Below are 57,671 nucleotides of genomic sequence, written 5' to 3'. Positions count from 1 at the left end.
GCGGCGGCGGCCTCGGCGACCTGATCACCTCGGGCATCCAGACCCAGCGGATGCCGGTCCTGGTGCTCGGTTCCGTACTGACGGTGGTGCTGGCGCTGCTGGTGGACTGGCTGGCCTCCCTGGTCGAGGTGGCGCTGACACCGCGCGGACTGGAGGTGGGGTGATGGGTCCGCGGAACGTACGCGCCGCCCTGGCGGGGGCGGTGGTGCTGGCCCTGGCGCTCTCCGGGTGCGGGCTGAAGAGCGGCTCGCCGATGGTGGACGACGTGGAGCCGGGCTCGGTCGGCCGGGGGAAGCCGCTGCACGGCGCCTCGCTGACCGTCACCTCGAAGAACTTCAGCGAGAACATCATCCTGGGCCAGATGATCGGCCTGGTGTTCAAGGCGGCCGGCGCGGAGGTCCTGGACCGGACCAACCTGCCCGGCTCGATCAGCGCCCGCGAGGCGATCGTCAAGGGCGACGCGGACGCGATGTACGAGTACACCGGCACCGGCTGGATCACCTATCTGGGCCACGCGAAGCCGATCCCCGACCCGATCGAGCAGTGGAAGGCGGTCCGCGACCAGGACCGCAGGACGGGGGTGACCTGGCTGCCGCCGTCCACGCTCAACAACACCTACGCACTCGCCATCAGCCGGAAGAACAACGCGAAGTACCACCTGCGGACGCTCTCCGACGTGGCGGCGCTGGCGAAGAAGAACCCGTCCGCGGTGACGATCTGCGTGGAGAACGAGTTCGCCTCGCGCGACGACGGACTGCCGGGCATGGAGAAGGCCTACGGGATGTCGCTGCCGGCCTCCAACATCAAGAAGATGGACGCCGGGATCATCTACACCCAGGTCTCGAAGTCCGACTCCTGCCTGCTGGGCGAGGTGTTCACCACGGACGGCCGGATCAAGGCGATGAACCTCGACGTGCTCGTGGACAACAAGCACTTCTTCCCCAACTACAACGCGGCGCCGGTCATCCACACCAAGACCTTCGAGAAGTACCCGCAGATCGCCGCGCTGCTCGACCCGGTCAGCAAGAAGCTGACCACCGAGGTCGCCCAGGTGCTCAACGCCAAGGTGGACGTGGACGGGCAGGACCCGCACGAGGTGGCGAAGGCATGGCTGATCCAGGAGGGGTTCATCAAACAGGGCTGAACGGGACGGCAGGCTGGACTGGACCGTACGGCACGAAGGGCTGAAACAGCCTGCCTCCGCCGCGCTCCCTCGTGCCCCTCCCACCCCGGTCGCACCACTCGCAAAGATTTCGTTGCAAAGAACCTGTTGCAAAGAGAGCTTTGCAACTCTACGGTTACCCCATGCCCGCACCAGAGGACGGCGCCCAGCGCCCCGTCGAACCCGAGAACCTCCACAAGGTCGATGCCCGCACCCTGCGCGGGCTGGCCCACCCCCTGCGGCTGCGCCTGCTGGCCACCCTGCGGGAGTACGGCCCCGCCACCGCCTCCGGTCTCGCCGACCGGCTCGGCGAGTCCAGCGGCTCCACCAGCTACCACCTCAGGCAGCTGGCGGCCTACGGCTTCGTCGAGGACGCCCCGGAGCGCGGCAAGGGCCGCGAGCGCTGGTGGCAGGCCGCGCACCGCGGCACCATCTTCGACAGCAGCAGGTTCCTGAGCCACCCGGACCCCGAGGTGCGCGGCGCGGTCGATCTCGTGCTCCACGAGCTCGCCACCACCCACTCCCAGGAGCTGAACACCTGGATCGGCACCATGCGCGAATGGCCCGAGGAGTGGCGCGAGGGCTGGGACATCAGCGACTTCAAGGTGCGCCTCACCCCGGATCTCGCCGAGGAACTGATCCACAAGGTCCACGACCTCATCGAGAGCTACCGGGGCCGCGTCCCGGAAGGCACCGAGGGATCGGCGAACGTCCGCAGCCATGTGCACTTCTTCCCGCGCCCCGCGGAGTGACCAGCCCCGCGGAGTGACCAGCCCGCGGCTCGTCGCGCCCGCGCGGGCGAGCCCCTCCTGACCGGAAGGACACCGTCATGCACTCCGACACCCATCTGCTGCTGCACCGCCTGCGCTCCGCCGAACTGCGGCGCCGGGCAACCGGATTCGGCCCGCCGCCGACCCCCTCCGGCGCCGGGCTGCGCACCCGGCTCGGCTGGGCCCTCGTCGGACTGGGGCTGCGCATCCTGCCCCGCCACCCCCGCCCCCGCCGCGCCCCCTTCCTGGCCGGTACGGCGTGACCGGCCGGGGGGACCGGAGCCGTATCCCGCTGATCGCCGTACTGTGCGCCAACTCCATCTCCACGGCCGGTACTTCACTCACCCTCATCGGGGTGCCGTGGTTCGTCCTGGAGACCACGGGAAGTGCCGGCCGGGCCGGGGTCGTCGCGTTCTGCGCGACCCTGCCGATCGTCGTCTCCGCCCTGATCGGCGGTCCCGTCATCGACCGGATCGGACGGCGCCGGGTCTCCGTCGCCTCCGACCTGGTGTGCGGCCTCGCCGTCGCCGCCATCCCGCTGCTGCACTACGCGGACGCGCTCGCGTTCTGGATGCTGTGCGCGCTGATGGCGGTCGGCGGGCTCCTGCACACCCCGGGCAACACCGCGCGCTACGTACTCGTCCCGGATCTCGCCGAGCACGCCGGCACCACCCTCGCCCGCGCCGCCAGCCTCTTCGACGCCGTCTCGCGCGGCGCCCGGATGGCCGGGGCGGCGCTGGCCGGTGTGCTGATCGCGCTCGTCGGCGCGGAGAACGTACTGCTGCTGGACGCGGCGACGTTCCTGACGTCCGCGCTACTGATCGCGGCGGGCCTACGGGGAGTGCGCGCGGCCGAGCCCCGCAAGGCCGAGGCGCCCGTCTCGCTGCGGGCGTACCGCACCGAACTGCGCGAGGGCTTCGCCTACTTGCTGGGCAACCGGCTGCTGCTGGCGGTCGTGGTGATGGTCCTGTTCATGAACGGCACCGACCAGGGCTGGTACGCCGTCCTGCTGCCGGTGCACGCCGCCGCCGAACTGGGCGGGGCCGGGGACATCGGGCTGCTCACCGCACTGTTCGGCGCGGGCGGGCTGACCGGGGCACTGCTGTACGGAGCGGTCGGGCACCGCTTCTCGCGGCGGGCCGTGTTCACGGTGTGCGTGGTGCTGTGCGGCGCGCCCAGATACGTGGTCGCGGCGCTGACCGGGACGACACTGCCGCTCGCCGTGACCATGGTGCTGAGCGGCCTCGCGGGCGGTGTGCTGAACCCGATCCTGACAACGGTGATCTACGGAACGGTCCCCGACGAGCTGCGCAGCCGGGTCTCCGGGGTCCTCACGGCGGGCGGCGAACTGGCCATGCCGGTGGGCGGTCTCGCGGCCGGTCTGCTGGTGGAGAGCGCGGGGGTGCGGGGTGCGCTGCTGGCGATGGGCGGGGTGTACCTGCTGGCCACGCTGAGCCCGCTGGTGTTCCCGGCGTGGCGCACGATGGACGGGGCGGTACCGGTCACCGGGGCGGGATCGCCGACCGGGGCGGCGCCTGCCGGGGCGGGGCCTACCGGGGCGGGGCGGGCGGAAGCCGTGCCGGTGTCGGCCGGGGAGGTGTCCGTACCCTCGCCGGCCGGAGAGGTGTCCGTACCGTGACCGGCCGAGGGATGTCCGTACCTTCGTCCGTACCGTGACCGGTCGCGGACGGTCCCGTACCGCCGTCGGCCGGGGAGGTCAGCAGCTCGGGACCTTGTGTCCCTGCTCCAGTGCCCGCAGCGAGGACACCGCGTTCTTCAGCGTCGTGACCGGGATCAGCCGCAGCCCCTTGGGGAGCTCGGCGCCCGCCTCCCGGCACTCCGCCTTCGGCACGAGGAAGACGGTCGCCCCGTCACGGCGTGCGGCCTGGGTCTTCAACGAGACCCCGCCGACCGCACCGACCTCGCCGTTCGCCTCGATGGTGCCGGTGCCCGCGATGGTGCGGCCGCCGGTGAGATCGCCCCCGGAGCCGTTGCCGTCGAGCTTGTCGACGATGCCGAGCGCGAAGAACAGTCCGGCGCTGGGACCGCCCACGTCGGCGAGGTGCAGGGTCACATCGACCGAACCGGGCTTCTTCCCGAGGTAGTTCAGGGCGGCCTCGACCGCCGAGTCCTGCGACTTCACCATGTCGTCGAGGTTGTGCTTCTCGATCTCTTTCTCGGAGCCGCCGGTCGGGTAGACGGAGTCACGGGGCAGGACCGCCCGGTCCGTACGGAACCAGCTGTCGAGCACATCGCCGATGCCGACATCGGCGGTCGGCCCGGTCGCCACGATCGTGGTCATCCGCAACTGACCCTCGGTGGGGCGGGTCGGCGTCCCCTTGATGCTGATCACGGGCGTGCCGTGATCGTCCCCGAGCACGTTCGCGGTCGTGCCGGGCTGCGCCAGGGTGAACGGCAGCGGCGCGAAGGCGGCCACCCCGAACAGGGCGAGGACGGGCAGGGCGCACAGGGCGAGGGCACGGGGGCGCGTGAGACGAGTGAGCACCCGCCCAATCTAACCGGCCCCGGCCTCCTGACGCCCCGCCCCCGGCGACGCCGGGCCCGCACCGCCCGTGAGGGGCCCCGGCGGCGCGAGGGTCCCCGGCCGACCCTTCGGTCCCGCCCTGCCCGACCTTCGGTCCCGCCCTGCCCGACCCTTCGGTCCCGCGCTACCGGACCCTTCGGTCCCGCCCTGCCCGACCTTCGGTCCCGCGCTACCGGAGCGCGTCCGCGACCTCGCGGGCCGCGTCCACCACGCGGGGGCCGACGCGCTCGGGCACGGAGTCCGCGAGCATCACGACACCCACGCTGCCCTCCACCCCGGTCACACCCACCAGCGCCGCCGCGGCCCCGCTCGCCCCGGCCTCCAGCTCGCCGTGGGTGAGGGTGAAGGCGGTCTCGCCGACCGGCTTGCGGCGGGCGGCGAGGATCGCCCGTCCGGCGGCGCCCCGGTCCAGCGGATGGCGGAAACCCGCCCTGTAGGCGACGTGGTAGTCCGTCCAGGTCGGCTCGACGACCGCGACGGCCAGCGCGTCGCTGCCATCGACCAGCGTGAGGTGGGCGGTGGCCCCGATGTCCTCCGCGAGCGACCGCAGCGCGGGCAGCGCGGCCTCCCGTACGAGCGGATGCACCTGGCGGCCCAGACGCAGCACACCCAGGCCCACCCTGGCGCGGCCGCCCAAGTCGCGTCGGACCAGGGCATGTTGCTCCAGGGTGGCGAGCAGCCGATAGACCACCGTGCGGTTGACCCCGAGTTTGTTGGACAACTCGGTGACGGTCAGGCCGTGGTCGGTGTCGGCAAGCAGTTTGAGGACCCTCAGGCCCCGGTCGAGCGTCTGGGAGGTTTCCGCGGTCACGACGCCCTCTCCTCTTTGATGAGCGGCAGCGGCTGGTCCCACGGAATGTGCGCCGCCGGTCCCAGCGGCGACGCACGGAGAGGCCGCCGGCCTAACCAGGCACCGGCTGCGCCCCGGGGCGGCTCTGCCACGGGGCGTTCATTTTTTGGACAGTAGCGAGCGAGTCCGCTCAGCGGAAGGGCTCGTCCAGAATCCGGGCGTTGTCCGGAGCGAGGTTGTCTTGAAGCAGCATAAGTGCCGGTCAGCGCGGCGTCGGCCGAAGCCTGGAGGTCTACGCGCGTCCAGGTCGGCCGACGCCTTCACGGGTGCCTGACGCACCGGAAGTGAACTTTCGTTAACTCACGGTGAAGGACTGTTGCACAATTTTTCCGTTCACGAGCACCTCGCAGGCGCGAATCGACTTCGTCGCCGGGTCGCGGACGGTGAACTGAAGGGCGAAGGTGCCGTCGAGTCCGATGATCCGGGTGACGTACGGATCGGCGGTCTGCTTCCCGTCGGCGGTGCGGCCGGTCACCGAGACCGTGGCGACCGGGGCGAAGCCGCGCCCGGTCACCTGGACCGCCGTGCCGACGGGCCCCTCGGGCGGCGAGAGCGCGAAGGACGGTCCGGCGGGCACGGTCCCGCCCTGGACGGTGAACGCCGCCGTCTCGGTACGGGGGTTGACGAGGACCTCCCGGACCCGGATGGCGACGGTGTCGGCGGCGTTGACCGTGAACGTCTGCGAGAACGCCCCGTCGAGCCCCACCACCTTGGTCTTCGCCGCATCGGACGTCTGCGAGCCGTCGGCCCGCAGCCCGACGATGGACACGGTCGCCACCTTCGCGAAGCCCTGGCCGACGACGGTGACGGCGGTGCCCTTGGGGCCGGACGGCGGGCTGAGCACGATGTAGGACGGGGCGACGGTCAGCGGGGTGAGGGCCTGCGCTCCCCCGGCGGTGACCTGGAGCGCGTACTCGGCACGCGGGGTGGATCCGGCGACGGTGACCGTGCCGGCGAGCGTTCCGTCGGCGCCGATCCGGAGGGTGGACCCGCTGATCCGTGAGCTGTCGCAGGGGCCGCCGCCCGCTTGGCAGAGCGTGGCGGTGGGCGTGGTGCCGGTCGGCCAGTCGCCGCCGGAGAGGGCGATCGTCCCGCCCGGCTTGACCTTCGCCGCGCCCGCGGAGAGCGTCGCGGAGGCCTCGGTCACGGTGAACGGTGTGGTCAGTACGGTGGCCGGATCGTTGCCCTCGTCGACCTGGATCGAGGCGATGGCCGGGTCGGAGACGGTGAACTCGGCGCTGAACGTACCGTCGGGGGTGCTCTTCACATAGACGGCGGTGTCGTCGAGGGTGGCCCCGCTCGCGTCCAGGGCGACGGTGTTGATCCACCGGTCCTGGAAGTAGTTGCTGCCGGTGACCTCGATGACGCTGCCGAGCGGAGCCCCGGCGCGGGAGAGCGCGATGGCGCGCGGCCCGGTGGGGACGAACGCCTTGACGGTCAGGGGCGCGGTCGCCTCCTTCGTACCGTCGCCGACCTTCACCAGGTACGAGCCGTCGGGCACGGTGCCCGCGGCGGCGAGCACCGCGCTGCCGGTCAGCTCCCCCGAACCGTCGATCGCGAGTGTGCCGGAGACGAACTTCCCGGGGTCGCAGCCACCGCCGTCCGCCGCGCACAGCGACGGTACGGGAGTGGCACCCGCCGTCCACAGGCTGCCGGACAGGGCGACGGAGGTGGACGGCCGGACGGCGGTGGCGGGCGCGGTCAGGGTGGCCGGGTGGCCCGCGGTGCCCTCGGCGGTGACCGTGCCGATGGAGCCGCCGCCGCTCACCACGTCGCACGGGGTCTCGTAGGTGGAGCCGAGCACCTTCGTACGCGTCAGATTGCGCACCGGGGTGAAGGAGATCGGTCCGCTCGCGTTGGCGGGGATGATGAAGTCCCCTTCGTACGGCGGTATTTCGATGGGCTTGCCGGACGGGATGTCCAGGTTGATCTGGGGGCCGGTCACGGTGACCGTGCCGGTGGCGCCGCCGGACATCGCGAAGTCGATGCTGGGGGTGGTGGGTACGTCGCTCAGGCTGAGGCCGCTGGTGGCGGGGGACGGACCGAGGCTGACCTTGGCATGGACCTTGCCGCCCGGGTCGACGATGCCCGGCGAGAGCTCGACGCTCATCTGCTGCGGACCGGTCGCCTGCCCCTGTCCGGCGGGCAGGGAGCAGTGGACGGTGGGGGTGACGGTGGCGGCCGCGGCGGCGGGCGCGAGTGCGACGGTGCCGCCGGTCCAGACGAGCACGGCCCCGGCGGTGAGGGCCACGGCACGGCGGAACCCCGTACCCGCTCTCTCGGTTCTTCCCACGGTTCTTCTCGGTGGTCGGACGGACATGCGGCTCCTCCATAGGTGTCGCCCGCGGTCGAGGCGCGGCCGCGGGACTGCGCGATCCGGAATGGCGACGCCCGCCCGCTCCGGTGCGATACGGAGCGGGCGGGCGCCCCCGGTGCTGTTCGTCTCGGTGCTGTTCGGCCCGGTGCTGTTCAGCCCGATGCTGTTCAGCCCGATGCTGTTCGTCCCGGTGCTGTTCAGCCCGGTGCTGTTCGTCTCGATGCTGTTCGGCCCGGTGCTGTTCGTCTCGGTGCTCGGAGAGACAGGGACACGCGCGGAGTATGGTGCGCGCGCCCGGGACGGACGGTGTGTTCCCGCAGCCGGGCGTGCATGCCCGGAGACGGATGTGCGTGCTCAGAGAAGCGTGAGCGTGAGCGTGGCGCTGTAGTCCCCGGGCCGGGTGGTTCCGGGGACCGTGAGGGTGAGATCGGCGTCGGCGTCGAACCGTCCGCCGGTGAAGGGGCGGGAGCCGTCCGGGTCCATCCGGCAGAGGCTCGCCGCCTCGCTCCCGAGCGCGGCGGGCGACCCGGCGACCGGTACGCCCACGCTGCCGCTCTGCGCCGTGCATTCGGGGGTCCACCGGACGGCACCGGCCGGGATGGTGCCGCCGTCGGTGCTGGTGAATCCGGTGAGGGTGGCGGTCAGGGACCAGCCGCTGTCGACGCCGCGGGCGTCCTCCACCTCGACCCGGTTGAGCCGGGAGCGCTGCACACCGCTGCCGGTGCCCAGGACGGTGGTGCCGAAGTCGACCGTGTCGCCGTCCTGGACCATGGACAGCGTCCCGGCCCTGACCGTGGTGTTCAGCTTCTGGTCGGCGCTCCCGCCGCCTCCCCCGTCCGTGGAGACGGTGAACGGGGCGGTCCGTACGGTCGCCGGGTCGTTGCCCTCGTCGGCCTGGACGGCGACGACGGCGTCGGAGATCACGGTGAACTCCACGGCGAAGGTGCCGTCCGGGGCGCTCTTGACGTAGACCGCGCTGTCGTCGAGCCCGGTGCCCGTCGCGTCGAGGCCGATGATGTTGATCCAGCGGTCCGGGTTGTAGTTCTTGCCGCTGACCGTGATCACACTGCCGACCGGGCCGCTGCTCCGCGACAACGAGATCTCCCGGTCCCCGGCGGCAACGGCCTTGACGGTGAGCGGCGCCGTGGCCTCCTTCGTGCCGTCGTTGACCTTCACCTCGTACGCCCCGTCCGGCACCGCGCCGGCCTCCGCGAGGGTGGCCGTGCCGTGCAGCGCCCCGCCGCCGTCGATGGTGAGGTCATGGCTCTTGAACTTCAGCGGATCGCAGCCACCACCGCCCACCGCACAGAGCGAGGGCACCGGCGCACCGCCCGGCGTCCAGCCCGAACCGCCGAGCGCTACGGCGGTGTTGGGCCGTACGGGGTCGGCGGGCGCGCTCAGGGTGGCGGGCTCGGAGCCGGTCCCCTCCGCCGTGACGGTACCGACGGAACCACCGCCGCCGACGACATCGCACGGCGTCTCGAAGACCGACCCGAGCACCTTGGTCTGCGTCAGTGTGCGGACCGGGGCGAACGAGATGTCCCCGGAGGCGTTCGCGGGCACCAGGAAGTCGCCCTCGTACGGCGGGAGTTCGATGGGCTTCCCGGCCGGGATGTCCATGGTGATCTCGGCCCCCCGCACCGTGACGGTGCCGCTCGCCCCGCCGGACATGGCGAGGTCGAGGCTGGGAATGGTCGGTACGTTCTCCAGCGCGAGGGCGCTGGTGGCGGGGGACGGACCGAGCGTCACCTTCGCGTGCACCTTGCCGCCCGGGGCGACGACCGCGGGCGACAGCTCGACGGTCATCTCCTGCGGCCCGGTCGTCTCGCCCTGGCCCGCGGGCAGGATGCAGTGGACGTCCGGGGCGACCGTACCGGCGCCCCCCGCGGCGGCCCGGGGCGCGGCCTGGGCGGTGGCCCCGGCGCAGCTCAGCGACATCGCGAAGCAGACAGCGAGCAGACCGGTCACGCCGGGTCTTCGTCGTCGTATCACCAGACACCCCTCCATGGCCCATTGATTGCGCACATTGAGGAGGCCGGGTGCACAGAAGTCAAGAGAGAACCGATTGATCCTTGTCCGGAGAGTGATCGTCACCTGAAATACCCGGAAAGCATTTCCGCGGGCATTTCAAGTGCCCTTGTCGACATCTCTTGACTTCTCCGGGGGCCGCCGTTTCACTGCACCCGACATGCCGGGCCCGGCACGCAGATCCACTTCTCCAGTCCTTCGGTGAATCTGCGGAATTCAGAACCGGAAGGAGTTCCCCCGTCATGTCATCGAATCGAAGACGTGTACCGCTCGTGCTGGCCGCGGCCTGTTCCGTGGCCGGTGCCCTCGCCCTGGCTCCGGCGGCCCATGCGGTGACCCCGCTCACCGCGACGGCCACGTACGACTGCGGGTCCTGGGGCAGCGGTCTCGCCACGCTGACCGCCACCGACTCGGGCACGTCCAAGTCCATCAAGATCACGTCCACCGCGATCACCATGCCGGCCGGCACCAGTGCCGACCCGAACAGCATCACGACGACGCTGAAGCTCACCAAGACCTCGGGCGGCGTCACCAGTCAGGTGCAGTTCTCCGGCAAGGCCAACCCCGGCCTGAGCGGCGGGAACCCCATCACCCTGGGCCCGCTGAAGCTCACCTCCGGCACCCTGGCGGCGGGCGACAGCACGAACTCCACGGTGCTGGCCTCTCCGCCGAGCGCCACCAACTGGTCACTGCAGATCGTGGCCTCGTCCCCGACGTCGGCCACGGTTCCGTGTGTGGCCACGGCGAACCAGTCGGCACCGTTCGTCTGGTAGCCGCGCCGTTCGTCTGGTAGCGGCGCCACCCTCATCCGCACGCACGCACGCGCAGCCGCAACGCCCGCACGAAACCGGCCCGGGGCGGGGACCACGGTCCCCGCCCCGGGCCGGCACCGGCACTCCCGACACCTCACGTCATCCGGGTGGCCCACTCCTGGACCTTCTGGATCCGCTGCTGGATCTGCCCGGCCGTGGCCTCCGCGCTCGGCGGCCCGCCGCACACCCGCCGCAGCTCGGTGTGGATCACCCCGTGCGGCTTGCCGCTCTGGTGCGTGTACGCCGACACCATCGTGTTGAGCTGCTTGCGCAGCCCGAGCAGCTGCTTGTGGGTGACCACCGGCCGCGCCTCGGCCGGCTTCTCCAGCAGATCGGCCTCCTCGGCCGGCCGCTGGCGGCTGTGCGCGATCTGCCGGGACTGCCGCTTCTGGAGGAGCAGCTGCACCTGGTCGGGTTCCAGGAGCCCCGGAATCCCCAGATAGTCCTGTTCCTCCTCGCTGCCGGGGTGCGCCTGCATGCCGAATTCGGCACCGTCGTACAGCACCCGGTCGAAGACCGCGTCGGATTCGAGGGCCTCGAAGGGCAGCTGCTCCTCGGTCTCCTCGTCCTCCAGCTTCTCGGCGTCGGCGAGGAGCTTGTCCTCCTCCGCGAACGGGTTCTCCTCGTCGCTGCCCTTCTTGGGCTTGTCGAGGACGTGGTCCCGCTCGACCTCCATCTCGTTGGCGAAGTCGAGCAGCATCGGAATGGTCGGTACGAAGACCGAGGCGGTCTCGCCGCGCCTGCGCGAGCGCACGAAGCGCCCGACGGCCTGGGCGAAGAAGAGCGGGGTCGAGATGGTGGTGGCGTACACGCCCACGGCGAGGCGGGGCACGTCGACGCCCTCCGACACCATGCGGACCGCGACCATCCAGCGGGAGTCGTCCGCGCTGAACTGGTCGATCTTCTTCGAGGCGGCTTTCTCGTCGGAGAGGACCACGGTGGCCTTCTCGCCGGTCACCCGCTTGAGGATCTTGGCGTACTCGCGCGCCGACTCCTGGTCGGTGGCGATGACCAGCCCGCCCGCGTCCGGGATGCCCTTGCGGACCTCGGTCAGCCGCTTGTCGGCGGCGCTCAGCACATTGGGGATCCACTCGCCGGTGGGCGAGAGGGCGGTGCGCCAGGCCTGCCCGATGGCGTCCTTGGTCATCGGCTCGCCGAGCCGGGCGGCGATCTCGTCACCGGCCTTGGTGCGCCAGCGCATGTTGCCGCTGTAGCTGAGGAAGATCACGGGCCGGACGACGCCGTCGGCCAGCGCGTTGCCGTAGCCGTAGGTGTAGTCGGCCGAGGAACGCCGGATTCCGTCGTTGCCCTCCTCGTACACGACGAAGGGGATCGGGTTGGTGTCCGAGCGGAACGGCGTACCGGTCAGAGCGAGCCGCCGGGTGGCCGGGTCGAAGGCCTCCTGGCACGCCTCGCCCCAGGACTTCGAGTCACCGGCGTGGTGGATCTCGTCGAGGATGACGAGGGTCTTGCGCTGCTCGCAGCGGTTGCGGTGCAGCATCGGCCGGACGCCGACGCCCGCGTAGGTGACCGCGACGCCGTCGTACTCCTTGCTCAGCGGACCCGCGCTGTAGTCGGGGTCGAGCTTGATGCCTATCCGGGCCGCTGCCTCGGCCCACTGCTTCTTCAGGTGCTCGGTCGGCGCGACGACGGTGATCTGCTGCACGACGTGGTGGTGCAGCAGCCATGACGCGAGGGTCAGCGCGAAGGTGGTCTTCCCCGCGCCGGGGGTGGCGACCGCGAGGAAGTCGCGCGGCTGCTCCTGGATGTACTTCTCCATGGCGCCCTGCTGCCAGGCTCGCAGCTTGCCGGCCGTGCCCCAGGGGGCGCGGCCGGGGAAGGCGGGTGAGAGGTGGTGGGAGGCGGTAGTAGTCACGGTCTCCGGTTCGGGTCTCTCGGGTACGTGGGGCGCTGTCCGTACGGCCGGGACGGACCCGCCCGCGATACGACAACCGGGCCACCCTACCGGGGGGCGGCGCGGGGACCACCTCGAACTGCGCCGCCCCGCACCGAATTGCGATGGCTCTCACACGCGTTCGCCGACCGGCGCGCGCAGCCCCGGGAATCGGCTTTCGCCACGTCCGTCCCGCCCGTGACCACCGCGCCGACCAGGCGCCGCGGCCTTGCCGATCAGGTCCGGGTACGCACCCGGGCCGCCACCCACGCCCCGACCAGCGCGACCCCCGCCATCGGCAGGAAGACCACCGCGAACGCCCCCGGATGGGACCCGGTGGCCGCGGTCTCCGCCGCCTCGTGCACGGCCCCGACCATGCCGCCGCCGAGCGCCGCGAAGGCCGCTCCGCCCGCGGCGAGCAGCAGCACGTTCGACAGCCCGTCGGAGATCTGGAGGGCGGCCGAGTTCGCCCCGGCCTCCTCCGGTGCCGACAGCTTCAGCAGCAGCACGCTCGTCGACGCGATCACCACGCCCATGCCGAAGCACCCGAAGGCCCAGGCCACGGCGACGGTCCAGACCGGCACCGAGTCGATCAGCACGGAGGGCGCGGCCGCGATCGCCGCGGCGACCAGCACCATGCTGCCGACCATCAGACTCTCCCGGTGCGGTTCGAGGCGCGGCCGGGACTGTACGTACGAACCGAGCGCCCAGGTCACGCCGCCGGCCGCGAGCGAGAACCCGGCCATCGTCGGGCTGAGCCCGCGCTGGGTCACCAGCATCAGCGGTACGAACGACTCGGCGGCGATGAACGACCCGGCCGCCACCCCGCGCAGCAGCACCACCGCAGGCAGCCCGCGCGCCGCCCGCGCCGTCCCCGGGGGCAGCAGTCCGCGCACGGCCGGGACGAGCAGCCCGAAGCCGACGGCCGCCGGGAGCAGAGCGAGCCAGTTCAGCTCCTGCCCGGCGTACTGGAGCAGCGCCGCCCCCAGCGAGATCCCCAGGGCGAGCCGGATGCGCCGCCGGTCGTACGGCTCCACGGGCGCCCCGGGGTCGGCCGGGCCGGATGCCCGCCGCCGGATCTGGGGCAGCGCGAGCGCCAGCGGGAACACCACGAGGACGGGGATGCCGATGAAGACCCAGCGCCACCCCAGGTGCTCGGTCACGCTCCCGGCGGCGAGCGGCCCGACGACCGAGGGGACCACCCAGCTCGCGGCGAAGGCGGCCAGGATCGACGGCTGGAGCCGCTTCGGGTAGGCCCGGCTGATCACCACGTACAACGCCACGATCACCAGCCCGCCGCCGAGCCCTTGGACGGCCCGGCCCGCGACGAAGACCCACATGGTCCCGGCGGTCCCGCAGAGCAGCAGCCCCGCCGCGAACGCGCTGATGCCCGCGGCGAGCGGCCCCAGCGGGCCGCGCCGGTCCGCCCACTGCCCGGAGAGCACCATGGCGAAGAGGCTGGTGGTGAAGTACGCGGAGAACGCGAACGCGTACAGCGGAATGCCGTGCAGTTCCCGCGCGGCGACCGGCATCGCGGTCCCCACGGCGGTCGCCTCGAAGGCGATCAGGAATACGACGGAGACGATGCCGACACTCAGCGCCCGGTAGGTCCGCCCGAGCACCCCTCCGGTTTCGGCGGCGACAGGAGCCTCTGCGGCAAGCGGCGGAGCATCGATGTCGTCACGCGGTTCCAGGGCACTCATGAGCCCAAGAGTAAGGGGCAAGATCTCATATGAACCCTGTCGCGAGACGGTCCACCGGTCGTCCATTGGTCGTAGGACCACGCCGCCGATCCCTGACGCCGATCGTGAACGCCGTATGGCAGTCGTATTGCGCCCCGCCCCATTCCCTTGAGCGGTGAGGCCCCCGGCCCTACGTTCGAACCACGAGGAACACACGGCCGTGTGCCCGAGTGGTTCAGGGGCTCGACTGCAACTCGAGTTACACCGGTTCGAATCCGGTCACGGCCTCCGAGCAGGCGAATCGGCTGCCCCACACCATCCGGAATGGCTGCCCCCGCGACAAAGGGGCAGCCATTTCCGCACGCCAGGCAATCCCTCTGTCTTCCCCACCCGATTCACCCCCCACTCAATTCACCCTCCCCACCCGCTTTCCCGACCTCACCCCGCTCCACGGTCCACCCGGCCCCGTAACCGCTCTTGCCCCGCCCGGCCTCGCGCTCGGCAACGGCTCGCGGGCCGGGATCGAGCACAGGGCCGTCAGCTGCCGGTCCTGGCGCGGAACGCGTCCATGGTCATGGTCTTGTCCGCGCCCGGGAGTGTGATGGTCTTCTTCTTGCCGAAGTCCACGTAGGTCGTACTGCTGGTGCGGCCGTCGCGGGTCGATTTCAGCTTCAGCAGATACGCCGGGCCCTTGGCACTGACGTAGTAGGTGTCCGTGGCCGATGCGGATGCGGACACCTTGACCGCACGGGCCGGCGTGCCGTTCACCGTGGTGTCGTCGGACGGGGCATAGCTCCCGGTGGGGGACAGAGCGAAGTACGCGTCGCAGCCCTGCCCCGACTTCGTGGTCACATACACGTCGTCCAGACCGGCGGGGACGGTGATCACCTGGCCCTGCTGCTTCAGGCTCTCGGCGAACAGGCTGGAGCTGATGTAGGTCACACCGTCCCGGCAGTACATGTTCCCGCCGATGGTGCCGCTGACCTCGATACGGAGACCCTGCTGCGGGTTCCACGTCATGCTCTGGAGGGCCCCGTCGTACACGGTCGAGGTCCCGACCGCGCTGAACGCCGTGGTGCGCATCGTCTTGTTCACGGCCTCGATGCGCGCGGCGGCCGAACCGCCGGTCGTGTCATCTGCGGCAGCCGAAGTGGGCTTCTCGTCTTCGGAGTTGTCACTACAGGCAACCGCCCCCACCAGGAGCAGGGCAGCCACGGCTGCGGCACGCGAAGGAGAGGTCATGAACGGTCCTTCTGCTGGGGGAGGGTGACGCGAGGGCATGAGTGGGCGGCGGCCGTCGCGTCGAGGAAGTTCTGGAACATGGCCCTCTCGACCCTCATGTCCGCGATCCCGTCGTGCCTGGTGCTGTCGTGCAGGGCCTTGTCGTACGCGACGTTCCGCTTCGCGGCGAAGTGCACATCACCACGGCCACAGTGCAGAACGGCCTCGTCGATCCCGGCAACCCCCTTGTCGCCGGGGAGAGTTTCCAAGCCGTACATGTCCTTCTTGGCCACTTCGACGAAATTCTTGTCCGACGTCGCGGCAAAGGACATGGCCGCCTTGGCCGAGCCCGCCAGGCTCAGGTCACACGCCCACGTGTCGGCACTTCCCTCGTTCACCTGCTCCAGGTCCGGTTCGGCGCGGGTGACGAGCACGGCCGCCTTCGGCAGCGTGAAGCCCCGCACTCCACACACGTTCTGGACATCCGTCGTCCGTGAGGCGGACGGCGCTGCGAGATCAGGGGCGGCCGAGAGCGCCGACGTACTGCAACCGGCCTTCTCGGCGACCTGCCGGGCCGAGCGGATCAGCAGCCGGGCCAGACCGGCCGGGTCCGCCGCCCCCTTCTCCACCTTGGCCTCCACAGTCGCCACCGCGCCGTCCTCGAAACGGACGACCCCCTTGCCCTGTAGGGCGCCGCCCTTGTCCCAGCAGGATTTCGGCAGAACGACGTACCCGCCGTCCTGCGCCACGGCACCAGTCACCCCACCCCTGAAATAGGACCGGGCGCCAGGGTTCTTCCAGACATGGGTCGTGAAGGGGAACGCCCCCTTCTCGATTTTCGTCCCGACCGTCACCTGCTGATCGTCGCTTCCGACGAAACGACTGGTGCGCTCGACCGTGCATTCGAACTCGGCTCGCTGCGGATCGACTTGTGCGTACACCTGCGACACACGGCCGGTGGAGTCCAGAGCGGCCCGCACCTCCCCGCTTCCCATGCGGCCGCCGCAGAACGAGTCCGCGCCGAAAAGGTTCGTGTTCCACCAGCAGTACAAGGAGAGGAGCGTGGCCACCACAACCAAGGCGACCGACGCCACGATTACCGGCTTCTTCTTCCGCGTCTGGGTCATCATGGTGCTGCTTGCGATTCCTTGCGTCGGCGTCGGGTCGTACGGGGATCGGCGTTCCACGTGCGGTGATCAGGTACGGGACCGCAGGGCCTCGTACGCCGTCTCGCGCCCGCCCATGTAGCCCTGCTGGGCCTCCCTGGCCGCAGCGCCACTGGTGGCGGAGTCCATGTGGCGTTCCTTGCCCCACTTTTCGAAGTAGGCGTCGAGATTGTCCTGGGCGGCTTCGTTGCCCCGGCCCAGCTCCTCCTTGGACAGTGAGCCCTCCTCCGCCTGGACCCCGGCAAGCCATTGGTTGAGGCCGATGTCCACGAGGCGCTGGGCGCCGTCGCCGATGACGGGGATGCCCGTGATCAGGCCGCCGCCGACGTGGTACCCGTAGAACCGGGTGTCTGCGGCATGACTGGTCCTGGCGTCGTGGACGTCCATCTTCACGTCACCGCCGACCGCGTTGAGCGCGCCGGTGACCTCGCCGACCTTGTGGGCCTCGTTTTCGGCAGCCGTCACATTCGGGATGTCCTTGCCCATCAATTCCGCGGACATATAGCCCTGTTGGGCCTGGTAAATGCGCTCGAAGTTACTGACGTCGTCGGCTTCGGAGACGCCACGCATCATGCGGAGCATGCTGCCGCGACTGTTCTGGATCTGCGAGTCGTCGCCATGTTCGTAGATGTCTGCCTTACCGGCCCGGCCGCCAGGCGCATCGCCGTCGATGATGTCGACGGCGTCCGGCGAGTAGTCGGCAAGGGCCTGGGACAGGGGATCGCGCAGGGCCGAGTAGTCGTCCTTGGCCAGCACCTCGTCGGCCCTGCCGACCCGCATGTGCTGGGGATCCTCGCTGTACTTGCCGTCAGCGTCGCCGTAGTCGATGAGGTTGATCGTGTCGTGCATGACGCGGGTCTGCGCGGCAGTGTGCCGGCCCAGCTCGTCGCCTTCTCCGCCCGGCACGAGGCCGGTGGCACCCGCCGACAGGGCGAGGCCGAGACCGGCGCGTACGTCCGTGTCGAACGTGTCCCTGCCGGTCACCTCGGCCTTGCCGGCCCAGTGCGAGGTGTCGACGTGGTCCCAGTCCCGCTCCTTGAGCAGGTACTCAAGGCTGTCGTTCTTCCCGTCCGGGCCCGGGTCCAGGTAGCTCGTGGACGTGGTCGGGTCCTTGGACATGATGCCGAGGACGCCGTCGAGCGGGTCGTTGGCGAACCATCCGTCGTTCTTGCCGCTGAAGTCACCTCGCAGATCCCAGATGTCGGGGTCTCCGCCCTGTTTCTTGTCTTCGGCGGCCCGGATATCGGTGGCCATGTCCTTGAGGAACTGCCCCGAGTAGCCGTCGCCCTGCTCCATCAGCGTCACGAGGCTCTGGTAGCCGCGCGCCTGCTGCCCGTGCCCGGTGCCGAGTGCGATCTTGTCACCGGTGACGTCCAGGTCGTACTTCTGGACACCGGCCTTCTGCAGGTCGGCACGGAACTTCTTGTAGAACGACGAGTCGGTGTCCTTCGTCGCCAGGGACAGGGAAGCGGCCAGGTCATCCTGGAATGCCGCGTATGTCCCCTTGTCCTTGCCGCCGTGACTGAGGTCGCTGAGCTTGTTGGTGAACCTGATGGTCCCCGACGCCCCCAGGCTGTCCAGGAACATCTGGTTGAATTCCTTGCTCCTGCCGTTGTCGCGGAAGACGCGCTGCGCCTCCTTGATCTCCTGCGGAGTGGCGTCGCCGGAGTTGATGCGGGTGGCGATGTCGGCGAGCTCGTCGGCTTCGTACTTCTCGATGTCACCGCTGGGTTTGCCGTTGAAGCCGTTCATGGTGCCGTCGGTGACATCCGAGTCGAGCACGACCCCCTTGAAGGCGATCTCGACCCCCTTGTCCGCGTCGTTGACGACCTCGACCGCGCTGTCGATGCGCTCCTGCCAGGAGCCGACCGCCTTCTGCACGCTCTGCTGGTAGTCGGGGTCGTGGTGGAGCGCGTTGCGGCTGCCCTCGGTCAGCTTCTCGTAGTCGTACGTGACCACCCCCTGGTCCGAGACCCTCATCCCGGCCTTGACCGCCTCGTCCCGGGCGGCCGTCAACTTGCCTTTGAGGTCGACGTACTGGCTGTGGGCGTCACGCAGAAGCGAGGCGATGGCTTTCGCCTCGGCCTGCGCGGACCGGAACTCACGCAGCGTGATGTCGAACCGCCTGTTGGCCGCTTCGGCACTCAGTCCCTGCCAGTCGGGGCCTGTCGAGATGCCGTGCACATCCCGCTTGTACGCGACCTCTTGGCCATGGAACTCCTTGGCCATGCCGTCCCAGTCGGTGGCGGCTGTGGTGAGCGCGCCGAGATCCGTCGTCATGATCTCGTGGTACGTAGGCATCTCTGTCCCCGTGGAGTGCGTGTGTACGTGAGGTTGTGTGGCACCCGGTCAGAACCCGTCGAAGACGGACGGCGAACGCACACTCCGCACACTCGATCGGATGTCGAAGTCAGTGTTCGTCAGCAGGATGTTGGTGCTGCGCAGAGATTTTTTCTCCGAACCGAGCCGGTTCATCAGCGCGTGCACCTGCTCGCCCCACTCCTTGTGCGCCTTCTTCAGCGCGGACGACATGAGCCAGCCGTGCCCGTCCTTGGCGTCGAATGCCTTCACCACCTCGGACGTGCCCTCGTCCGCGTGGTGGCCGGCCTTCTTCGTATCCGGCTCGATGTGGTCCTCGATGGCCTTCGCGGCGGCCTTCTTCTCCGCGGGTGTCGAAACCAGGTTCTGCTGCCCGCCGCCGGAACCGCCGCCCTGGTCAGGGGCGTTCTGGTTGAGGCGCATGCCTATCTCGTGCCCGGGCTCATCGGCTGACATGGTTGTTTCCTCCCCCTCCGCCACATGACACATGAACGTCAGCAGCGTTCGATCAACCTATCAACCCGAAATGGCTGTCGAAATGGAGACAGCGCAAGGGGGTGCGTCCACATCGGAACCGTTGTGCCTGGTGGGCGGGGACCAAGGCGCGGCTGCGCTCTGCCGCAAGACGTCCAAGGCGTCCAAGGCGGCGAACACGCCTGTGGCTCGGCTCACTTGATGCAGTCGGTGTCGATGAGGACCCAGCGAATGTCGAGCGCCCAAACTTGATCTCGCAGAGACGCGGCCTGCCTGCCTTCGCCATATTCAAGATTCAACCGGATCCTGACGCCGAGAACCCCGTGGAAGAGGGCGTTCGCGGAGGCGAGGACGGAAGGAGTGTGACCGCGCCGGCACGGTCCTGTCCCGTCGTCGATAGCGGTGTGGCAGGTCGGCTCCCTGGTATGAACCGGTCGGGCGCGTCACTGCGGGCGGGAGCTGGAGCCGGGGGGATCGGTCGGAGGAGGCGCATAGGCCGGGTGCGTGGGCTGCTGGTGAGGCTGTGGTTGCTGGTACGGGTTGGGGTACGGGGGCTGGTGCGGGTACGCGGGTGGGGCTGCTGTGGCGGCGGACTTGCGGCGACGGTTGCGAAGGACCAGGCCCGCCGCCGCTGCGCCGATGAGCGCGAGCGCGCCGATGCCCAGACCGATCCAGAGGCCTGTGTTGTTGTTGCCGCCGCTGTCTTCGGAGGTGGCACCGGGGGCCGCCGCGGCCGGCTTGTCGGCGTTCTCCGAATCCCCGGTCGCGTTGGAGGGCTCGGGGGAGGCGCTGGGGCTCTGATGCTCGGCCGCCGCGAGATCGGGGAGGGGGTACACATCGGGCGGGCCGGGGTCGCCTGGGGTCTTGAGGGCGATGCGGGGGCGGACGATGCCGTATCCGACGTAGTTGTTGCGCTTGGCACCGCTGGTTGGGGCTCCGGCCGTGTTCAGCATGACGCGCAGAACCTGGTTGTTTGTCCAGTCAGGGTGCTTGGCCCAGATGAGGGCTGCGGAGGCAGAGGCGATCGCGGTGGCGTCACTGGTTCCGCTCGTCTTACACAACTGGGTGCCACCCTTACAGGGATGGACCATGTCGATTCCCGGTGCCGTAAGGTCCACCTGTGGGCCGTGCTGGGACTCGTCCGTCTTCTTCGAGTCGTGGCCAATGGCTCCCACACCGACGACTCCGGGCGTCCCAGCCGGATATTCGAGCAGGTTGGCTCCATCACCGCTGTTGCCGACTGCCGCAAACACCAACGAACCACTGTCCAGCGCATATTTCACCGCGTCTGTGAGCGCCTGCGAGCCTTCCTGCACGCCCAGGGAAATGTTGATGACTTTTGCGCCGCGCTCCACCGCATACCGAATCGCCACGGGGGCAGTTCGATTGAACTCTGCATCCCCTTCGGCCTGGGTTGCCCCGACGCCCGAATCGGGCATGCGGATCGGGAGGATTCTCGCTCCTGGCGCAAGACCGAAGGCACCGTTTCCCCCGTTGCTCCGGCCCGTCCCCGCGATCAGGCCGGCCATGCTCGTACCGTGTCCGTCGTAGTCGGTGTGCTCGTCGCCCGAAGCGTCCGGCTCCAAATTCCTTCCTTTGAGAACCTTTCCCACCAGGTCTGGATTCGCCGGGTCCACTCCAGTATCGATCACAGCAACGACAACGCCCTTGCCCGTACTCGTCTGCCACATCTCGTCTGCTTTCATGGCGTCGAGATGCCACTGCATGGAACGCGTCGAGTCGGCAGACGCAGGCACAGCAGAACCACCTACCAGGAGCAGGCCCAGCGCAGCAGCCGACGCGGCTCGCCGTCGTGTCAGTCCTTCGCTCCTGATGCGCATCCGAGTCCTTCGTGAGTTCACTGTTGATCAGTCGATGACCGGCGGCACGACGCGTCGGCCGCCCTGCTGCCAGGTCTCGTCGTCTTCGACCAGGTAGTCCGGCCGCTCGCCGTTCTCATCTCGCCCTGTCGAGCGCCGCCCCGGGCCACTACGCGTCGGGCCTCCCGCGGCGGCGCCCCTCACCAGGCCGGATCCTCCGGGAGTGAATGGGCGTGCGGGCCCGAGCCCCTGTGGTTGGCGGCCGCCAACCACGCCGCCCGGCTCCCCGGCCAGTCGGCGGCTGCTGCCGCCTGTGATCGGGGAGACTCCGGAACCGACGCCGCCCCCCACGCTCGGCGTACGCCCGATGGCCGCTGTGCCGCGAGGGGTCTCGTTGCCGATGACCGTTCCACGGGGGATCCCCACAGCCGAGCGTCCTGGCTCCGGGGGTACGAGGCGGCCTCCGGTGACCCCGTTGGGCCCGGCGGCACGGCCCAGCGGCCCGGGACCCGGCGGAGTCACTCCCGGAGCGGAGACCGGCGGACGCGGCAGACCAGTCCTACCGGCGCCCCCACTGGTGGTGCGCGGTACGGAAGGGCCGCCATGAGGTGCGAGCGGAATGATGCCTGACGTCGGCGAGGGATTGTCGGGCCGAGGGCCGGTTGGCGGCCCTGCTGGATTCGCGACCGGTGAAGGCTGCGTGTCCGGCAGCGCGGTCAGCCCGTCGATCCCCATGTCCACCGACCTGGAGGCAGAAGGCGAGATCATGTGTGGAGTGGCAGACGCGCTCCCGGCAGACGCGGGCGCCTCCGCCGTGGCCTCGGCGCGGTGTCCCGATGCACTGGGGAATGCCTCGCCAGTGGAGGCAGAGGCGGGCGCCGTCCCCGGCGAAACCTGTCCAGCCTGTCGCCCATCGCGCGTATCGGCACCTTGCAGCGCGATCGCCTTTGGCATCACCGGAAACACCGGCTTCTCCAGGGATGTCATCTGCGACGACGCGAACATGTACGTCTGCGACAGCCTCCGCATCTGTGCGGCCGCCTCTTCGCGATTCCTCTTCCCGGACTCGATCAGCGTCTCCGCAGACCTCTTCGCCACGTCCGAGGCATCCGGATCGTTCCGGGCGGCGAGAGCCGCCTCCAGGTTTGCCCGCGCACCCGCCTCGGTCCGAGGAATCGACGCCTGCACGGATGCGATCGCGTTCGACGCCTCATCGAGCCACTTGGACGCGCCCGCGCTGTAATCCCCCAAGCGCAGCGTCGCATTGGCCAGATCTGCACTCCATGAACGAAATGCATCGGCCCCCTGCCCCTTCCACTCCACCCACTGCGGGCGGATCTTCAGGTCCTCTGCGATCTTGCGGATCTCCGTTGCCGCGGTCAGGAGACGATCCGCCGCGCCTTGGATCTCGCCGCTCCTGGCCGTGTCCAGCCACTCCAGCATTTGCTCATGGCTCATGTTGTCGAAGGTCGGGCTCACGACGCCGCCTCTTCCGTCCCCGTAGTCCCCATCACGTGCCCGCACCGCCGGACGTGTCTTCCGGCGAAGCAGCCGGTCGGCCGGGATGCCCGCCACCCTGCTCCGCCGTTGCCGCCTGCTCGGCCTTGTGGTGGGCGCTCACGCTGTTCTGGATCGCGATCATGCGGCCGCGGACCTCCAAGTCGACGTTCTCGTAGCCCTTGTGGGCTCCGAGCACGGCGATGCTCATGCCCTCGATGGAGTCGGAGAGCAGTTGGGACAGCTCCTCCAGCTCCTTGATGACCTTGGAGTACGAGCCGTGCAGGGCGTCCGCTTCCGACCACTCGCCCTTGCCGCCGCCGAACCGTTCCCGGCCCATCGTGTCCTCACCGACCTTCCCCGGGCCCGCCGGAGAGGTCTTGAGGTCGTGGAGGAGGCCGTCGATGCGGTCGCGGAACTTCGTGAACGACGAGAGCTCGGTGAGCAGTTCGCCCGCGGCTCCCGGGGAGACCGCCCCGGCGGCTCCTACGGCGCCGATGACACTCCATGGGTATGCCTGTGATTCCGCCCCCGGATCGTTCTTCCCCACAGCGCCCTCCCCCGTTCGGCAACAGCCGTGTGCCGCTTCGGGACTCACCTTAGTGAGCAGCGGTGACACCGCGCACGTCCGGGTTGCAGGTGCAACCCGGATCACGCCATTCGCGCGGGGCTCAGGAGTGGGATGCCGCCACTGCCGCCTGGGGCCTGATGGGGAGGCGGTTGATCGGGCGGCCGGTGGCGGCGCGTACGGCTGCGGCGACGGCGGCCGGGGACGTCACCACCGGGACCGCAGAGGCGGGCTTGGCGCCGAAGGGGGCCACCACGTCGCGCTCCTCGATGAGTCTGACGATGCGAATCTCCGGCGCGTCCAGGGCGGTCGGGAGCGCGTAGCCGGTGAGGTCGGGGTGGCGGATCACGCCCCGGGCGCTGCGGAGGTTCTCGGTGAGGGCGGCGCCGATGCCCTGGGTGACGCCGGCCTCGATGCGGGTCGCCAGCTGGGACGGGTTGAGCACCCGGCCGACGTCCTGGGCGACCGCCATCTCCACGACCCGGACGGAGCCGAGCTCGATGTCGACGTCCACCACCGCGCGGATCGCGCAGAAGGCGAGGCCGACGAACGCGTCGCCCTGCCCGGATTCGTCTAGGGGCTCGGTCGGGTGCGGGCGGCACTGGGCGGTGGCCCAGAGCTCCTTGCCGTCCATCGCCTCCGTGACCGTCGTGGACAGCACACCGTCGTACGAGGTGATCTTGCCGTCGGCGATCTGCAACAGCTCCGTGGACATGCCGAACTTGTGGGCCAGCGGCTGGAGGAGCTGGGTGCGGACCATCTTGGCGGCGCGTTCCACCGCCCCGGCCGACACCCATGTGTGACGGCCGTGCGTCGCGGGACCTGCCGGGGGCTGGTCGGTGTCGACGGACGCCACGTGGACCTCTTCGATGCCCAGGGTCTCCTGGACGACCTGGCGGGCGAGGGTGGAGAAGCCCTGCCCCGTCTCGACCGCCGCGCAGATGACCGTGGCGATGCCGTCGTGCACCCTGACCGTCGCCGTGGAGACCTCGTCGGCACCCTCCGCGCCGAGCATGTGGACCATGCCGAGCGCGTAGCCGACCCCTCGGCGCACCGCCCCGGGTTCGCCCGCCCCCTCGGGGCCGCCGGGGAGCAGCCAGTCGTACTCCGGGGCGTCCTTCGGCAGCGCGGGGAGCGGGAACTCCTGTACGGCGGCGAGGAGTTCGGCGACGGGCGCCGGGCAGGTCACCGTCTGGCCGGTGGGCAGGATGTCGCCGGTGGACAGGGCGTTGCGCCGGCGCAGTTCGGCCGGGTCGACGCCGAGCTTGGCGGCCAGCTTGTCCATCTGGCCCTCGTACGCCGTGCAGACCTGCATGGCGCCCTCGCCGCGCACATGGCCCGAGGGCGGGTTGTTCGTACGGACCGCCCAGCCCTCGATGAACGCGTGCGGGACGACGTACGGGCCGCAGGCGAACGCGACGGCCGCGGCCAGCGACTCGGACGAGGACTCGGCGTACGCGCCCGCGTCGAGCAGGATCTGTGCCTCGACCTTCACCAGTCGGCCGTCGGAGTCCGCGTGGTGGCGGTAGCGCAGCAGCGTCGGGTGGCGGTGGGAGTGGCCGAGGAAGGACTCCTCGCGGGTGGCGGTCAGCTTGACCGGGCATCCGGTGCGCAGGGCGAGCAGGCCGAGCGGCAACTGGAAGCCGGGCTCCTCGCGGTCCCCGGTCGCGCCGGGGACACCCGTGACGACGATCTTCACCCGGTCCGGTTCGAGCCCGAAGCAGGCGGCGGCGAGGTCGCGGTCGGTGTGCGGGTCGGTGGAGGCGGTGTAGATCTCCACGCCGCCGTCGGGGCGGGGCACGGCGAGCCCGGCCTCGGCACCGATCGGGGCCGGGTCCTGGCGGCCGATGCGGTACAGCCCCTCGACGACGACCTCGCCGGTGATCTCCGGGTCGCCGTAGCGCAGCGGGATGTGGCGGATCAGATTGCCGTCGGGGTGCAGCGGTTCGGCGGCGAACGCCTTCTCCGGGTCGGTGACGGGTTCCAGGACCTCGTACTCGACGGCGATGGCCGCGGCGGCGAGGCGGGCCGTGTCGGGGTGGTCGGCGGCGACCGCGGCGATCGGCTCACCGTGGTGGCGGACCAGGTCGGACGCGAAGACCGGACGGTCGACGATCCTGCGGCCGTACGCGCGCTCCCCCGGGATGTCCTCGTGGGTGATGACGGCCCGTACCCCCGCCATCGCGACGGCGGACGAGGTGTCGATGGACAGGATGCGGGCGTGCGGGTGCGGTGCGCGCAGGACGGCCGCCCAGAGCAGGCCCTCGGCCCAGAGGTCGGCGGCGTACGGGAAGGTGCCCTCGGTCTTGGCGCGCGCGTCGGCGGGCGGCAGCGAGACGCCGAGGCCGAGTGCGGGCGGTTCGGCCTCGGGGACCTCGGCCGCCGGGGTGGTGATCCGTGTGCTGGTCGCGTTGGCAGCGGTGGCTGCGTCGTTGCTCACGCCATGCCTCCGTCCTGCGGGTGGGGCTGCTGGACGCTACCGGCGCCGGGTGTCGCCTGGTGCGGGATGCGGGCCTCGTCGGGCTCCGGGGACGTGGAGTCCGACGAGGCGGGATCGGTGGTCGCCTCGCGGCCTGCGATGACCTCGTTGACGGCGTCGAGGACGCCTCGGTAGCCGGAACAGCGGCAGAGGTTCCCGCAGAGCGCCTGGCGCGTCTCCAGTTCGCTGGGGGCGTGGTTGCCCTCCAGCAGGTCATGGACGGTCATGGCCATGCCGGGGATGCAGAAACCGCACTGGACGGCGCCGCACTTGGCCAGGGCGCGCTGGACGTCGGACGGCTCCCCGTCCACGGCCAGGCCCTCGACCGTACGGACCTCACTGCCCGCCGCGGTCGCCGCCGGGACCAGGCAGGAGGCGACCAGCCGGCCGTCCACCTGGACGTTGCACGCGCCGCACTCGCCCTGCGAGCAACCGTCCTTGGCACCCGCGAGGCCGAGGCGCTCACGGAGCACGTAGAGCAGCGACTCACCGATCCACGCGTCGGTGACGGGGCGGTCGGCGCCGTTCACGTGCAGGACGTAGGAGGCGGCGGGGTGCTCGTCGGGGAGGCCGAGGGGGGCCTCTTCGGGCGAACCGGATGCGTGCGGATCGGACGCGAGTGGATCGGACGCGAGTGGATCGGATGCGCGTGGATCGGACACGTGCGGACTGGGTGCGTGCGGATCGGATGGGTGCGGATCGGATGCGTCCGGCCCTGATTCCACTGGGCCTGACGCGAGCGGGTCGGACTCGACCGGTTCGGACTCGGTCGTTCCGGACTCGGTCGGACGGGAGTCCGCCGGGCCCGACTCGGCCGGGCCGGGGCCGCTCTGCTTCGGGTCGCTCCGCTCCGGTTCGGACCGAACCGGTTCGGGCTGTTCCCGTTCCGACTGGTGTGGTTCCGGCCGACCCGGTCCGGCCGGCTCGGAGGCAGTCGGACGGGGGCCCTGAGGTTCCGCGCTGTCGGCGCCGTGCGCCTCCAGCGGTGCGGCGGGGGGCGTGTCAGGGACGGCTGACGGTGCCGGGTCGGCCGGGACGAGCGGGGCCGCCTCGGCGGCGATGCCGTGCGGCTCGTCGGCGGCCGGAGCCTGGGCGTGGGCGTGGGCGGCAGGGTGCTGCTCGGGGGCGGGCTCCGCCGGGTGCTCGGAGGGAGCGTCACCCACCGGCGGTTCGGATGCCGTGCCGGAAGCGGCGTCAGGGGCCGTCTCCGGCGCGAGGTCCGCTCCGGGGGCGACCACGTGGGCGGTCGCGGAGTGGTTCTCGACGGGCTCCGCCTCGGCCGCAGGGGCCGGTGACGGCTCGGGGGCCTGCTCGAACCCAACTCCCGGCGCGTGCTCCGGCTCGATGTCCGCCGGGGAAGGCTCCGCCACGTACGCAGGGTCAGTACCGGTCCCGGTCCCAGTGCCGGTCCCGGTGCCGGTGTCGATACCGATCCCTGTCCCCGTCGCTGCGTGGGGTTCGGGGGCGGGCTCGGGCTCCGGGGTCGGCTGCTGCGTCGCCCACGGCGCGGGCGCGCCGCCCGGCAGCGTGGCCGGTGGGGTCCGGTCCCCGTACCACTGGGCCGCCAGGGCCGAGGCGGCGAACTCACCGGACTCCTCCGGCAGATCACCGTCGGCGACCGGAATCGTCCACTGACCGGTGTGACCACCGTGGCTGTCGTGGGTGGTGTGACTGTCGTGGGTGGTGTGACCAGCGCGGCCATCATGGCCGGTGTGGCCGTCGTGGCCGGTGCGGCTGTCATGACCGCCATGGCCGTCATGACCACCCTGACCCTCATAGCCCGCCGGGTCGACATGGCCGAACTGACCCGTCAGGTCGACCTGCCCCGTATGCCCGACGTGGTCGTCGAGACCGGTGTGACGCGCGTAGTCGGTCTGGCCCGTGTGATGCGTCTGGTGCGTCTGGCCCGTGTGGTCGTTCTGGCCCGTGTGGATGCCGTATTCCGTGGACTCGGTGAAGTTCCACTGGCCCGTGGCCGCCGACGTCTCCTGGTACTGCTCCCGCGCGTACGGATCGTGCGGGGCCTGGGAGGTCTGGGGGGCCTGTGGGGCCTGCGGGACACCGGAGGACCGCGGGTACTCGTAGCCGTAGTCGTACGGGCCCTGCTGCTGGTTCGGGTCCGGCCAGTGCACCGCCCCGGGTGACGGCTGTTCCGCTCCCGTGTCGCGGTCCTGCTCGTTCTGCGTCTGCACGACCCAGCTGCCCGTGGCCGACGGGTCGAGCCCGGCCGCGGGTGTCAGCGGCAGGATCATGGGCGGTACGTAGCCCTGGCCGGGCGCGGCCAGCGGGATGTTCGCCAGGTCCTCCGGCGGCAGGTGGACGAAGGCGGTCGCCCCGTCGTCGTACTCGCCGCCCTGCGGCGTCGGCTCCCAGCTCCCGTGCCGCAGGTGCTCCTGCTGCCCGTGCTGTTCGTTGTGGTCCTCGTTGCTCACGACAGTGCCCTCCCCAGCGCGCGTCGGGCCAGCGCGGCGACGGTCCGCCGCAGATGCAGTACGGCGGGGGGCAGCGGTGGTGCCTCTCCCCCGTCGGCGGGCGGTGCCTGGTCCGGGATGCAAGCCGCCGCGACGTACTCGCCGAAGGCGGCCAGCGCGTCGGGGGCCAGACCTCGTTCGCCGTCCCAGTCGATCAGTGAGGCGATCCAGCGCTCGGCCTCCAGCGGCCGCAGCGGCATCGGCGCGATGGCACCGACCGCGCAGCGCACTCCGCGCCGGGCCGGGTCGAGGACGATCGCGACGGACGCGGTGGCGCGGCCGGGGCCGGTGCGGCCGGTGGCCTTCAGGAAGACCTGGGGGGCGTGCAGCAGCGGTACCCGGACGAAGCCGATGAGTTCGGCGGGTCCGAGCATGTCGCGGCCGGCCAGCAGATGCGAGACCGGGATCTCCCGGCGGCCGCCGTCCGGGCCCGCGATGACCAGCTCGGCCTCCAGCGCGGCGAGCACCGGCAGGGCGTCGCCGGTCGGGGCCGCGGTGGCGATGTTGCCGCCGAGCGTTCCGGCGTTGCGGATCTGGGGCGGGCCCGCGGCGCGGGCCGACGCGGCCAGGGCGGGGATGAGCGCGGCGAAGTCGGGCCGCCCCATGCGCGCGTGGGTGAGCCCGGCGCCGAGCAGGGCGTGGCCGTCCTGGTAGTGCCAGCCGCGCAGCTCGCTGATCCGGCCGAGGCCGACCAGGCCCGAGGGGCGCAGCAGCCCCTTGTTGACGGCCGACATCAGGTCTGTTCCGCCTGCCACGGGAACGGCGGCGGGCATGGCGCCGAGCGCCGCCACGGCCTCGTCGAGCGAGGCCGGCAGCGTCACGGACTGCGTCGCCTGCGGTGCGTGCGTGGTCAACCCAGCTGCCCCTTCCCGGTGTCCCGGCTGTCCGGCTGTTTCGCCGTACGGTACGTGCTCAAGGCCTGGACGTGGCAACTCTGGCACATCTTCGGATCGGACCGACGCGAGGGTCCACGAAGGGCGCATCCATCCCTGATCAGGGGAATGTTCCCGTTTCGGACCGCTTCGGCGCAGAGTGTGAATGGGGGCGCCCGGAGGTGTCGTGGTGGTGAATGTTCAGTTCCGGAGTCGCCTTGCGGCGCCTCGTCGCCGTACCCCGCTCCGGCTCGTCGGCTCCCGGTCCGGCCGGGTCGGGAGCCCCCTCGCGGCGGTCCGTTCGCACAGGGCGAGTTCCGGACAAAAAACCGCCGGCCGGCGCGCTCGCTCGGAGCACGCCGGCCGGGAACCGGTCGCCGTCGGGATCACACGTTCGGGGGCGTCCCGTCGATGGGGCGGCCCAGCACCCCCGGGCGTTGCTGCCGGGGCAACGGGCCGGACGGGGGCCGGTAGTCGACGCCCAGGGCGTCGAGCCGGGCGTAGTGCGTGGCCATCCGGCGTTCGAAGTCCGCGAAGTCGCGCTCGGCGGGGGCGGGCAGCGGCGACCAGGCGACTTCCGCGAAGGCCGCGAGGCGCGGGAAGACCTGGTAGTCGACGCGGGCCCGGTTCTGCATCACCTCGGTCCAGACATTGGCCTGGGTGCCCAGGATGTGACGGGCCGCCTCCGGGGAGAGGCCCGCCGGTACGGGTTCGAAGCGGTAGACGTCCTCCAGGGTGCGGACGAAGCCGATGGGCATCGGCTCGTCGGGGCCGCCGTGCTGACGGTGGTCCAGGTAGACGTGCTGCTCGGGGCACATGACGACGTCGTGGCCCGCCTCGGCGGCGGCGATGCCTCCGCCGTAGCCACGCCAGGACGACACGGCGGCGCCCGCCGGGAGGCCGCCCTCCAGGATCTCGTCCCAGCCGATCAGCCGGCGGCCGCGCGCGGTGAGCCAGGCGTCGAAGTGCCGGATGATCCAGGACTGGAGCTCGTCCTCGTTGGCCAGGCCGAATTCCTCGATCCGGGCCTGGGCGACCGCCGAGTCCTTCCACTGCTCCTTGCGGCACTCGTCGCCGCCGATGTGGATGAACGGCGAGGTGGCGGCGGGGAAGAGGTCGAGCACCTCTTCGAGGACGCCCTCGAAGAAGCGCAGGGTGTTGTCGGTGGGGGCGAGTACGTTCGCGTTGATGCCCCAGGTGTCCCAGACGGAGAGGGCGGCGGTGTCGACGACGTCGGTGTTGCCCAGTTCGGGGTAGGCGGCGATGGCGGCCTGCGAGTGGCCCGGGATGTCGATCTCGGGGACGACGCGGATGTGCCGCTCGGCGGCGTACGCGACGATCTCGCGGATGTCGTCCTGGGTGTAGTAGCCGCCGTGCGGGGTGTCGTCCCACAGCTCGGACGCCCGGTGGCCGTGCTTGGTGCGGGAGCGCCAGGAGCCGATCTCGGTGAGCCGCGGGAAGCGCTCGATCTCGATGCGCCAGCCCTGGTCGTCGGTGAGGTGGAAGTGGAAGACGTTCAGCTTGTGCGCGGCGAGGAGGTCGAGGTAGCGCAGGACGTCGTCCTTGGCCATGAAGTGCCGGGCCACGTCGAGCATCATGCCGCGCCAGGAGAAGCGGGGGCCGTCCTCGATGTCCGTGAAGGGGATCGCGTGCCGCGTGCCGGGGCGTACGGGCGCACGGCGGAAGGCGTCGGGGCCCAGGAGCTGACGGAGGGTCTGCGCGCCCCAGAAGACCCCGGCGGGGCTTCCTCCGGTGATCGTGACGGTTGTGCCGGTCCCGGTGCTCAGCCGGTAGCCCTCGGGCTCCAGCGCCGGATCGATGTCCAGCCGGACGGTGCCGGTGGCGTGTGCGCCGCCCGGGGCGAGCGGCAGGCCGAAGGCGGCGCCGAGCGTGGTGCGCAGCCAGCGTTCGGTGGTCTCGGTGCCGGGGGCGGCGGTGATGGTGGTGGACGGGTCGAAGACGAAGCCGCACCGCTCCTCGCCGCCCGTGTGCACGGGTGCCGGAACGAGGTGCGCGGGCGCCGGGGTCGGGGCCGTGTCGTTGTCCGTGGCCATGGCGTCAGTCAGTCCTTTACCGCCCCGCCGAGTCCGGAGACCAGGCGGCGCTGTACGAGTACGAAGAAGACCAGCACGGGAATGGTCATCACCGTCGAGGCTGCCATGATCCCTCCCCAGTCGTTCTCATCGGGTTTGAAGAAGACCAGCAACGCCATGGGCAGCGTCGACTGGGAGGTGTCGCTGATGATGAACGACTTCGCGAACAGGAAGTCGTTCCAGGTGGAGATGAACGAGAACACGCTCGTCGCCACCAGTCCGGGGAAGACCAGCGGGAAGAGGATCTGCCACAGGAAGCGGGTGCGGCTCGCGCCGTCGATGTACGCGGCCTCCTCCAGCGCCTCCGGGACCGCCTTGACGAAGCCGCGCAGCATCCAGATCGCGAACGGCAGCGAGAAGGCGAGGTGCGGCAGGATCAGCGAGCCGAGCGTGTTCAGCTGGCCGAAGTCCCGCATCAGGAAGAACAGCGGGATGGTCAGCGCCTCGACCGGCACCATCTGGGCCACCAGGAACATGATCAGCAGGGTGGTGCGGAAGCGGAATCTGAACCGGGTCACGGCCGTCGCCGCCAGGAAGGCGATCAGCGCGGAGACGATGACGACCGTTCCGGCGACGATCAGGCTGTTGAGGAAGTACCGCCCGAAGTCGTTCTGTTCGAAGACCCGGCGGAAGGAGTCCAGGGACGGCGACAGCGTCCACGGGCGGGGGTCGGTGGACTGGATCTCACCGGCCGGTTTGAGCGCGGAAAGCACCATCCAGTAGAGCGGGAAGGCGACCGCGGCGGCGATCAGCAGGGCCGCCGCCTCGGCGGCCAGCCGGCCGGGCCGGCGGATCCGCAGCATGCTCCGTGCGCTCACAGTTCCTCCCCCTGGCGCCGCACCAGGCGCAGATAGACGAGCGTGACGGCCAGCAGGATCACCAGCATCACGACGCCGATCGCGGAGCCGAGGCTGTACTGCGAGGACGCGAACGCCTTCTGGTACGCGTACACGTTGAGCACCAGGTTCTGGCCGGCGATGCCGCCGCCGGACGTCATGACGTAGATCTGGGTGAAGACCTTGAAGTCCCAGATGATCGACTGGATGGTGACGACGACGAGGATCGGCCGCAGCATCGGCGCCATGACCGACCGCCAGATCCGCCACTGCGAGGCGCCGTCCAGCGCGGCCGCCTCCAGGACCTCGGTGGGGATCGCCCGGATGCCCGCGTACACCGTCACCATCACGAACGGGAACGAGCACCACAGGACTTCCAGCAGCACCAGGGCGAAGGCGCTGTAGCGCCCGTACGTCCAGGAGAAGTCGCCGAGTCCCAGCACCCGGTTGACCGGGCCGAAGTCGGGGTCGAAGAGGAACATCCAGACGGTCGACCCGGTGATCGCCGGGGTCGCCCAGGCACCGAGCGCGGCCAGCATCAGGACGAGCCGGGGCACGGCCCGGACGCGGGTCAGCAGGACGGCGAGGGCGCAGCCGACGAGCAGGGTGGCCAGGACGCAGGTGGCGGCGAAGACCACGGTCGCCAGGAGGACCTGCCAGAACTGGCTGTCCCCGAAGAGCGTCGCGTAGTTCCCGAAGCCCTGGAAGGTGGTCGGCTCACCGCCGCTGACCTGGGCCTGGGTGTACTCCAGGAAGGAGATCAGGCCGAGTTGGTAGATCGGGTAGACGAGCAGCCCGCCCAGGAGGACGAGCGCGGGCAGGAGGTAGAGCCAGGGGGTCCAGCCGGAGCGGCGCGCGGACGGGGCCGGGCGCCGCCGGAGCGGGCGGGTGGAGGTGCCGCCCGCTCCGGACGCGCCGGGCGCTTTGTACGCCGTACTGTTCGCGGTCATGGTCAGCCCGCGTCGGCGAACGCGGCGTCCATCTTCTTCGCGGCGTCGTCCGCGGCCTTCGCCACGTCCTTGCGGCCGCTGACGATCTCCTGGAACATCGTCGGCAGGACCAGCGAGGAGTCGATCTGGCCCCAGCCCGGCGAGGCCGGGACGAACTTCGCGCCCGCGCCGAGCGTCCTGACGAACGGTTCGACGAACGGCTCCTTCTTCGCGGCCGCGTCCCGCACATCGGTGTACGTCGGCAGGAAGCCCATCGCGTCGAACATCTTCGCCTGCGTCTGCTTGCCGGTCAGGGACTTCATCAGGTCCACGGCGAGGGTGCGGTGCGCGCTGCTCTTCAGTACGCCGATGTTGTTCCCGCCCGCGAACGCGGGGGCGACGGAGCCCTCGGTGAGGCCGGGCAGCGGCACCACGGCGTACTTGCCCTTCACCGAGCCCTCCTCGACGGCGGCGTGGCTGAAGTCGCCGCCGATCGCCATGGCGGCCTTGCCGGAGGCGAACGCGGTGACGGTCGCGTTGCCGCCCATGGCCGCGCACTTGGCGGCCGGGCAGTTGTCGTCGCCGAAGAGCGAGGTGTACGCCTCGATGCCCTTGCGTGCCTTGTCGCTGTTGATGGCCGCCTTGTACGTGCCACCGCTCTCGTCGGCGAGTTCGCCGCCGCCGGCCCAGATGAACGGCATCGCGCCGTAGGTGTACGCGCCGCCGACCGCGAGTCCGTACAGGTCCGGCTTCTTCTTGTGGATCTTCTTCGCGGTGGAGATCAGCTCGGCCTGGGTCTTGGGGGCCTCGATCCCCAGGTCCTTGAAGACGTCGGTGCGGTAGTACAGCGCCCGTACGCCGACGAAGAGCGGGGCTCCGTAGACCTTGCCGCCGACCGTCACGGACTGCTTGGCGGTCGGGTCGGTGTCCTTGGCCTCGTCCCAGGCGGCGAACTCGGCGCTCACGTCGGCGAGTCCGCCGTCCTTGACGTATCCGGCGGTGTCGGTGTTGCCGTACTCGATGAGGTCCGGGGCGCTCCCGGGGTCGTTGAACGCCGCCTTGATGCGCTGCGCGCGGGTGTCGACCGGTATGTACTCGATCTCGACCTTCGCATCCTTGTGCGTCTTCTTGAAGTCGGCGACCGCCGCGTCGACGACCTGCTCCTTGGGCTTGTTGCCGACCTCCTGGAACAGCCAGACCCGCAGTGTGCCGGTCTTCTCGTCCCCCTTGGCCGCGGTGTCGGACGTCTGCGGCGCACAGCCGGTGGCGGTGAGACCCGCCAGCACGAGCGCCGCGGCCGGGGCGGCGATTCGGGCAGAAAGTTTCATCTGGGAACCTCTACCGGTAGGCGTTGCAACATACGCAACGTGCGTTTCGTTCTGCACAACTGGCAGGAGAGTAGGTGCGCACGCAGACGCCGACAAGTGGTCTCTACCACTCTGTGACCCGGGGAAGCAGCCCGTGCAACGCAAAAGGCCCCCGGGGGCGCGCTACGACGCGCGCCCCCGGGGGCCGAAACTCTGACCGCCGGACGGCTCCGGACTACTTCTTGTCCTTGCCGCCCTTGCCCTTGTCCTTGTCGCCACCGGCGCCCATGGACTCGTAGATCTCCTTGCACATGGGGCAGACCGGGTACTTCTTGGGGTCGCGCCCCGGCACCCAGACCTTCCCGCAGAGAGCGACCACGGGGGTGCCCTCCAGGGCACTCGCCATGATCTTGTCCTTCTGGACGTAATGGGCGTAGCGCTCGTGGTCGCCGTCGCCGTTCGACACCTGCGGCGTCGGCTCCACGAGGGTTCCGGTACCTGCCCCGCGCTCGGGCTCAAGAGTGCTCATAACCGCCAAGGGTACCGACAGCCCGGAGCTTCAGTTCAGCGAAGGGTCGTCCGGATACGTGGCGATCATCGCCAGTTCGCTGCGCTGACGGCGCAGGACCGCGCGCCAGAGGTGCTCCGGGCGCGGGGAGGAGACGTCACCGGGTTCGGACTCGACCACGTACCAGGCGCCCTCGTTCAGTTCGGTCTCCAGCTGACCGGGGCCCCATCCCGCGTACCCGGCGAAGATCCGCAGCGAGCCGAGCGCGGCGGCCAGCAGCTCGGGCGGCGCCTCCAGGTCCACCAGACCGATCGCCCCGTACACCCGGCGCCAGCCCAGGGGCCCCTCGTCGCCGGGGATGACCGCCACGCCGAGCGCCGAGTCGAGGGAGACCGGGCCGCCCTGGAAGACGACGTCGGGCTCGCCGGTCAGGCCGGCCCAGGCCGTGAGGATGTCCACCACGCCCACCGGGGTCGGGCGGTTCAGGACCACGCCGAGGGAGCCCTCCTCGTCGTGGTCGAGGAGCAGCACCACCGCGCGGTCGAAATTCGGGTCCGCGAGCGCGGGTGTGGCCACGAGCAGTCGCCCTGTGAGCGAGGACACCTCGGTCATGGCAGAAATGATCCCGCATCTTCGGTCCCCGCGGGGACCAAGTGGGCCACCCGGTCGCCGGGCGGGCCGCGGCGCAGCTCAGGGCGCACGGGTGCACGGGGAGCGCGCTTTCCGGAGGGCCATGCGGACGGTAACCCTCCGCAAGACCGGGGAAGCGGAGCGTGTTGTGGCGGATTCATGACGTTCGTACACCCCCCGTTCTCTTACTGAATGGGGGCAGGGGGCCATTACTCTTTCGTTTGGCCCCCTGCCCGACCACTCCGGAACGCGAGATTCATGACCGGCACAGACGATGTCCTGCTTGTCCACGGCGGAACCCCGCTGGAGGGCGAGATCCGCGTCAGAGGCGCCAAGAACCTGGTGCCGAAGGCAATGGTCGCCGCGCTGCTCGGCAGCGGGCCCAGCCGGCTGCGCAACGTGCCCGACATCCGCGACGTGCGGGTGGTCCGCGGACTGCTCCAGCTGCACGGCGTGACGGTCCGGCCGGGCGACGAACCGGGCGAGCTGATCCTGGACCCGACCCATGTGGAGAGCGCGAACGTCGCCGACATCGACGCCCACGCGGGCTCGTCGCGCATCCCGATCCTCTTCTGCGGCCCGCTGCTGCACCGGCTCGGCCACGCGTTCATCCCCGGGCTCGGCGGCTGCGACATCGGCGGCCGGCCGATCGACTTCCACTTCGACGTGCTGCGGCAGTTCGGCGCGACCATCGAGAAGCGGGCGGACGGGCAGTACCTGGAGGCCCCGCAGCGGCTGCGCGGCACCAAGATCCGGCTGCCGTACCCCTCGGTGGGCTCCACCGAGCAGGTGCTCCTGACGGCGGTGCTCGCCGAGGGCGTCACGGAGCTGTCCAACGCGGCCGTGGAGCCGGAGATCGAGGACCTCATCTGCGTACTGCAGAAGATGGGCGCGATCATCTCGATGGACACCGACCGGACGATCCGGATCACCGGTGTCGACCGGCTGGACGGCTACACCCACCGGGCGATCCCGGACCGCCTGGAGGCGGCGTCCTGGGCGTCCGCGGCGCTGGCCACCGAGGGCAACATCTACGTGCGGGGCGCACAGCAGCGCTCGATGATGACGTTCCTCAACACCTTCCGCCGGGTCGGCGGCGCCTTCGAGATCGACGACGAGGGCATCCGCTTCTGGCACCCGGGCGGCCCGCTGAACGCCATCGCCCTGGAGACGGACGTGCACCCCGGCTTCCAGACCGACTGGCAGCAGCCGCTGGTGGTGGCCCTGACGCAGGCCACGGGCCTGTCCATCGTCCACGAGACGGTGTACGAGTCCCGGCTCGGCTTCACCTCCGCGCTCAACCAGATGGGCGCACACATCCAGCTCTACCGCGAGTGCCTGGGCGGCTCCGACTGCCGCTTCGGCCAGCGCAACTTCCTGCACTCGGCGGTCGTGTCCGGGCCGACGAGGCTCCAGGGCGCGGACCTGGTCATCCCGGACCTGCGCGGCGGCTTCTCGTACCTGATCGCGGCGCTGGCGGCGCAGGGCACCTCTCGGGTGCACGGCATCGACCTGATCAACCGCGGCTACGAGAACTTCATGGACAAGCTGGAGAAGCTGGGCGCGAAGGTGGAGCTGCCCGGCGGGGCGCTGGTCTGAGACCGGGCGGGCGCCGGTCCGGGGCCGGTGTCGGCCTGGGGCCGGGCGCCGGACGGCTGCTGACGGGGGTTCGGGGCGACGCCCCGGGCCCCCGTCGCCCGTTCCGGGGGGCCTGCGCCTTTGTCCCCCGGGCATCCGTTCGGCGGCGACCGGGCCGTAGAGGCCCGGAACGGGGTCTCTCGGGCCGGTACACCGAAGGGCGGTCACCCTGGTGGGGTGACCGCCCTTCGTCGCGCCTGTGGGGCTTACTTGCCCTTGGCGGCTTCCTTGAGCTTGGAGCCCGCGGAGACCTTCACGCTGTAGCCGGCCGGGATGTTGATCGGGTCGCCGGTCTGCGGGTTACGAGCGGTGCGAGCGGCACGGTGGGTGCGCTCGAAGGTCAGGAAGCCGGGGATGGTGACCTTCTCGTCGCCCTTGGCGACGATCTCACCGACGGTCTCGGCGAGCGCGGCCAGCACGGCGTCGGCGTCCTTGCGAGTCACCTCGGCGCGGTCGGCCAGGGCGGCCACCAGCTCACTGCGGTTCATGTTGTTACTCCCGTGTTCTTCTTGCCTGTGAGGCGTGAGATCGAAGCCGATGCTGCCAGGGCCCTCGGACAGTCCCCGGACCCGGGTCTGTCGTCAGACCCTCGCGCCCGATTACGCATCCTGCCCCCACCTGCGGCGGTAACGCCAATCCGGCACCCTCCGGAGTCACACGAAAAGCGCCAGTGCCTCTTCGTGGTGACGTTCCGTCGACTCTCCGAAAGCGTTCCGCAGCGGTTGCGGGCCTCGGCGGGACGCGCCGCCCGCCCACCCTAAAGGGGCGTTTGGGGCGCCGCGACCCACGACGCGCCGTAGTCCGGGCCGAGCCTGCCGCCACGGAGGCGGACCGCGCCGGCAGGAGCCCGCACCGGGCCCTGCCGACGGAGCGGGGTCAGACCAGCTCGCCCGAGGACTTCGCGACGCCACCGGCCGTCTTCGCGGCCTCCCGGACGGCACCGGCGACGGCACCCGCGACCCGGTCGTTGAAGACCGACGGGATGATGTAGTTCGCGTTCAGCTCGTCCTCGGCGACGACATCGGCGAGGGCGCCCGCCGCGGCGAGCATCATCTCCGTGTTGACGGTGCGGGACTGAGCGTCCAGCAGGCCGCGGAAGACACCCGGGAAGACCAGCACGTTGTTGATCTGGTTCGGGAAGTCGGAGCGCCCGGTGGCGACAACCGCCGCGGTCTGGCGGGCGATTGCCGGGTCCACCTCGGGGTCCGGGTTCGCGAGCGCGAACACGATCGCACCCTCGGCCATGGCGGCGACATCGGCGCCGTCCAGGACGTTCGGGGCGGAGACGCCGATGAAGACGTCGGCGTCCACGACGGCCTGCTTGAGCGTGCCGGTCATGGACTCCGGGTTGGTGTTGTCGGCGATCCAGCGCAGCGGCGAGTCGGCGTCGGCGGAGACCAGGTCCTCGCGGCCGGCGTGCACCACGCCGTGGATGTCGGCGACGACGGCGTGCTTGACGCCCGCGGCGATCAGCAGCTTCAGGATGGCCGTACCGGCCGCTCCGGCGCCGGACATGACGACCCGGACGTCCCCGATTCCCTTGCCCACCACGCGCAGCGCGTTGGTCAGCGCGGCCAGGACGACGATCGCGGTGCCGTGCTGGTCGTCGTGGAAGACCGGGATGTCCAGGGCCTCGCGCAGCCGCGCCTCGATCTCGAAGCAGCGGGGTGCGGAGATGTCCTCCAGGTTGATGCCCGCGAAGCCCGGGGCGATCGCCTTGACGATCTCGACGATGGCGTCGGTGTCCTGGGTGTCCAGGCAGATCGGCCAGGCATCGATGTCGGCGAACCGCTTGAAGAGGGCCGCCTTGCCCTCCATGACCGGCATGGCGGCCATCGGGCCGATGTTGCCCAGGCCGAGCACGGCGGAGCCGTCCGTCACGACCGCAACGGTGTTGCGCTTGATGGTGAGGCGGCGGGCGTCCTCGGGGTTCTCGGCGATCGCCATGCAGACCCGGGCCACGCCCGGGGTGTAGATCATCGAGAGGTCGTCACGGTTGCGGATGGGGTGCTTGGACGCCATCTCGATCTTGCCGCCGAGGTGCATCAGGAACGTACGGTCGGAGACCTTGCCCAGGACGACGCCCTCGATGCCGCGCAGGCCCTCGACGATCTCGTCCGCGTGCGAGGTGGAGGTGGCCGCGATGGTGACGTCGATCCGCAGCTTCTCGTGACCGGAGGCGGTCACGTCGAGGCCGGTGACCGATCCGCCGGAGGACTCCACGGCCGTGGTGAGCTGGGAGACCGCTGTGCCGCTCGCGGGCACCTCCAGCCTGACCGTCATCGAGTACGAGACGCTGGGCGCCGTTGCCATGGCCGAGTCCTTCGCTTTCCTTAGCTTCATTGCCGCGCGGCCGGGGTGTTCGCCTCGGTCGCGCTTCCCGATCGTCGCACCTACTGGCCGGTAGCCGGTAATGACTGCCACTCTTCGGAAAGTAGTTTCCACCATACGAGATATGACCGCCTCAGCGGAACCCCTGAACGGTCCCGAGCAGATCGGGTATCGGCCAATGCCCGGCGCCGCCGCACCCCCGGCGGGGGCCGCAGGGCCCCCGGCTGCTGCCGCGGGCGCGGCCCGGGGATACGTTTCGGCATTCGGCAACCAGGCCCCGGAGCAGCGCCTCCGCAAACGAGAACAGACCCGCGCCACCGGAAGGTGACGCGGGCCTGTCTTTTCGTTTAAGCGGCACCGACCCGCCATGCTCGCCTCGCGGCAAGTGGTCGCTCGTAGCGACGAAGGTTGGGCCCGGGGGCTTGGATCGAGCCGGTGCCGACACCAGGCTAACAAAGACCCCGAAGAAGTGATTCCCCACAGCACGGGTTGACCCCAAAAACAGTGCCGGACGGGGGTGCCGTCGCCCCCGCCCGGCCCCGTCTCAGTCCCTCAGCAGGTCCGGGACACCGTCCGCGTCGGGCAGGTCCTTCTCCCCCGAGACCACCGTGAGCTGCTGCGTCGCACGCGTCAACGCCACGTACAGCACCCGCAGACCGGCCGGGGACTCGTCCGCGATCTCCGCGGGCGAGACGACCACCGTGGCGTCGTACTCCAGGCCCTTCGCCTCCAGGCTGCCCAGCGCCACCACCCGCTCACCCAGCTCGGCGAGCCAGTCGCGGGCCTGCGCCCGGCGGTTCATCGCGACCACCACGCCCACCGTGCCGTCGACCTCGGCGAGCAGCCGCCGCGCCTCCTCGCGCACCGAGGCGGCCAGATCGCCGTCCCGTACGGTCTCGAAGCGCGGCTTCACCCCCGTCGAGCGGACCGCGGCGGGCGACTCCATCCCGGGCATCGCCAGCGCCAGGACCTTCGAGGCCAGCTCGGCGATCTCCGCCGGGTTGCGGTAGTTGACCGTGAGGGTGAAGCGGCGGCGCGGCCGGTTGCCGAGGGCCTCGTCGCGCGCGCGGGCGGCCTCGTCCGGATCGGACCAGGAGGACTGCGCCGGGTCCCCGACGATCGTCCAGGTGGCGTGTCTGCCGCGGCGGCCGACCATCCGCCACTGCATGGGCGTGAGGTCCTGCGCCTCGTCGACGATGACGTGCGCGTACTCGGTACGCTCCGCCGCCAGCCGCTCGGCACGTTCGCGCTGGGTCTCCTCGCGCTGCGGCATCAGCTCCTCCAGGCCGGAGAGCTGGTCCAGCGGGTCGAGCTCACGCTTCTTCTTCGGCCGGTGCGGGGTGCCGAGCAGCGTCTGGAGCTCGTCGAGGATGGCCACGTCGTGCACGGAGAGCGGTCCGTTCCCCTCGCGGTCGAGCCGCTTCAGGGAGCGCGCGAAACGGCGTACCTCGCCCTGGTTGAGGACCCGGCGCGCCCAGCGGCCCAGCCGCTTCTCGTCGGCCATCGCGGCGAGCACCCCGCGCGGGGTGAGTTCGGGCCACCAGGCATTCAGGAAGTCGAGGAAGTCCGTCTCGGTGGAGACGTCCTCGTCGAAGGAGGAGCGCAGCTCGGCGGCGAGCTCGGGGTCGGTGTAGCGGCCCCGGCCCGATGACTTGTTCCACAGGGCGTCCAGGAGCATCCTGCGGGCGCGCGGGCGCAGCAGGTTGACCGGGGCGGTGCCGCCGAGGACGGATTGCCGGATGCGGTGCAGTTCGTCGGCGTTCAGCTCGACGCGGGCGCCGAACGCGACGACCCGCAGACGGGTCGGGGTGGCCGGACTCCCGGCCGCTCCCGCCGATCCGGCGGCGCCGTGGGCCCCGTCCGCCCCAGCCGATCCGCCCGATCCGCCTGATCCGTCCGATCCATCCGATCCGTCCGCCGCCTCGCCGAAGGACAGCTGACCGCTCCGGTCCGTCGGCCTGCGGGAGGTGCCGGGCTGTTCCAGCGCGCCGCGAGAGGCCTTGCGCAGCACCTGGAGCATCCGCGACGAGCCCTTGATCCGGGCGACGGCGGGCTCGTCGTAGGTGGTGGCGCCCTCGACGCCCGCCGCCTCGTCGGAGAGCGAGCCGACCGCACGGATCGCGACCTGCCCCTCCTCGCCCAGCGAGGGCAGTACGCCTTCGGTGTACGCGACCAGGAGCGGGGTCGGCGAGACGACGAGGATGCCGCCCGCGTAACGCCGCCGGTCCTGGTAGAGGAGGTACGCGGCACGGTGCAGGGCGACGGCCGTCTTGCCGGTGCCGGGACCGCCGGAGACCTCGGTGACCGAGGCGGCGGGGGCCCGGATCACCAGGTCCTGTTCGGCCTGGATGGAGGAGACGATGTCCCGCATGGTGTGGCTGCGGGCCTGACCGAGCGCCGCCATCAGGGCGCCGTCGCCGATGACGGGCAGCTTGTCGCCGTCCAGGTACGCGGTCAGCTCGGGGCGCATCAGGTCGTCCTCCACGCCGAGGACCCTGCGGCCCTTGGAGCGGATGACCCGGCGGCGTACGACCCGGCCGGGGTCCTTCGGCGTCGAGCGGTAGAACGGTGCGGCGGCCGGTGCGCGCCAGTCGATGACCAGCGGTGCGTAGTCGGAGTCGAGGACGCCGATCCGGCCGATGTGCAGCGTCTCCGCGATATCGGCCGAGTTGTCGTCGCGCACGGCGTCCTCGGCCGCCTCGACGGAGGTGAATGCGCCGTCCGGGCCGCGTTCGCCGTCCTTGCCGAGCAACAGGTCGATCCTCCCGAAGAGGAAGTCCTCGAACTCGCTGTTCAGCCGGTTGAGGTGGATTCCGGCCCGGAACACCTGGGCGTCGCGCTCGGCGAGCGCTCCCGGGGTGCCGACCTGGCCGCGCTTGACGGCGTCATTCATGAGAAATTCCGCCTCGTGGATCTTCTCCTCAAGGCGGTGGTACACACGGTCGAGATGTTCCTGCTCGACACCGATTTCCCGGTCCCGCAACGAATCGACAGCGGCATCCTGCGCGGCCACCGAGGCCCCCTTCTGACGTGCATTGGGCAGCCGTCAACCTTATGCGAAGGGGGACCCGCCGCGCACCTGCCGCGCATATCGAAATGATCCTCCGGCGATCTCGGTCCGACATCGGCCCCGGCCGGCCCTCCATCGCCGCCGAGCCCGCGCTCTCCGGAACGTCCGACGCCTCCCTCACCACCCTCCGCTCACGGCACGGCGGGATCTTGTCGCACGCCGCGCGGCCGGGCCTGCATGGCGGCGCGCGGCCGGGCCCTGCTTCACAGCACGGCGGGATCTGGTTCACGGCGCGGCCGGGACCGTACTGCTCCGCGCGCGGCCGGGAGCGTGCCGCACGGAACGACCGGGTCCTGCATCACGGCACCGCCGAGACCCTGCTGCACGGCGCGGCGGCCGAGTCGGCATCGCAGCGCAGCGCAGCGCAGCGCAGCGCAGCGCAGCGGCCGATTCTGCATCGCGGCGCGGGCGCGACGGCCAAGCCTGCATGGCGGCGCGGCGGCCGACTCCCGCTCAACGGCACACCGCCAGGACCGCCACCACGGCGCGCGGCCGGGCCCTGCGTCACGGCACCGCCGAGCCCGGTACCGGAACGGGTGCGTCCCGTACCGCCACTGCTGCCACGGCCGCCGCGCGGCGCCGGTGCCTGGCCACCCGTTCGCGGTTCCCGCACACCTCGCTGGAGCACCAGCGCCGCCGCCGTCCACGCGAGGTGTCCAGATAGACACGGCGGCAGCCGCCCGCCTCGCAGCGGCGCAGAGCGGCCCGCGCCACGGGGTCGGTGAGGAGTTCCACGACGTCCCGGGCCACGGCCGCCAGCAGCGCCCCGCACTCGGGGTCGGCGCTCAGCACCCGCACCAGCTTGCCGCTCCCGCCGCGTACCGCCCGCAGCCCCGGTGGCGCCTCGGCGGCGAGCGCGTTGATCCGGTCCAGGGCGCTCCCGGCGCCACGGCCGCCCAGTTCGGCCGTCAGCAGGCGGTCCACGCCGGTCCGCAGCTGCCGGAAGCGCACCACCCAGCTCTCGTCCACGGCGTCGAGGCAGGTGCCGCCCGGTACGAGCCCGGCGGCGACCAGCCAGTCCGCGAGCCGCTCGGCGCCGTCGAGCAGTTCGCATGCGCCGGTGGTCCCGATTCCCGTAGCCACCAGGTCGAGGCAGGGCCGACCGGAGTCGAACCGCCAGTCGCACGAACTCCTGCCGACCGTCATGCGCATGTCACCGCCTCGGTTCACCGATGGGGCCTCCCCCAGAGTGCCCCTCGCGGGCCCGCCCTGGAACCCCTGCCGCCCCACGGGTCGGCGCACGCGGCGCCGTACGGTGCCGGGGCCCTCGCCGCTCGGGCCGGGGCGCTCGGCGGCTGGGCGTTCCTCGGGAAGCCGGACTCCATGGCGGCCGACCGCCGCATCCGGGAGCAACTCACTCGAAGGATCGGCTCGGAAGGACCGACCCTCGGGGAAGCGACCCTCGGGGAAGCGACCCTCGGGGAAGCGACCCTCGGGCAAGCGGACTTCGAAGGACCGATTCGGAAGGACCGGCCCGAAGGCCCGTCGCAACGGCCCTCAGACGACGTCGAATTCGTTGCCCTCGGGGTCCTGCATGGCGGCGGCGTAGAGCCCCGCCTCCGGCTCGTCCTTGATCCGCACCACCGTGGCCCCCGCTTCGACCAGCCGTTCCACCGTGGCCCTGACCCGCTGTGCGCGTACGTCCAGCGGGACGTCACGGCCGCCGCCGACCTTCAGGTCGAAGTGCCACCGGTTCTTGGCGGCCTTCGGCTCCGGAACCTGCTGGAACCACACCCTCGGTCCCCGTTCCGCAGGATCGATGATCGACTCCGGAACATCCCCCGCACCGGTCGGCAACTCTGCCTCGGGCACCCCCATCGCCGCCCAGTAAGCACGCCATGTGGTGTGCCCGAACGGCGGAGGCTCAGGCACATAGCCCAGGGCCTCGGCCCAGAAGGCCACCATCCTCTGCGGATCGCAGCAGTCGATCGTCAGCTGTACCGTCATCTCCATTCCCGGAGTCTCCCAGGCAGGTCTGACAGTCCGTCCGCTCGGCCCAACCGCTCAGCCCGTCGGCGGGCCGTCGTGCAGGATCCGCTGGAACAGGCGGTGGTCACGCCATTCGCCGTTGATGTGGAGGTAGCGCGGGGCCGTCCCGAACTGCTCGAAGCCGCACTTGGCGAGCACCCGCTGGGAGGCGGCGTTGTCGACCACGGTCCCGGCCTCGACCCGGTGCAACCGCAGCCCGTCCCTGGCCACCTCGCAGATCCGCCGCACTGCGGCCGTGGCCAGACCGCGGCCCGCGTAGTCGACGTCGGTCCAGTACCCGAGCGTGCCGCTGCGGAATGGCCCGAGCACGATGCCGTTCAGGTTGAACCCACCGATCGCGCGGTCCGCCTCGTCGGCGAGCACCCAGGCCATGCACCGCCCGGCGTCCCGCTCGGCGAGCAGCCCGGCCAGCCGCTCCCGCTGCCCCTGCTCGGTGTAGAAGGAGTCGGGCCGCACGGGCTCCCAGGGCTGCATGTACGCACGGCTGCGGGTCAGCGAGTCGGCCAGGGAGGCCGCGTCGGCCGGGGTGGCGGGACGGAGCCGTACCTCCGCGTCGAGCCGGTGGGTGTCGTGGATCACCCCCACACGCTATCCCGGCGCGGCAGCCCGCCCGATGGCTGTCCCACTCCCGGCCCGCGCCCCTTCACCACGGCACGCGAGCGCCACGCCCACGCGCCCACTACGGCGTGTGGTGCCGCTCCGCCAGGGTCGCCAGCCTGTCGAAGGTGCGGATCAGCTCCGCGCGTCTGTCCTCCTTGTATCCCTGCTCGGGCTCCAGACCGTCGATGGTCCGCTCCCAGACGTCCATGAAGGTCCTCTTCCAGCCCTCGACCACCGCCGGCTCCGGCAGGGTCACGCCGACGTGGCCCTGCTCCCCTATCAAGGCCAGCAGCTCGATGTTGCACGGCACGGTGACGCCCTCGTATTCGTCGGGCTCCAGGCCGACCGGGTCGCCGGCCATCGCCTCCTCGATCTCCGAGAGAAGCCGCCCGGTGATGCCCGACAGATGATCCGCTGCCGTGTCACTGTCGAAATTCCCGCTGCCCCAGGTGCCCACGGGCCCCCCTTCCGCTGGTCTTCCCCTGCCTCCTCCGTTTTACCAAGGGGCACTGACAACGGCGCACGGCGAGAGGGAGGACGGAACCTGCGACGAGCCCGGACGACGGGCCGGACGACGGGCCGGACGACGAAATCATGCGCCGGAACGCGCAGATGACAGAGCGATGTACAGAGAGAAGTACAGAGCGAAGCGACGGAGGCGAGGTGACGGAAGCGGGGTAACGGAGGCGGGGTGACGGAAGCGGGGTAACGGAGGCGGGGTGACGGAAGCGGGGTGTGACGGAACGAGGTGTGACGGAAGCGATGTACGGAGCGAGGTGACGGAACCGCCGACGACCTCAGCCGCCCTCGCCGCCCTGGCCGCCCTCGCCGTCCTCCGCCGGATCCAGCGCCAGCCGGTAGCCGCGTTTGACGACCGTCTGGATGAGCCGGGGCGCCCCCAGCGCCGCGCGGAGCCGCGCGACCGCCGACTCCACCGCGTGCTCGTCCGTGCCGCCGCCGGGCAGCGCCCGCAACAGGTCGGCCCGGCCCACCACCCAGCCCGGCCGCCGCGCCAGGACGCGCAGCAGCGCCATTCCGGCGGGCGCCACCGGGCGCGGCTCACCGTCCACGATCACGGCGTGCCCCCGGATCTCGACCCGGTGTCCGGCGACCGGCAACGCGGGGGCCCTGGCGGGGAGTTCCTGGCACAGGAGCTGGACGAGCGGGGCGATCCGGAAGCGTTCCGGCTGGACCGTACCGATGCCGTGGGCGCACAGCGGCGCGGCGGTGACCGGTCCGACGCAGGCCACCAGGACGTCCTCGCGCAGCGCACCCAGCAGCTCCGGGAGCAGCCCGCGCTTCTCGGCCCGGCCGAGCAGCGAGACGGCGGCCGGGGCGCTGGTGAAGGTGAGCGCGTCCAGCCCCCGGGCGAGGGTGGTGTCGAGCAGCCGGTCGAGCGGGGCGATGTCCTCGGGGTCCGTCCAGCGGTAGACGGGTACGGGGAGGACCTCGGCGCCCGCGTCGCGCAGCGACTCGATGAAGCCGGGGAGCGGTTCGCCGTGCAACTGGAGGGCGATCCGGCGGCCCGCCACCCCCTCGGCCAGAAGCCGGTCCCCCACCTCGGCCAGGGATTCGGAGGCGGGCGACCACGTCTCGGTCAGCCCGGCGGCCCGGACGGCGCCCTTGACCTTGGGGCCGCGGGCCAGCAGTTCGGCGCCGCGCAGGGCGTCCAGCAACCGGTCACCGAGGCCCCAGCCCACGGCGGCCTCGGTCCAGCCGCGGAAGCCGACCGCGGTGGTGGCGATGACCACGTCGGGCGCGGTCTCGACGATTCCGCGGGTGACGGCGAGGAGTTCGCCGTCGTCGGCGAGCGGCACGGTCCGCAGGGCGGGCGCGTGCAGGACCGTGGCGCCCCGCCGTTCCAGCAGCGCGCCGAATTCCTCCGCGCGCCGTGCGGCGGTCACCCCCACGGTGAAGCCCGCGAGGGGCCCGCGCCGACGCTGTTCGTCCTCGTGCATGTGGTTCCCCGGCTCTCGTCCCGCTGCTGCCCGATGATGCCGAAGGGCGAGCCTGCCAAGGATGCGTGACAGGGCTGGTTCACCCGTATTTCCCCCCCGTTACGGCGCATGACATCGAGCGGTCACGATTCTCCCCCCGACAGCGTCGTACACCGGCACCCGGGGCACGAACACAGGCACAGGTACGGACACGCACACGGGCACGGGCACGGGCACGAGCACGAGAAGGGCGCGCAAAGGTATACCGCCATCGGCACCCGCCCGGCGCACGCCTCGACACGCTCCTCCTTCCTTCGACAGACGCCTGGCGCACACCCCTACGTACGGATGGAGCGGGCCGCCCCCGTGCGCGGCGATCCGGCACGGCACGACTCAGCCGGTCTCCAGCATCAGCGACGCGTCGGGGGCGGGAAGCCAGCTGCCCTCGGGACGCACCAGCCAGCCCTCCTCGGAGCCCAGCCGGGCCACGGCCTCGCACAGGGCGTCGAGACCGGGGTGGCGCAGCCCCTTGCGCCAGACCAGCAGCAGCGGCGAGAGCGGCACGGGCCGGACCAGCGGACGCACCACGGTGCCCGGCATCGGCGGGAAGTCGACGACGGCCAGCACCGGGTTCCGGGACTTGGCCATGACCCGCTGGAATTCGGCCACGCCGACCGCGAGCGGCACGGGTGGCGCGAGCTCGATGCGCCACTCCGCGAAGAGCAGCCGGGCGAAGTCCGTCCATTCCGCGGTACGTGGATTCCCGGCGCCCGCGTAGACGGTCTCACCGGCCAGATCGCCGAGCGCGACCGTCTCGCGCGCGGCGAGCGGGTGGTCGTCGGGGAGCAGCACGGCCATCGGCTCGTACCGCACCGCCCGCATGCCCAGCCGTGCCCGCACCGCGGGGTCGAGTCCGGCGGCGCGGCCGAAGGAGACGTCGAGCCGCCCGGCGAGGATCTCGTCGGCGGCCCAGGACAGACCGCTCTCGAAGCGCGCCATGAGCTCGCAGGCCGGGGCCAGTTCCCGGGCGCGGGCGAGCACCCGGGCGGCCGTCATGCCGTCGGTGTTGAGGTCGACGAAGAGCGGCCGGGCCGCGGGGTCCTCAAAGGCCGTGACCAGCTCGGCGTGCGCGTCCAGCACCCGTCGCGCGTACGGCAGGAGCCTCTCGCCGTCGGCGGTGAGGGCGACCTGCCGGGTGGTGCGTACGAAGAGCTCGGCCCCCAGCTCGCGCTCCAGCCTGCGGATGTCGCGGCTCAGCGCCTGCTGGGCGAGGTAGAGGCGGGCGGCGGCGCGGGTGAAGTGAAGTTCCTCGGCCACCGCGACGAAGGCGTGGAGCAGCCGGGGGTCGGTGTGGGTGCGGACGGTACGCGTCGGGGTGCCAGGATCGGCGGCGGAGGAGGCCACACCAGAATTTACAACACGGATGCGTCAATCATTCACAACCGGGATGCGTCAATCGGCGCCAAGAAGGTGTTGGACCCCGTGGCCCGCACGCCCCGAGGCTTGATCCATGCCGTACGAGAGAAAGCCCGCCACCACCCCTCTGCTCACCGTCTCCGGTGACCTGCTGGTCATCGCCCCGCGCACCGCCCCCGCCCGGCGGGCGTCCGCCAACCCGTACCGCAGGCTGCTCGCCACCCCGGGCGCCCGCGCCTTCACCGCGGGCAATCTCATCGCCCGGCTGCCCAGCGGGATGTTCAGCGTCAGCGCGGTCATCATGATCGCCGGGACGCGCGGCTCGTACGCCCTGGCCGGGGCGGTCACCGCGACCGGCCTGGCCGCGACGGCGGTGGTCGCCCCCTGGACGGCCCGGCTCGTCGACCGGTACGGGCAGGCCAGGATCGCGGTGCCCGCCACCGCGATCGCCGTGCTCGGCTCACTGGCCCTGCTGCTCTGCGTGCACTACGACGCCCCGGCCTGGACCCTCTTCGCCGCCTACGCCGCGACCGCCACCACCCCCAACACCGGCGGGATGTCCCGGGCCCGCTGGGCCCATCTGCACCGGGGCGACCCGGCCGCCCTGCACACCGCGAACTCCTTCGAACAGGCCGCGGACGAGCTCTGCTTCATGCTCGGCCCGGCCCTCGCCGCACTGCTGTGCTCGGTGCTCTTCCCGGAGGCCGGAACGCTCGTCGCGGCGACCCTGCTGATGACCGGCGTACTGATCTTCGCCGCCCAGCGCTCCACCGAACCGCCGGTGGCGCCCCGCACCCACACGGGCTCCCCGCTCCGCACCCCCGGCATGCCTGCGCTGCTCACCGCCTTCCTCGCCACGGGCGCGGTCTTCGGCTCGATGGAGGTCGTCACGATCGCCCATGCCGGGGGCGCGATCCTGGCGCTCCAGGCGGCGGGCTCGTGCGTGGCGGGGCTGCTGTACGGCTCGCTGCGCCCGGCCACCGACATCCGACGCCGGCTGCTGCTCTGCCTGGCCGGGATGACGGCCCTGATGTCCCTGCCCCTGCTCGCCGCCGCCTCGACCCCCTCCCTCCTCGCCCTCGCCGGCGCCCTCCTCCTGGCCGGCGCGGCGACCGCCCCGACCATGGTCACCGGGATGACCCTGGTGCAACGCCTCACCCCGGCGAGCCAGTTGAACGAGGGCATGACCCTGGCCGTCACCGCTCTGCTGGGCGGCATCGCGGCGGGCTCGGCGACCGGCGGCTGGATGGTGGAGCACATCGGCGGCATCCAGGGCTACGCCCTCCCGATCTGCGCCGCGGCCCTGGCACTGACCGTCGCGACGGCCGGGGTCCGGGTACGGCGCAGTCAGTGACCGGCACACGAAAGAGGACCCCGTCGCCGGTGGGCGACGGGGTCCTCTTTCACATGGGAATTGTGGAGATGGCGGGAATCGAACCCGCGTCCAACGGTGCAGAATCAGGGCTTCTCCGTGTGCAGTTCGCTGCGATTTTCTCGGCCCCGGAGATCACGCGAACAAGTCTCCGACGGGCTCAGTCACTGTTTGATTTCCTTCCAGGCCCCGTGACCGGGTCTAGAAGTTTAGATCCCTTGATGATGCCAGGATCCGGGTCGGGATCACCCCCGGGCTGACACTTCGCAAGTCGCTACTTAGGCAGCGAGGGCGAAGGAATCGCGCTTGGTGTTGGCGATTATTGGTTGCGACATATGGTTTACGAGATCATTGCCGCTTCCTCGACACGCTTCCCCTGCTTCGACATCCGCTGTCGAAACCGATCATCCCCATGTTGTTTTTTCAATACGCGCACCCGCTGTGAGGTGCAGTGCCATCGTACGTGACCAACGCGCGACGATGCCAGCCTATTCCCGTCGGCACCGCCGACGCCCGGCCGCACCGGGGCCGGGCACGGTCCTACGCGCTCCGCTGGCGCCTGCGCGCCGCCGAGATCGCCCGGTTGGTCTCCCGCAGGTCCTGCTTCTCGCGCAGGGTCTGGCGCTTGTCGTACTCCTTCTTGCCCTTGGCGAGCGCGATCTCGACCTTGACCCGGCCGTCCTTGAAGTACAGCGCGAGCGGCACGATCGTGTGGCCCGTCTCGCCGGACTTCGACTCCAGCTTGTCGATCTCGGCCCGGTGCATCAGCAGCTTGCGCTTCCGCTTGGCCGAGTGGTTGGTCCAGGTCCCCTGCACGTACTCGGGCACGTGGATGTTGTGCAGCCAGGCCTCGCCGCCGTCGATCTGGACGAAGCCGTCCACCAGGGAGGCCCGGCCCAGCCGCAGCGACTTGACCTCGGTGCCCATGAGCACGAGGCCGCACTCGTAGGTGTCGAGGATGTGGTAATCGTGCCGCGCCTTCTTGTTCTGCGCGATGAGCTTGCGCCCTGTGTCCTTTTCCTTAGCCATAGTGCGGCCATTTTCGCACTACGACCCACCCCCGAGGCCACTCAATACCGTCTCGGCCCGCTGCTCGGCCCGCGAGCCGACCGCGAGGTCCGGGGTGATGCCCCGCCCGTCGACACCCCGGCCCGCCGGGGTGCGGTAGTGGCCGACGGTCAGCTCGGCCACCGCGCCGCCCGGGAGCTTGCTGGGCATCTGGACCGAGCCCTTGCCGAAGGTCCGCGAGCCGACCGTGACGGCGCGGCCCCGGTCCTGGAGCGCGCCGGTGAGCAGCTCGGCGGCGCTCATGGTGCCGCCGTCGACCAGGACCACGAGAGGGCGGCCGGTGTCGCCGCCCGGCTGCGCGTAGAGGGCGCGCTGCTCGCCGTGCACGTCGTACGTGGCGACCAGGCCGCCGTCCAGGAAGGCGGAGGCGGCGGTGACGGCCTCGGTGACCAGTCCGCCGGAGTTGCCGCGCAGGTCCAGGAGGACCCCGGCGTCCGACGGCGCGTCCCGGACCGCGTCCCGGACCTTGGCGCCCGAGCCCTTGGTGAACGAGTCGACCTCGATCAGTACCGCGGTGGAGGGGTCGGCACGGTCCGCGCCGATCCGCCGCACGGTCACGGCCTCGGTGGTGAGCCTGGCCCGGCGCAGCGTCTCGGTGCGCACACCGGAGCCGCGCCCGATCCCCAGCACGACGGCGGTGCCCGCGGCGGCCTCCGTACGGTCGCCGCGCAGCAGGGCGACGACCTCGGCGACGGGGCGGCCATCGACCCGGTGGCCGTCGACCGTGCGGATCCGGTCGCCCGGCTCGATGCCGGCCCGGTCGGCGGGGCCGCCCGGCTGCACGCGGGCCACCTCGACCTGCCCGTCCGCGGAGCGCTTCGCGGCGATCCCGACCCCGGTGTACGAGCCGTCCAGGGCCTGCTCGAACTCCTCGTACTGCCGTTCGTCGTACACCGCGCCCCAGCGGTCACCGCTGCGGCTGACGACCTCCTCGGCCGCCTTCTTGCCGGACTTGCCGTCGGCCACGGCGCGGGCCGCCGCGGCGGCCACCTCGTCGCGGTCGACGGTGGAGGCCACGGAGCGGGTCGCCAGGGACTCGGACTTCGGGTGGCAGCGGGGCAGCGATCCGGTGGCCGCCGCGGTGGCCAGCACACCCGCGAAAACCAAGGTCAGGGCAGCCCCGCGGCGCACGCCGCGGGGCCCGCGACACTGCGTGGGGCCCGACATGGCGCCGAGTCTAGGACAACGCCCCCTGGGCGCACGGCCGGTTGGCCGCGCGCCCCAGGGGGCGCATGTCACACCTTGAGGTACTTGCGGAGCGCGAAGAGCGCGGCAACGGCGGGCATCAGCAGGCCGATTGCCAGGACCAGGGGCAGCTTGGTGAGGACCGCGTCCCAGCCGATGAATTCGATCAGGTTCAGCTTGCTCTGGAGTTCCAGGCCGCCGTCGATCAGGAAGTACCGGCCGGCCAGCAGCATCACGCAGGCCAGCACACCGCCGATGAGACCGGCGAACGCGGCCTCCATGATGAACGGCATCTGGATGTAGAAGCCGGAGGCCCCGACGAGCCGCATGATGCCCGTCTCGCGCCGTCGGCTGAACGCGGACACCCGGACGGTGTTCACGATCAGCATCAACGCGATGATCAGCATCAGCGCCATCACGAACAGGGCGGCCACGTTCATGCCGTTCATCAGCTGGAAGAGGTTGTCCAGGATGCTTCTCTGGTCCTGGACGGACTGCACTCCGTCCCGGCCGGCGAAGGCCGTGGCGACGACCTTGTACTTCTTCGGGTCGTGGAGCTTGACCCGGAACGACTCCTGCATCTGGTCCGGCGTGATGTTGCTCGCCATGGGCGAGTCGCCGAACTGGTCCTGGTAGTGCTTGTACGCCTGGTCGGCCGACTCGTAGGTGACCGTGTCGACGGCGTCCATCTTGTGGAGGTCGTCCTCGATCGACTTCTTCTGCTGCGCGGTGACAGCGCCCTTGGCGCACTTGGGCGTCGAGGTCACATCGCTCTTGCTGCAGAGGAAGATCGAGACGTTGACCTTGTCGTACCAGTAGTCCTTCATCGTGCTGACCTGCTCGCGCATGAGCAGCGCGCCGCCGAACAGGGCGAGCGAGAGGGCGACGGAGACGACGACGGCGAAGGTCATCGTGAGGTTGCGACGGAGGCCGACGCCGATCTCCGACAGGACGAACTGGGCGCGCATGGCGTCCTTTCAGTGCTCGGTGCTCAGTGCTGGTAGCCGTAGACGCCGCGCGCCTGGTCGCGTACGAGACGGCCCTGCTCCAGCTCGATGACGCGCTTGCGCATCTGGTCGACGATGTTCTGGTCGTGGGTCGCCATGATCACGGTGGTGCCGGTCCGGTTGATCCGGTCCAGCAGCTTCATGATGCCGACGGAGGTCTGCGGGTCCAGGTTGCCGGTCGGCTCGTCCGCGATCAGCAGCATGGGGCGGTTCACGAAGGCCCGCGCGATCGCCACGCGCTGCTGCTCACCACCGGAGAGCTCGCCGGGCATCCGGTCCTCCTTGCCGCCGAGGCCGACCAGGTCGAGGACCTGGGGCACCGCCTTGCGGATCTCGCCGCGCGGCTTGCCGATGACCTCCTGCGCGAACGCCACGTTCTCCGCGACGGTCTTGTTGGGGAGGAGTCTGAAGTCCTGGAACACCGTGCCCAGCTGGCGGCGCATGTGCGGCACCTTCCAGTTGGACAGGCGCGCGAGGTCCTTGCCCAGGACGTGGACCGCGCCCTGACTGGCCCGTTCCTCACGGAGGATGAGCCGCATGAAGGTGGACTTGCCGGAGCCGGACGAGCCCACCAGGAAGACGAACTCGCCCTTCTCGATATCGAGGGACACATCCCGTAGAGCGGGGCGGCTCTGCTTCGGGTAGGTCTTGGAGACGTTGTCGAATCGGATCACGGATGCACCACGGTCGGCCGGGAGTAGGTGTGCGTGACCATACGCGAACCGGACTGAGCCGTGCAGGCGCGCGTCCGAGGATGGGCGATTTATGGCGGAACGGTACCGGCCGGACGCGGGTCCCAAGTGCCGCGGAACGGGCGATCTCCGGCGGGCCGCGCCGAAAACCGCGCGAGCTGGCACAGTGGTAGGGGGAACGGTTGCGTTTCCATGAGCGTTGTGCGGAGAGAAAGCGTATGCGGCTCCGCCGCGCGGGAGGAGGAAAGCGCATGACCTATGACCGACTGGTGTGCGCGAACTGCGCGGCGCCCGTCAACGAGGGCCGCTGCCCCGTGTGCCGGGCGAGCCGTGCGCGGCTGCAGCAGGAGCAGGGGCAGGGAATGTTCTCCGGGCTGAACCCGGTGATGCTCGTGGCCCTGCTGGTGGTGCTGCTGGGCGCGCTGGCGCTGCTGGCGCACCAGGGCGGCTAGCCGCACGCTCCGCCTGCCGGCCGACCGGCGCCGGTACGTGTACGCGGAGGGGCCCGGGATACCGATCGGTATCCCGGGCCCCTCTGTGCGTGGCGTCACCGCCGGTGGCCCTCAGGGCCTCTCGTTCGGATCATGCCGGGCTCGCGTGCCCGGATGCCTGATCGGCCCGATCCGGATGAAAGACCTCAGGCGACCGTGCGGCCGTTCATCAGGCGCGGGAGGATCCGGAAGCCGATGCCCCCGGCGATCATCGTCGCGGCGCCGACCAGCAGGAACGTGGTCTCGGCGGCACCGGTCTCGGCGAGCTCGTCCTTGCCCTTGCCCTGCTCGACCGGCTGGTTGCCGGCGGAGTCGGGGGTGGTGTTGTCCGCGCACTTGGCGCCGTCGAGGTCGACGGTGCAGGTGTCGCCGCCGGTGGTGGAGCCAGTGGCGCCGCCGTTGCCGGTGGTGCCGCCCGTGCCGGTGGTGCCACCGTTACCCGTGGTACCGCCGTTGCCGGTGGTGCCACCGTTGCCGGACGTGCCGGAGGTGCTGTTTCCGCCGTTGCCGGACGAACCGCTGTTTCCGCCGTTGCCGGAGGTCCCGTTGCTGCCGCCGTTGCCGGAGGTGCCGTTGTTGCCACCGTTGCCGGAGGTGCCCTCGGTGCCGGAGTCGCCGGACGTACCGGAGTCACCGGAGGTGCCCGAGTCACCGGAGTCACCCGACGTACCCGAGTCACCGGAGGTGCCCTCGGTGCCCGAGTCGCCGGACGTACCCGAGTCACCGGAGGTGCCCGAGTCACCGGAGTCACCCGACGTACCCGAGTCACCGGAGGTGCCCTCGGTACCCGAGTCGCCCGACGTACCCGAGTCGCCCGACGTGCCCTCGGTGCCGGTCTGACCCTCGTCGACGGCACCCGGGCCGCCGTCGCCGGATCCGCCCTGCGGGTTCTTGATGTCGGCGTCGATCCCCAGACCGCCCTCGTCGACCGCGGCCTTCGTGGACACGACGCCCAGGTCGACACCGATGCCGACCGCCGAAGCCGCACCGGCGGCAGTGAGCGAGGCGCCCGCGGCGATGACCGCGCCCGCGGCGATCCGCGCGACGCGTACTCGCGTCTTCTTCGTCATGTGCTGCTACCCCCAGTAGCTGTTCTCGTCAGTGGAGCAGCCATATGCGGGCCCCGGCTCTCCGGGGTTCGCTCCGAGCGGCGCCACACAGAGCCGTGGTCATGCCGCCCGCCCCCGTTCACACCCGTCCCAGACATACGCATGCTGCCCTAGCACCCTGTCCAGAGTTAAGGACTACGTCAAGGCCGTTCCGTGCAATATGCACTGTTTTGCTCGCAGTTGGCCTTCATTCGGAATCACGACTGTGACGCACTCGCCACGGCATCCACGCAACCAGGAGTCCCAACTCCCCTTCGGGGGCGGAGTCCTGACCACCCCTGACGAAAAACGGCGGTGCCGGAGACCCTCGGGGTCTCCGGCACCGCCGTGCACGCGTGTCGCCGCCTACTTCTCCCGCTGCTTGCGCCAGCGGATGCCGGCCTCCAGGAAGCCGTCGATCTCGCCGTTGAAGACCGCTTCCGGGTTGCCCATCTCGAACTCCGTACGCAGGTCCTTGACCATCTGGTACGGGTGCAGGACGTACGAGCGCATCTGGTTGCCCCAGGAGTTGCCGCCGTCGCCCTTGAGGGCGTCCATCTTGGCCTGCTCCTCCTGGCGGCGGCGCTCAAGGAGCTTCGCCTGGAGGACGTTCATCGCGGACGCCTTGTTCTGGATCTGCGAGCGCTCGTTCTGGCAGGAGACGACGATGCCGGTCGGCAGGTGGGTCAGGCGGACCGCGGAGTCCGTGGTGTTGACGCCCTGGCCGCCGGGGCCCGAGGAGCGGTACACGTCCACGCGCAGCTCGGACTCGTCGATCTCGATGTGGTCGGTCTGCTCGACCACCGGCAGCACCTCGACGCCCGCGAAGGACGTCTGGCGGCGGCCCTGGTTGTCGAAGGGCGAGATCCGGACGAGCCGGTGGGTGCCCTGCTCGACGGAGAGCGTGCCGTAGGCGTACGGGACCTGGACGGCGAAGGTGGTCGACTTGATGCCGGCCTCCTCCGCGTACGACGTCTCGTAGACCTCGGTCTTGTAGCCGTGCCGCTCGGCCCAGCGGATGTACATGCGCTGGAGCTTCTCGGCGAAGTCGGCCGCGTCCACGCCGCCGGCCTCGGCCCGGATGTTGACCAGGGCCTCGCGGGAGTCGTACTCGCCGGACAGGAGGGTACGGACCTCCATCTCGTCCAGCGCCTTCCTGACGGACTCCAGCTCCGACTCCGCCTCGGCCAGGGCGTCGGCGTCGCCCTCGTCCTGGGCGAGCTCGAAGAGGACTTCGAGATCGTCGATCCGGCCGCGGAGGGCCTCGGTCTTGCGGACCTCGGCCTGGAGGTGGGAAAGCTTGCTGGTGATCTTCTGCGCCGCCTCGGGGTCGTCCCAGAGGGAAGGCGCGGCCGCCTGCTCCTCGAGCGCGGCGATGTCCGCCCTCAGCGCATCCAGGTCCAGGACGGCCTCGATCGACCCCATGGTCGAGGAGAGGGACTTCAGCTCTTCGGAAATATCGACGACTGCCACGGGTCCAGCGTAACGGCTGTCGGCACGGACGTTCCTCGGGCCGCCCGATCACGCCCCGGCGATCATGGGCGCGGCGGCCTCGCGGGCCGTACGACGACGGGGTCGCGCGGGGTGGCCGCGCCCCGCGGACGGCCTCGCGGCCCCCGGGGTCAGGGCGTTCCCGGCGCCGAGGTGCCCGTCTCGCGGGCGGGTTCGTCCGCGTCGTCGCCGCCCAGCACCAGCCGGCCGCCCACGCCCAGCGCCACCAGCAGCACCACGGCGGCGGCGCCCAGCGCGAGGCGGCGCTTGCGGACGGCGGCGGACTTGTTGCGGGCCGAGCCGGGGCGGGGCGTGCCCGGGGAGCGGGGGGCCCTGGCCGTGCCCCGGGGCCCGCCGGAGAGTTCGTCGGGGGCCGGGACGCGCATGCTGGTGTGGGTGTCGCGGTTGGAGTCGGCGGACGAACCGGGGACCAGCGGGACCGCGCCCCGGCGGCGGGGCTCCTCGGGGGCGGCGGGGGTGTACTGCTGCTCGTCGTAGGCCCGGGGCTCCGGCTCGGCGTCCGGCTCGTCCACGTCGAGCGGGGGGATGCCTGCCAGGTGCGGGAGCTGCTCGCGCAGCCGGGCCGCGAGTTCGGAGGCGCGCAGCCGGGAGGCGGGGGCCTTGGCCAGGCACTGGACCAGCAGCTGCCAGAGCTCGTCGGGGATGCCGGGGAGCGGTACGACCGTCTCCGTGACGTGGCGGCGCAGGACGGCGCCGGGGTGGCCGCCGCCGAAGGGCGTGAAGCCGGCGAGGATCTCGTACAGGACGGTGGCGAGGGCGTAGATGTCCACGGCGGCGCGTGGCGGCAGCCCCTCGACTATCTCGGGCGCCAGGTAGTCCGGAGTGCCGATGATCTTGGTGGCCTTGGTGCGGCGCGGGGTGTCGATCAGCTTGGCCACGCCGAAGTCGGTGAGCAGCGCCGGGTGCGAGCCGCCGGGTCCGAGCGGGCCCTCCATGTCGAGCAGGATGTTCTCCGGCTTGACGTCGCGGTGGACCACCCCGGCGGCGTGCGCGGCGGCGAGGCCGTCGGCGACGTCCGCGATGAT

Annotated in this window: 48 protein-coding genes, 1 tRNA gene and 1 other RNA gene (2 of these 50 cut by a window edge); 11 read left to right on the top strand and 39 right to left on the bottom strand. The window is 71.0% G+C overall.

The features are described 5' to 3' along the window. The 5 genes from ACFVFH_RS29795 to ACFVFH_RS29775 form a co-directional block, all read left to right on the top strand. Positions 1–164, top strand: the final stretch of a protein-coding gene (locus ACFVFH_RS29795; RefSeq protein WP_383774242.1) for an ABC transporter permease. 736 nt of this gene lie to the left of the window's left edge; the window shows 164 of its 900 coding nt (coding positions 737–900); its start codon lies beyond the left edge, outside the window; its stop codon occupies positions 162–164. Next, positions 164–1,144, top strand: coding sequence for a glycine betaine ABC transporter substrate-binding protein (locus tag ACFVFH_RS29790; RefSeq protein ID WP_383774240.1), 981 nt, complete (start codon positions 164–166; stop codon positions 1,142–1,144). Before ACFVFH_RS29795 ends, ACFVFH_RS29790 begins: the two co-directional genes overlap by 1 nt. A gap of 161 nt (positions 1,145–1,305) precedes the next feature. Then, positions 1,306–1,914: a helix-turn-helix domain-containing protein gene (locus tag ACFVFH_RS29785; protein ID WP_383774238.1), complete on the top strand. Its 609-nt coding sequence runs from the start codon at positions 1,306–1,308 to the stop codon at positions 1,912–1,914. Between the two features lie 77 nt (positions 1,915–1,991). Then, entirely contained in the window at positions 1,992–2,195 is a 204-nt protein-coding gene (locus ACFVFH_RS29780) for a hypothetical protein (protein ID WP_383774236.1), read from the top strand. Next, on the top strand, positions 2,192–3,571 hold the full coding sequence (locus tag ACFVFH_RS29775) for an MFS transporter (RefSeq protein ID WP_383774234.1): 1,380 nt from the start codon (positions 2,192–2,194) through the stop codon (positions 3,569–3,571). The genes ACFVFH_RS29780 and ACFVFH_RS29775 overlap by 4 nt, the downstream gene beginning before the upstream one ends. 78 nt (positions 3,572–3,649) lie before the next feature. On the opposite strand, the gene ACFVFH_RS29770 is transcribed toward ACFVFH_RS29775, so the two are convergent. The 3 genes from ACFVFH_RS29770 to ACFVFH_RS29760 form a co-directional block, all read right to left on the bottom strand. Next, complete coding sequence (locus ACFVFH_RS29770) at positions 3,650–4,438, bottom strand: S16 family serine protease (RefSeq protein ID WP_383774232.1); 789 nt, start codon at positions 4,436–4,438, stop codon at positions 3,650–3,652. 208 nt (positions 4,439–4,646) lie between these two features. After that, positions 4,647–5,288 carry an IclR family transcriptional regulator gene (locus ACFVFH_RS29765; RefSeq protein ID WP_093540576.1) on the bottom strand — a complete coding sequence of 214 codons (642 nt, stop codon included), beginning with the start codon at positions 5,286–5,288 and terminating at the stop codon, positions 4,647–4,649. Positions 5,289–5,622: 334 nt separating this feature from the next. Beyond that, on the bottom strand, positions 5,623–7,620 hold the full coding sequence (locus ACFVFH_RS29760) for a hypothetical protein (RefSeq protein ID WP_383774230.1): 1,998 nt from the start codon (positions 7,618–7,620) through the stop codon (positions 5,623–5,625). Positions 7,621–7,759: 139 nt separating this feature from the next. Here ACFVFH_RS29760 and ACFVFH_RS29755 point away from each other — a divergent pair, with 139 nt between their 5' ends. Further along, a complete protein-coding gene (locus ACFVFH_RS29755; RefSeq protein ID WP_383774228.1) occupies positions 7,760–8,032 on the top strand; it encodes a hypothetical protein in 273 nt (90 codons plus the stop codon). On the opposite strand, the gene ACFVFH_RS29750 is transcribed toward ACFVFH_RS29755, so the two are convergent. Further along, positions 7,999–9,612, bottom strand: a complete 1,614-nt coding sequence (locus tag ACFVFH_RS29750) for a WxL domain-containing protein (RefSeq protein WP_383774226.1) — start codon at positions 9,610–9,612, stop codon at positions 7,999–8,001. The genes ACFVFH_RS29755 and ACFVFH_RS29750 overlap by 34 nt on opposite strands. Positions 9,613–9,914: 302 nt before the next feature. On the opposite strand from ACFVFH_RS29750, the gene ACFVFH_RS29745 reads away from it, so the two are divergent. Then, positions 9,915–10,445: a hypothetical protein gene (locus ACFVFH_RS29745; RefSeq protein ID WP_383774224.1), complete on the top strand. Its 531-nt coding sequence runs from the start codon at positions 9,915–9,917 to the stop codon at positions 10,443–10,445. A gap of 133 nt (positions 10,446–10,578) precedes the next feature. On the opposite strand, the gene ACFVFH_RS29740 is transcribed toward ACFVFH_RS29745, so the two are convergent. Both ACFVFH_RS29740 and ACFVFH_RS29735 read right to left on the bottom strand, forming a co-directional pair. Further along, positions 10,579–12,360 carry a DEAD/DEAH box helicase gene (locus ACFVFH_RS29740; RefSeq protein ID WP_383774222.1) on the bottom strand — a complete coding sequence of 594 codons (1,782 nt, stop codon included), beginning with the start codon at positions 12,358–12,360 and terminating at the stop codon, positions 10,579–10,581. Between the two features lie 254 nt (positions 12,361–12,614). Next, positions 12,615–14,081, bottom strand: a complete 1,467-nt coding sequence (locus ACFVFH_RS29735; protein ID WP_383774220.1) for an MFS transporter — start codon at positions 14,079–14,081, stop codon at positions 12,615–12,617. Positions 14,082–14,276: 195 nt separating this feature from the next. Between ACFVFH_RS29735 and ACFVFH_RS29730 the strand changes: the two genes are divergently transcribed. Continuing rightward, positions 14,277–14,348: transfer RNA gene (locus tag ACFVFH_RS29730), tRNA-Cys, on the top strand. A gap of 249 nt (positions 14,349–14,597) precedes the next feature. Here the strand turns inward: ACFVFH_RS29730 and ACFVFH_RS29725 are convergent. The 16 genes from ACFVFH_RS29725 to ACFVFH_RS29650 all read right to left on the bottom strand — a co-directional run bounded on the left by ACFVFH_RS29725 (position 14,598) and on the right by ACFVFH_RS29650 (position 35,232). Then, positions 14,598–15,302 carry a hypothetical protein gene (locus tag ACFVFH_RS29725; protein WP_383774218.1) on the bottom strand — a complete coding sequence of 235 codons (705 nt, stop codon included), beginning with the start codon at positions 15,300–15,302 and terminating at the stop codon, positions 14,598–14,600. Beyond that, complete coding sequence (locus ACFVFH_RS29720) at positions 15,299–16,411, bottom strand: hypothetical protein (RefSeq protein WP_383774216.1); 1,113 nt, start codon at positions 16,409–16,411, stop codon at positions 15,299–15,301. The genes ACFVFH_RS29725 and ACFVFH_RS29720 overlap by 4 nt, the downstream gene beginning before the upstream one ends. Positions 16,412–16,477: 66 nt before the next feature. After that, a complete protein-coding gene (locus tag ACFVFH_RS29715; protein ID WP_383774214.1) occupies positions 16,478–18,748 on the bottom strand; it encodes a hypothetical protein in 2,271 nt (756 codons plus the stop codon). 48 nt (positions 18,749–18,796) lie between these two features. Continuing rightward, complete coding sequence (locus tag ACFVFH_RS29710; protein ID WP_383774212.1) at positions 18,797–19,222, bottom strand: hypothetical protein; 426 nt, start codon at positions 19,220–19,222, stop codon at positions 18,797–18,799. Positions 19,223–19,683: 461 nt separating this feature from the next. Further along, the gene (mycP, locus tag ACFVFH_RS29705; protein WP_383774210.1) at positions 19,684–21,081 is read right to left on the bottom strand and encodes a type VII secretion-associated serine protease mycosin; all 1,398 of its coding nucleotides are present in this window, start codon (positions 21,079–21,081) and stop codon (positions 19,684–19,686) included. Positions 21,082–21,108: 27 nt separating this feature from the next. Continuing rightward, positions 21,109–22,539, bottom strand: a complete 1,431-nt coding sequence (locus ACFVFH_RS29700) for a hypothetical protein (RefSeq protein WP_383774208.1) — start codon at positions 22,537–22,539, stop codon at positions 21,109–21,111. A gap of 31 nt (positions 22,540–22,570) precedes the next feature. Continuing rightward, the gene (locus ACFVFH_RS29695) at positions 22,571–23,107 is read right to left on the bottom strand and encodes a hypothetical protein (RefSeq protein ID WP_383774207.1); all 537 of its coding nucleotides are present in this window, start codon (positions 23,105–23,107) and stop codon (positions 22,571–22,573) included. Positions 23,108–23,228: 121 nt separating this feature from the next. Then, complete coding sequence (locus ACFVFH_RS29690; protein ID WP_383774205.1) at positions 23,229–25,565, bottom strand: xanthine dehydrogenase family protein molybdopterin-binding subunit; 2,337 nt, start codon at positions 25,563–25,565, stop codon at positions 23,229–23,231. Then, entirely contained in the window at positions 25,562–28,036 is a 2,475-nt protein-coding gene (locus tag ACFVFH_RS29685) for a 2Fe-2S iron-sulfur cluster-binding protein (protein ID WP_383774203.1), read from the bottom strand. The genes ACFVFH_RS29690 and ACFVFH_RS29685 overlap by 4 nt, the downstream gene beginning before the upstream one ends. Next, complete coding sequence (locus tag ACFVFH_RS29680) at positions 28,033–28,929, bottom strand: FAD binding domain-containing protein (RefSeq protein ID WP_383774201.1); 897 nt, start codon at positions 28,927–28,929, stop codon at positions 28,033–28,035. The genes ACFVFH_RS29685 and ACFVFH_RS29680 overlap by 4 nt, the downstream gene beginning before the upstream one ends. Before the next feature lie 404 nt (positions 28,930–29,333). Then, on the bottom strand, positions 29,334–31,001 hold the full coding sequence (locus tag ACFVFH_RS29675) for a beta-N-acetylhexosaminidase (RefSeq protein ID WP_383774199.1): 1,668 nt from the start codon (positions 30,999–31,001) through the stop codon (positions 29,334–29,336). A gap of 8 nt (positions 31,002–31,009) precedes the next feature. After that, entirely contained in the window at positions 31,010–31,858 is an 849-nt protein-coding gene (locus tag ACFVFH_RS29670) for a carbohydrate ABC transporter permease (protein ID WP_383774197.1), read from the bottom strand. Beyond that, positions 31,855–32,826 (bottom strand): carbohydrate ABC transporter permease, encoded by a 972-nt coding sequence (locus ACFVFH_RS29665; RefSeq protein WP_383774195.1) that lies wholly within the window; start codon positions 32,824–32,826, stop codon positions 31,855–31,857. Before ACFVFH_RS29665 ends, ACFVFH_RS29670 begins: the two co-directional genes overlap by 4 nt. Before the next feature lie 2 nt (positions 32,827–32,828). Then, positions 32,829–34,133, bottom strand: a complete 1,305-nt coding sequence (locus ACFVFH_RS29660) for an extracellular solute-binding protein (RefSeq protein WP_383774193.1) — start codon at positions 34,131–34,133, stop codon at positions 32,829–32,831. Positions 34,134–34,347: 214 nt separating this feature from the next. Further along, positions 34,348–34,641 carry a DUF3039 domain-containing protein gene (locus tag ACFVFH_RS29655; RefSeq protein WP_072484142.1) on the bottom strand — a complete coding sequence of 98 codons (294 nt, stop codon included), beginning with the start codon at positions 34,639–34,641 and terminating at the stop codon, positions 34,348–34,350. 30 nt (positions 34,642–34,671) lie between these two features. Beyond that, on the bottom strand, positions 34,672–35,232 hold the full coding sequence (locus ACFVFH_RS29650) for a YqgE/AlgH family protein (RefSeq protein WP_383774191.1): 561 nt from the start codon (positions 35,230–35,232) through the stop codon (positions 34,672–34,674). 276 nt (positions 35,233–35,508) lie between these two features. Here ACFVFH_RS29650 and murA point away from each other — a divergent pair, with 276 nt between their 5' ends. Beyond that, on the top strand, positions 35,509–36,849 hold the full coding sequence (gene murA / locus ACFVFH_RS29645; protein ID WP_383774190.1) for a UDP-N-acetylglucosamine 1-carboxyvinyltransferase: 1,341 nt from the start codon (positions 35,509–35,511) through the stop codon (positions 36,847–36,849). A gap of 245 nt (positions 36,850–37,094) precedes the next feature. On the opposite strand, the gene ACFVFH_RS29640 is transcribed toward murA, so the two are convergent. The 9 genes from ACFVFH_RS29640 to ACFVFH_RS29600 form a co-directional block, all read right to left on the bottom strand. Continuing rightward, complete coding sequence (locus ACFVFH_RS29640) at positions 37,095–37,376, bottom strand: HU family DNA-binding protein (RefSeq protein ID WP_003968811.1); 282 nt, start codon at positions 37,374–37,376, stop codon at positions 37,095–37,097. Positions 37,377–37,764: 388 nt separating this feature from the next. Next, the gene (locus tag ACFVFH_RS29635) at positions 37,765–39,201 is read right to left on the bottom strand and encodes an NAD-dependent malic enzyme (protein WP_383774188.1); all 1,437 of its coding nucleotides are present in this window, start codon (positions 39,199–39,201) and stop codon (positions 37,765–37,767) included. Between the two features lie 562 nt (positions 39,202–39,763). Next, a complete protein-coding gene (locus ACFVFH_RS29630) occupies positions 39,764–42,232 on the bottom strand; it encodes a HelD family protein (RefSeq protein WP_383774186.1) in 2,469 nt (822 codons plus the stop codon). Between the two features lie 561 nt (positions 42,233–42,793). Further along, positions 42,794–43,435 carry a CGNR zinc finger domain-containing protein gene (locus tag ACFVFH_RS29625; protein WP_383774414.1) on the bottom strand — a complete coding sequence of 214 codons (642 nt, stop codon included), beginning with the start codon at positions 43,433–43,435 and terminating at the stop codon, positions 42,794–42,796. A 351-nt stretch (positions 43,436–43,786) separates the two neighbouring features. Then, on the bottom strand, positions 43,787–44,242 hold the full coding sequence (locus ACFVFH_RS29620) for a VOC family protein (RefSeq protein WP_383774184.1): 456 nt from the start codon (positions 44,240–44,242) through the stop codon (positions 43,787–43,789). A 51-nt stretch (positions 44,243–44,293) separates the two neighbouring features. Continuing rightward, positions 44,294–44,857 (bottom strand): GNAT family N-acetyltransferase, encoded by a 564-nt coding sequence (locus ACFVFH_RS29615; protein WP_383774182.1) that lies wholly within the window; start codon positions 44,855–44,857, stop codon positions 44,294–44,296. Positions 44,858–44,957: 100 nt separating this feature from the next. Further along, positions 44,958–45,335 (bottom strand): DUF4259 domain-containing protein, encoded by a 378-nt coding sequence (locus tag ACFVFH_RS29610; RefSeq protein WP_383774180.1) that lies wholly within the window; start codon positions 45,333–45,335, stop codon positions 44,958–44,960. A 340-nt stretch (positions 45,336–45,675) separates the two neighbouring features. After that, the gene (locus tag ACFVFH_RS29605; RefSeq protein ID WP_383774178.1) at positions 45,676–46,836 is read right to left on the bottom strand and encodes a uroporphyrinogen-III synthase; all 1,161 of its coding nucleotides are present in this window, start codon (positions 46,834–46,836) and stop codon (positions 45,676–45,678) included. Positions 46,837–47,208: 372 nt separating this feature from the next. Continuing rightward, positions 47,209–48,219 carry a LysR family transcriptional regulator gene (locus tag ACFVFH_RS29600; protein ID WP_383774176.1) on the bottom strand — a complete coding sequence of 337 codons (1,011 nt, stop codon included), beginning with the start codon at positions 48,217–48,219 and terminating at the stop codon, positions 47,209–47,211. Between the two features lie 106 nt (positions 48,220–48,325). Between ACFVFH_RS29600 and ACFVFH_RS29595 the strand changes: the two genes are divergently transcribed. Beyond that, positions 48,326–49,585 (top strand): MFS transporter, encoded by a 1,260-nt coding sequence (locus ACFVFH_RS29595; protein WP_383774174.1) that lies wholly within the window; start codon positions 48,326–48,328, stop codon positions 49,583–49,585. 60 nt (positions 49,586–49,645) lie between these two features. Here ACFVFH_RS29595 and ssrA read toward each other — a convergent pair. From ssrA to ftsE, 5 genes are all read right to left on the bottom strand, one after another. After that, positions 49,646–50,015, bottom strand: a transfer-messenger RNA (tmRNA) gene (ssrA, locus tag ACFVFH_RS29590). A gap of 128 nt (positions 50,016–50,143) precedes the next feature. Beyond that, positions 50,144–50,632: an SsrA-binding protein SmpB gene (gene smpB, locus ACFVFH_RS29585; RefSeq protein ID WP_351073540.1), complete on the bottom strand. Its 489-nt coding sequence runs from the start codon at positions 50,630–50,632 to the stop codon at positions 50,144–50,146. Positions 50,633–50,650: 18 nt separating this feature from the next. Next, complete coding sequence (locus ACFVFH_RS29580) at positions 50,651–51,838, bottom strand: S41 family peptidase (protein WP_383774172.1); 1,188 nt, start codon at positions 51,836–51,838, stop codon at positions 50,651–50,653. Between the two features lie 68 nt (positions 51,839–51,906). Then, complete coding sequence (gene ftsX, locus ACFVFH_RS29575; RefSeq protein WP_383774170.1) at positions 51,907–52,824, bottom strand: permease-like cell division protein FtsX; 918 nt, start codon at positions 52,822–52,824, stop codon at positions 51,907–51,909. A 23-nt stretch (positions 52,825–52,847) separates the two neighbouring features. Further along, positions 52,848–53,537 carry a cell division ATP-binding protein FtsE gene (gene ftsE, locus ACFVFH_RS29570; RefSeq protein ID WP_072484165.1) on the bottom strand — a complete coding sequence of 230 codons (690 nt, stop codon included), beginning with the start codon at positions 53,535–53,537 and terminating at the stop codon, positions 52,848–52,850. Between the two features lie 269 nt (positions 53,538–53,806). Between ftsE and ACFVFH_RS29565 the strand changes: the two genes are divergently transcribed. Further along, positions 53,807–54,007, top strand: a complete 201-nt coding sequence (locus ACFVFH_RS29565; RefSeq protein WP_383774168.1) for a hypothetical protein — start codon at positions 53,807–53,809, stop codon at positions 54,005–54,007. 185 nt (positions 54,008–54,192) lie between these two features. Here the strand turns inward: ACFVFH_RS29565 and ACFVFH_RS29560 are convergent, their stop codons facing one another. The 3 genes from ACFVFH_RS29560 to ACFVFH_RS29550 all read right to left on the bottom strand — a co-directional run. Next, positions 54,193–55,116, bottom strand: coding sequence for a hypothetical protein (locus tag ACFVFH_RS29560; RefSeq protein WP_383774166.1), 924 nt, complete (start codon positions 55,114–55,116; stop codon positions 54,193–54,195). A gap of 384 nt (positions 55,117–55,500) precedes the next feature. After that, the gene (prfB, locus tag ACFVFH_RS29555) at positions 55,501–56,607 is read right to left on the bottom strand and encodes a peptide chain release factor 2 (protein WP_124723230.1); all 1,107 of its coding nucleotides are present in this window, start codon (positions 56,605–56,607) and stop codon (positions 55,501–55,503) included. Between the two features lie 149 nt (positions 56,608–56,756). Continuing rightward, on the bottom strand, positions 56,757–57,671 hold the 3' portion of the coding sequence (locus ACFVFH_RS29550) for a serine/threonine-protein kinase (RefSeq protein WP_383774164.1). 327 nt of this gene lie beyond the right edge of the window; 915 of the gene's 1,242 nt are visible here — the last part of the coding sequence; the start codon falls outside the window, past its right edge — the gene reads right to left on this strand; its stop codon occupies positions 56,757–56,759.

Source organism: Streptomyces sp. NPDC057697 (assembly GCF_042799335.1).
Taxonomy (GTDB): Bacteria; Actinomycetota; Actinomycetes; order Streptomycetales; family Streptomycetaceae; genus Streptomyces.
Note: the sequence above shows the minus strand (reverse complement) of the source record. Positions and strands in the feature narration are given on the sequence as shown.

Coding starts and splice junctions, on each gene's coding strand:
- ACFVFH_RS29725 (WP_383774218.1), bottom strand. CDS start 15,302: ATGACCTCTCCTTCGCGTGCCGCAGCCGTGGCTGCCCTGCTCCTGGTG.
- ACFVFH_RS29580 (WP_383774172.1), bottom strand. CDS start 51,838: ATGTCGGGCCCCACGCAGTGTCGCGGGCCCCGCGGCGTGCGCCGCGGG.
- ACFVFH_RS29635 (WP_383774188.1), bottom strand. CDS start 39,201: ATGGCAACGGCGCCCAGCGTCTCGTACTCGATGACGGTCAGGCTGGAG.
- ACFVFH_RS29715 (WP_383774214.1), bottom strand. CDS start 18,748: ATGCCTACGTACCACGAGATCATGACGACGGATCTCGGCGCGCTCACC.
- ACFVFH_RS29745 (WP_383774224.1), top strand. CDS start 9,915: ATGTCATCGAATCGAAGACGTGTACCGCTCGTGCTGGCCGCGGCCTGT.
- ftsX (WP_383774170.1), bottom strand. CDS start 52,824: ATGCGCGCCCAGTTCGTCCTGTCGGAGATCGGCGTCGGCCTCCGTCGC.
- ACFVFH_RS29710 (WP_383774212.1), bottom strand. CDS start 19,222: ATGTCAGCCGATGAGCCCGGGCACGAGATAGGCATGCGCCTCAACCAG.
- ACFVFH_RS29780 (WP_383774236.1), top strand. CDS start 1,992: ATGCACTCCGACACCCATCTGCTGCTGCACCGCCTGCGCTCCGCCGAA.
- ACFVFH_RS29595 (WP_383774174.1), top strand. CDS start 48,326: ATGCCGTACGAGAGAAAGCCCGCCACCACCCCTCTGCTCACCGTCTCC.
- ACFVFH_RS29720 (WP_383774216.1), bottom strand. CDS start 16,411: ATGATGACCCAGACGCGGAAGAAGAAGCCGGTAATCGTGGCGTCGGTC.
- ACFVFH_RS29790 (WP_383774240.1), top strand. CDS start 164: ATGGGTCCGCGGAACGTACGCGCCGCCCTGGCGGGGGCGGTGGTGCTG.
- ACFVFH_RS29620 (WP_383774184.1), bottom strand. CDS start 44,242: ATGGAGATGACGGTACAGCTGACGATCGACTGCTGCGATCCGCAGAGG.
- ACFVFH_RS29665 (WP_383774195.1), bottom strand. CDS start 32,826: ATGACCGCGAACAGTACGGCGTACAAAGCGCCCGGCGCGTCCGGAGCG.
- ACFVFH_RS29650 (WP_383774191.1), bottom strand. CDS start 35,232: ATGACCGAGGTGTCCTCGCTCACAGGGCGACTGCTCGTGGCCACACCC.
- ACFVFH_RS29605 (WP_383774178.1), bottom strand. CDS start 46,836: ATGCACGAGGACGAACAGCGTCGGCGCGGGCCCCTCGCGGGCTTCACC.
- ACFVFH_RS29560 (WP_383774166.1), bottom strand. CDS start 55,116: ATGACGAAGAAGACGCGAGTACGCGTCGCGCGGATCGCCGCGGGCGCG.
- smpB (WP_351073540.1), bottom strand. CDS start 50,632: ATGGCTAAGGAAAAGGACACAGGGCGCAAGCTCATCGCGCAGAACAAG.
- ACFVFH_RS29655 (WP_072484142.1), bottom strand. CDS start 34,641: ATGAGCACTCTTGAGCCCGAGCGCGGGGCAGGTACCGGAACCCTCGTG.
- ACFVFH_RS29660 (WP_383774193.1), bottom strand. CDS start 34,133: ATGAAACTTTCTGCCCGAATCGCCGCCCCGGCCGCGGCGCTCGTGCTG.
- ACFVFH_RS29675 (WP_383774199.1), bottom strand. CDS start 31,001: ATGGCCACGGACAACGACACGGCCCCGACCCCGGCGCCCGCGCACCTC.
- ACFVFH_RS29640 (WP_003968811.1), bottom strand. CDS start 37,376: ATGAACCGCAGTGAGCTGGTGGCCGCCCTGGCCGACCGCGCCGAGGTG.
- ACFVFH_RS29735 (WP_383774220.1), bottom strand. CDS start 14,081: ATGAGTGCCCTGGAACCGCGTGACGACATCGATGCTCCGCCGCTTGCC.
- ACFVFH_RS29625 (WP_383774414.1), bottom strand. CDS start 43,435: ATGACGGTCGGCAGGAGTTCGTGCGACTGGCGGTTCGACTCCGGTCGG.
- mycP (WP_383774210.1), bottom strand. CDS start 21,081: ATGCGCATCAGGAGCGAAGGACTGACACGACGGCGAGCCGCGTCGGCT.
- ACFVFH_RS29565 (WP_383774168.1), top strand. CDS start 53,807: ATGACCTATGACCGACTGGTGTGCGCGAACTGCGCGGCGCCCGTCAAC.
- ACFVFH_RS29785 (WP_383774238.1), top strand. CDS start 1,306: ATGCCCGCACCAGAGGACGGCGCCCAGCGCCCCGTCGAACCCGAGAAC.
- murA (WP_383774190.1), top strand. CDS start 35,509: ATGACCGGCACAGACGATGTCCTGCTTGTCCACGGCGGAACCCCGCTG.